Here is a 56,057-nt window from a genome sequence, read left to right as displayed (position 1 = left end):
CCGGGAATTCGTGGTTCGCCCAGGGTCCTCGCAACCATGGACTCAAGGGGAGGGCCGGGAAAGGCTTTTGTTCCGGTGAGGCATTCGAGGGCAACCAGGCCCAACGAATAAATATCACTGGCAGCAGTTGAGGTGCCTCCACAGACTTCTTCCGGACTCAGATAGTGCGGCGTCCCGGAGGAGGAGCTCGGCGCAGGATGCCGCCCGTTGAGCGCGATGCCAAAATCGGTCAGCTTGGCCACTCCTACGCCGCCCGGGTCGCCTGCGAAATCCACCAGGATATTGCCGGGCTTGATGTCGTTGTGGACAATCCCGCGCCTGTGCAGGAACGTCAAGGCCCTGGCAATCCCCGTCATCCACTCCACGGTCTGATGCGGTGAGGCTGGCCCTTCCTCAAGGAGGGTCCGCAAGTCCTGGCCCTGGACCAGTTCCATCACCAGGTAGTTGTGGGCGCCTTGGACTTCGTCGCCCTCGGTGCTTCCGGAGGACACCACCCTGGCGATGTTCTTATGGCGCAAAGGACCATGGATGTCCAGTTCGCGTCGAAAAGGAGCGTCCTTGGCTGTGGTCCTGAAGATCTTGACGGCCACAGTGGTGCCTGACTCCAGGTCCCGGGCTTCCTTGACGTAGGCCTCGGACCCTCCGCCCAGCTGCTTGCCCAGCCGATATCGTCCTCCAAGGACCACATCGGAAGGGGCGGCCCCGCGATCAGCGCGGTCGGCCGCCGTCTCCATGAGCGTCATTGGAGCAGTGATTCAATCTCGGCAGCAGGCACACCTGCCACCTCGGCGAGGGCAAGGGGGTCTACTCCTGCATCGACTGCCCTCTTGAAGGCGAGCGCCAGGGTGTTCTGGGAGATTGCCAGCTCATGTTGCAGGCTCTGGCGCCGAAGGGCAGCGATCCAGACGCCGCTCACCGGATCTATGGCGTCGATGTCCATCCGGAAGCCGCAACCGCAGGCCCACTCGGGGCAGATCGGTTCGACGGAAACCCACTGCATGGCATCGTGGGCCGGGCCAGCGGAAATCGCCATGCGTGAACCGCAATGTACGGGGCCTGCCGGGATGACCTGGTCAGTGATGACGTCAACGTCATCGTGGACGACGGGGGTGGAACTCGGTTCACGCAGCACGATTGTCATCGCTTGCCCACACATTCCCTAGTAAGTAGCTTGGCTATCTAGTTATATGTGTACTTATCAATAATGTCCAACTCAGCTTCAGGAGGAGACGCTGTCGATCGCCTTGCGCATACGCCGAAGGAACTCAACCACCACCGCGGAGTCTTTGCTGCTCAGCGTTTCGGCGGCCTCCATCATGCGCGAATGCATGTCGCCCAAGGTACTGCGGACCTCCTGTTCCGACCCCGGCGTCGGGCGGAGAATGAGGGCTCGACGATCAGTCGGGTGGGGCTCTCGGGTAACGTAGCCGGACCTCACCAGGCGGTCCACCAAGGACGTCATGGAGGCCGAGGTCACCCCAAGCCGTACCGCCAACTCCTTGGGGCCCACCTCCCGGCCGGCACGCTCGGCTTCAAGCAGGTACCGCAACGCCATGAGGTCGGTCTCCCCCATGCCCATCGAGGCGCGCGTTCGCCGCCGCATGTCAGCTTCGGCCGTCCGGTAGTCCCTGAGTGCGTTCAGGACGTCCACGGCGCCCATCTGCTTACGGCTCTCCAGCCCGTACCAATATCCCTTGCGTTCATCCTTGTCGCTCACACCAGTCCTTTGGTAGACATGTATCTTGATTGTCTAACCAATTGATACTAGTCCATGAAGCGAAGATCCCGGACTACCGTTCGCTGAACGAGACTTGGCGCACCCGTACACGGCGCCACACTGCCGGGGCCACCACGACTGCAACACCGACGGCGGCACCTATGACGGTCTCGATGATCCGGTCCCGGAGGAGCAGACTCGGGTCCACCGGCGCGGCGAGGAGCGTGGCAATCAGGGCAAGCGGGGTGACGAAGAGCTGTGCGATGAAATACTGCCGGGCAATGAACATCTCGGCCCCGAACTGGCACGCCGCTATGACCAGGACCATGGCCCACGGCGCTGGATTGAGCCACAGGATGCCTGCCAGGAGCACCAGGCCAAGCACCGTTCCCGCGATCCTTTGGATACCCCGGCTCACCCGGTGCCGGGTGGAATGGCCCACCAGGGGCACCACCGCTGCCACCATGGCCCAGTACGTGTGGCCAAAGCCAAGCTGTTGGCCCACCAGCGTCGCCAACGTCCCGGCGAGCCCGGCCGCTATCAGGTAGCCACCCCCTTCAAGCCAGATCGCCCGGAGTTCGGCCGGCGTGTGCCGGATGGGCGGCGGCTTTTTCCATGGCGTTCGATGACTTTTGACCACACGTGACGACATGCCGACCAACAGGCAGAAACCGCTAGTCAGGACTGCCACAAGCATTGCCTCCCACAGGGGCGGCTGCGTGGGTATCGAAGCGATCGCGGCAAAAGCAAAAATGTGAAAGAGGGAGCCGCCGGGGCGGAGTCGCCAGGCAGCCACCACCACGGAGCAGGCACCGGCCACGATGGTCGTCGCAACGATCAGGATCCAGGAGTAAGAGGTAGCGTCCAGGCCCCACGCATGCTCCCCACGGGCCAGCAATGTGGCGCAGAGGATGATGAAAAGCATGAAGCCGCCAGCCCGAAGCTGGCTGCGGAAACGGACGCTGTGCGGTTCATTGCGCCCATAGATTCCGGTGAAGGCCCCAAACGACGCAAACACGGCCAGATCCAGCCGCCCCAGCAGCGTCAAAACGATCAGCGGCACGAACACCCCTACGGCGCAGCGTAGGGCGGGATGGTGGTCCTTGTTCCCCGGACCCATCGTGAACATTTCCGCTACAGCCTTCAAAGGGCGGCTCGCCTTTCGTCGCAGGATCAAACGTACGACGGCGGCACTGGCGTCCGCTTCAAGGTTACGCTCCGAGCGCTGGCCTACTCGGGGATCAGGCACAGATAGTGCCCCTCATCACGCTGAGAGGCACTATCTATACACGGATTGTGGCCTCAAAACCTCGAGGTTGTGGCGCTGGTGAACTTGGAGTTAGAGAGCGCGTTACCGGCGATATCCGTCAGACCGGATGTCGGAGTAAAGGCGGCGTTGTCGGCGCTCTGCGTCGCCCCGATCGGGCTACCTGACACCAGCGCACCCAAGGTGATGGTGACGGTCTTGGCCGAGGGGTTCCACTCCAGCACCGAGGCGTCGGTACCAGTTCCCCGGAAGGTCAACGTTTGCGAGGTGTAATTGCTTTTAAGATCCACGTTGCCCAGCTTGAGGGTCGAGCAGCCGGTGGCACTAACGCTGAGGATGTCTGACGAGGAGATCGAAACAGTCACTTGGTTGTCGGCGTCGAGTGTTTGCGTGATGGTGTCATCTGTCCAAGCGCTGCACATCTTGCTCGCGTCCAGGGCTTCGGAGAAGGTCAGGGTCACCTTGTCGTCCTTTTCCACCTTGCCCTGGTTGGCTCCTCCGTTGCTGAGCTGAACGTTGGTAACCGTTGGAACGGTGGTGTCCTTGACGGACGACGCCGTTCCGGGGACCCCGGTGTTCCCGGCTGCGTCAGTAGCCCGAGCGGAGTAGGTGATTGTTCCGGCGTTGAACGTCGTCAGATTAAGTGTGGTGGCGGACCAAGCTCCGGATCCATTCGCTGTGCGGGTCTGGGTCACGGTGTGTGCGGCCCCCGCGTCCGTTACCGTCAACACCACAGTCGAGTTCGCTTCGGCCGTACCTGTGACGGGGACGTTGGAGACGTTGGCGGTGGTCACGTAAGCCGGAGCAGTGACGACGGGAGCGTCTGGCGCCGTGGCGTCGACTACTGAGCCCGTGCTCCGCAGGCTTTCCATCCCTTGCCACAATGAGAGCATCGGCGTCACCGCGTAGTACCACGTGCCCGTTGGCGCCGTGTCAGTGCAGCTCAGTGCAGCCACCGTGCCGGTGCATGTTCCAGCCGCAGCGACCCTGGTGCCTCCCGTGGCGGAGGCGTAGCGGGCGATGCTGTACCCGGTCGCTGACTTGCCTGCCGCCGTCGTGCTTGCCGTCCAGGTGACCGTCACGCTGCCCGCAAGTCCGACGGCGGCCGTCGGCTTGGCACCTTGGTTGACGGTGTCGGCCTTGGCGGCGGCGAAGTTGCTGCTGCTCACCGTGCTCCAGAACGCGCTGGCGGCCGGCCCTCCCCAGGTGACCAGGAAGATGCCGACCACGATCACGACGATGCGGTTCCAACGCCCCATGGTGACGGGCGCGGAGGGCTGGACCACGGACGTGCGACGCCGGTTCACTTGCGGGCCTCCAATGTGACGGGGATGCGGAATTGGGCTCCTTGGCAGGCGGAGAGCGATGCGGTGCTCATACTTGCTGCCCCTGGAAGCGTCAGCAGTATGGAGGAGTTCGGCTGCACGGTAACCGGCGGGGTAAGTGGAACGGACGGTGGCGTGAAGGTCACTCCGGTGGTGGTGCAGCCGGAATGGCCCGCATCCGCCGTGATGGCTCCGTTGGCCGCCAGTCCGTAGAGGGTGACGGCGTGCGCGTTGGGGTTGGTGGCCCTGATGATGACGTCGGCGGTACCGCCGGGGATGAGGGTGTTTTGGGGAGTGTCTCCCGCAATGAGAGCGTCCACAATGACGGTCTGCATGGTGCCGTTGGTTGCCGAACCCGCGCCGATACCAATGCGGCCCCAGTACGCGTAGGCGGATCCAGCACCGCCTAAGATGCAGAGCGCCACTGTGGCAGCCGCAGTTCGGGCGAGTCGGCCTGTGCTGGGAGTACGTGGACTCCGGACAGTCATTTTCATGTCAGTTCGCCTGTCCCGTCCCGGAGAAAGTGAGTTCGAGGGTCGCGCCCTTGCAGCCGTCCTGGAGCTGCAACGTGTCCAGCATGGCGATGCGGGGCCAACGTGCCTGTGGAAGCCCCAAAGCGGACAACGAGGTGGATCCTGGCTTGATGTCGATGGGGTAGGTGCCAGTGAATTGGGTGACGCTGTAGTCCGCGCTGCTGCAAGGGAGCCCCGCCGCGACGGCCGCCGGGGTCCGAACCACTTTGCTAATGGACGCGGACAGCATGGTCACCGCTATGTTTTTGTTCTCCGGGTTGGAGATCTTCAGGTCCAAGGGTAGGGACACCCCTGGCGCCAGTGGGCCCTGCAATGACCCGGAGACACCGAAGCTTCGCTTGACTTCCTTCACTTGCAACTGCGCCTGTGCGGCGTTGGACTTTGTGGTTCCGCTGGTGACCGTCACCGTGATGTCGGATTTCCCGGCCGGCGTGGTGGGACTCGTCGTGAGGGTCAACGTCGCTTTCGTCGAACTGCCGGATGAGAGAACCACCGACGACGGCGACCATGCCGCCGTCGTTCCCGAAGGCAGTCCCGTGACGTAGAAGGTGACTGGCCCCGAAAGGCCTCCACTCGAGGAGATCGTGACGTCGAACGCTGCGGCCTGGCCTTGATCCACGTTGCGGCTTGATGGCGACAGGGCCAGCAATATTCCGATCGTCTCCTTGGCTCCGGTTGCCTTCCCGTTGCTTTGCCCGCCGCTGGCGCCCAACGATGCCACGGACGCCAGGACAACCAACAACGTGAGGAGTGCAGCCTTGACCGCAATCCCCGCACGACCGACCGGCATCCTCATGCGTACTGGCTGGGGTTGCATGGAGCCTCTTTTCGGACGGGCGCGTTCTGGACGGGAGGAAGCTTGAAGCCGGGGACCACCATTCGCAAAGAGGTCCCCGGCGGTTTGGTACTACTGGCTGGCGACGTTGACGGTGACGATCGCGGACTTGCAGGCGTCCTGGTTGACCGTGCCGCTGTCGTTGAACTTCAGCGTTCCGCTGCCCACTGAGGTACCGGTGGTGTTGGCGGCGACCAAGGTGTTGGTGGTTACCGCGGTGACATCGAACCAGGCGGGGAGACAGCCGGCCACGTTGGTGGTCACGTTGGCGGTCAGGGCTCCCACAACGGTGCCTGACGTGGTCGAATTGTCGGCGGTGTACGCGACGGGAACCTGGTTGCCCGGGGCAAGACCACCGGCGAAGTTAGCGTGAAGTGTGACCGTTCCGCCGCCGGCCGAATTTGTCGCCGAGCCACTGCCGGAGCCCGTGGTGGTCCAGTAAGCGTAGGCAGCTCCGCCGCCGACCGCCACCAAGGCCACGCCAGCGACGGCGGCTGTGATCCGGCTCTTCTTGGAAAGTTTGCGCATGGTAAGACTCCTTGGTTGATCGATGTACCGGGGAGCCGCAGAGCAACCCCCAGCATCCGGCCGTTGCTGGCGGATGAAGCGATGCCCCCAATAGTTCAGCGACCGGAGGCACCGTGGCTACTCTTGGATGTACGCCTCTTTTCATCCGAACATGGCACTCGAAATACCCACACGCACCATGCAGGTACTCAGTTTTGGGTAGCGGACTACTTGGCGCCCCTCGCCCGATCTCGGACAGGGCAAGGGCCCGGTACCCGCTTCCGGGAGGAGCTGTCCAAGGGGTGGACAGGGGCCACGCGCTATCCCCGGGATGGCCCTCGAGTGTGAGTGCGCAAAGATTGTGGCTGTCTTGAGCAAAAACTGCGCTGGTGTTCGAACGTTTTTCCCCACCGCTGCCGCACTACTCCCCTACGTCGAGGAACCACAGCGGCCTTAAACAACCACGACGGCCGTCTGGTCACCTCCGGAGAGGTGACCAGACCGCCGTCGTACTTCTTCTGCGCTGCCCGGATGTTCCTTGCCGATGCCGTCCGGTTCGGGTGCCGGCAAGGGAGCGCGGCCGGGGGGGTTAGCTGTGGGCTGCGAGGATGGTGGAGGCTTCCTGGCGGGTGGTGCCGGAGGACTCGATGTGTGCCAGGGCGGCGGGGATTTCCCAGCCTTTCTTGCGCATCGCGGTGGCCCACAGACGCCCGGCCCGGTAGGAGGAGCGGACCAACGGGCCGGACATGACGCCGAGGAATCCGATCTCCTCGGCCTCGTGCTGCAGGTCCACGAACTCCTGCGGCTTGACCCACCGGTCCACCGGAAGGTGCCGTTCGGAAGGACGCAGGTACTGGGTGATCGTGATCAGGTCACACCCGGCCGCGTGCAGGTCACGCAGGGCCTCGGAAATCTCTTCACGGGTCTCGCCCATGCCCAGGATCAGGTTGGACTTGGTCACCATGCCCAGGTCCCGGCCCTGGGTGATGACATCCATGGACCGCTCATACCGGAACGCCGGCCGGATCCGCTTGAAAATCCTCGGCACGGTCTCGACGTTGTGCGCGAACACCTCGGGCTTGGAATCGCAGATCGCCGCGATGTGCTCGGGCTTGCCGGAGAAGTCCGGGATCAGCAACTCCACCCCGGTGCCCGGGTTCAGTTCGTGGATCTTCCGCACCGTTTCGGCGTACAACCACACACCCTCATCAGCCAGGTCATCACGGGCCACACCGGTCACCGTGGCGTACCGCAGCTGCATGGCCTGCACCGAGCGGGCCACCTTCGTGGGTTCGAACATGTCCACCGGGGAGGGTTTGCCGGTATCGATCTGGCAGAAATCACAGCGGCGGGTGCACTCGGACCCGCCGATCAGGAACGTCGCTTCCTTGTCTTCCCAACACTCGAAAATGTTCGGGCAGCCGGCCTCTTCACAGACCGTGTGCAACCCTTCCTTCTTCACCAGGTTCTTGAGCTGGACGAACTCAGGACCCATCTGGACCTTGGCCTTGATCCACTCAGGCTTACGTTCAACCGGTACCGCCGAGTTACGCTGCTCAACGCGCAGCAACTTACGGCCTTCAGGTGCGAGTGTCATGACGTTCCTTCGTTCTTGGGTTTCAATCTTCTTGCGGCAGTGCGTTGCGGGGTCTGCTCTGCGTGCTTTGCCTGGGTTTTAGGCGGCAAAGCGGGCCTCACAACGGGCGTTTTTCAGCATTCGACGACGTTGACGGCGAGGCCGCCCATCGCTGTTTCTTTGTATTTGTGGGACATGTCCTTGCCCGTTTCACGCATGGTCACGATCACCTCGTCCAACGAGACCCGGTGCGTACCGTCACCCCACAACGCCATCTTCGCCGCGTTGATCGCCTTCGCCGCAGCAATCGCGTTCCGCTCGATACACGGGATCTGCACCAACCCGCCAATCGGATCACACGTCAACCCCAGGTTATGTTCCATCGCGATCTCCGCAGCGTTCTCCACCTGACCCGGGGAACCACCCATCACCTCAGCCAAACCCGCAGCAGCCATCGACGACGCCGACCCGACCTCACCCTGACAACCCACCTCAGCACCCGAAATAGACGCCTGCTCCTTATACAACACACCCACCGCACCGGCAGCGAGCAGGAACTTCACCACCACATCGTCCTTATCAGCCCGGGTCGCTTTATCCATGCCCGGGGCGTAATTCAACGCGTAATACAACACCGCAGGAATGATCCCCGCAGCACCATTGGTCGGAGCCGTCACCACCCGCCCACCGGAGGCGTTCTCCTCATTGACCGCCAACGCGATCAGGTTCACCCACTCCTGCCAGTACTTCGGATCGTTCCGGTCCTTGTCCTCCTTCAGGAGCCGCTCCAACCAATCAGGCGCACGACGACGGACCTTCAACCCACCCGGCAACACACCCTCACGCTGCAAACTGGTTTCAACACAAGCCTCCATCACAGCCCAAATATGCAGCAGACCCTCCCGGATCTCCTCCTCGGACCGGGACGCCCGCTCATTGATGAACATGATGTCGCTGATCCCCAAACCCTTGGACGCGCACCGGCCCAACAACTCCGCCGCCGTCCGGAACGGCAACGGCAACTCCTTCTTCGACTCCTCCAACTCCGCCTGCGCCGCGGACTCCTCCCCCTCCCGGACAATGAACCCACCACCGACCGAGAAAAACGTCGCCTCCTTCAGAACATTCCCCTCGGCATCGGAGACAGCGAACTTCATCCCGTTCGTATGCCGCGGCAACACCGTCAACGGATGCAAAACCATGTCCTCCACCGCATAATCCAGCAGCACACCACCAGCCAGGTTCAGCTTCCCCGTCTCCGCAATCGACGCCAACCGCTCCTCCACCTCATCGGGAAGGATCAACTCCGGCTCGTAGCCCTCCAAGCCAAGCAGGGTCGCAGTGAACGTCCCATGCCCACGACCCGTCGCCGCCAACGAACCGTAGAGATCAACGCGCAACCCTGCAACAGAAGACAGCACGCCGGACTCACGAAGTTCCCGGGCGAACACCGCCCCGGCACGCATCGGGCCCACCGTATGCGAACTCGACGGACCAATGCCCACGGAGAACAAATCGAAAACACCAACAGCCATAGCCGTGATCCCTTTCAGGGAGGAGAAGAAAACAAACAACAGGTGGGGGCCGGACCAAATCCCGAGCCAAGGCCGGCCCGGCCCCCGTGGAGGTCCCAGTGCGAACCCCCAAACCCGGTAGTGATGTGTGGCATTCGTTCCCAGCAAATGCCACACCCGGGAGATCATCACGAGCCCGCCCCCGGCAGGTGGACCCATTTTCCAAACAAACGAACCCGCTTGTCCGGCCCCCAAACCGGTGCCTAGACCATGGGCCCTTTGGGGCGGCGGCATCCGGAAGCGTGCGTCCAAGGGAGCGTCACGTCCGCCCAGCGGGCGTTTTCGCGACCGAGCACGCGGAGGATGTCGGCACCCCACGGACCAGCGAGGCTCAGCCCAGGTTCGCCGTGCCCGGGTACAGCGGGTGCGCCTTCGCGAGGACATCGACGCGGTGACGCAACCCCGACAGGTCGGTGTCGGCGTCGGCCATGAGCGCTTCGGCGATGATGTCCGCAACTTCCCGGAACGCAGCTTCCCCGAATCCGCGCGTTGCCAGCGCAGGGGTGCCGATCCGCAGTCCGGAGGTGACCATGGGCGGGCGCGGGTCGAAGGGAACTGCGTTGCGGTTGACGGTGATGTCGATCGCGGCGAGGCGGTCTTCGGCCTGCTGGCCATCGAGCTCGCAGTTGCGCAGGTCCACCAACACCAGGTGCACATCGGTTCCGCCGGACACCACGGAGATGCCCTTGGCGGCAACGTCGTCCTGGACCAGGCGCTCGGCGAGGATCCGGGAACCAGCCAGAACGCGTTCCTGGCGCTCACGGAATTCCTCCGAGGCAGCGATCTTGAACGCAACAGCCTTGCCCGCGATGACGTGCTCCAGCGGCCCGCCCTGCTGGCCCGGGAACACGGCAGAGTTGATCTTCTTGGCGATGTCGGCGTCGTTGGACAGGATGATTCCGCCGCGCGGACCGGCGAGGGTCTTGTGCGTGGTGGAGGTGGTGACGTGGGCGTGCGGAACGGGCGAGGGGTGCAGCCCCGCGGCTACCAGGCCAGCGAAGTGGGCCATGTCCACCATCAGGTACGCCCCGACGGAATCAGCGATTCGGCGGAATTCAGCGAAGTCCAGCTGCCGCGCATATGCGGACCAGCCAGCTACGATCAGTGCCGGCTTGTGCTCCTGGGCCAGGCGTTCCACCTCGGCCATGTCCACCGTGTGGGTGTCCTCGCGGACGCCGTAGGGGACCACGTTGTAGAGCTTGCCGGAGAAGTTGATGCGCATGCCGTGCGTCAGGTGGCCACCGTGAGCGAGGTTCAGGCCCATGATCGTGTCGCCCGGCTTGATGAGCGCGTGCATCACCGAAGCGTTGGCCTGCGCGCCGGAGTGGGGCTGAACGTTCGCGTACTCGGCGCCGAACAGGGACTTGATGCGGTCGATCGCGAGCTGCTCGATCACGTCGACGTGCTCGCAGCCACCGTAGTAGCGCTTGCCCGGGTAGCCCTCGGCGTATTTGTTGGTCAGCACCGAGCCTTGCGCCTGCATCACGGCCACAGCCGTGTGGTTCTCGGAGGCGATCATTTCCAGGCCGTCGCGCTGGCGACCCAGTTCGTCGTCGATCTTTGCCGCGACCTCAGGGTCCAGCTCGGACAGCTGGGCATCCAACGACGCCGATACAACCTGCTGGTATTCAGTGACAGTTACAGGGTTCACAGTTCTCCACCGTTCGTTGCAGCGTATTCTTCGGCCGACATAAGCGGTCCTTCCTCGGTGGCGGCCACCTTGAACAGCCAGCCTGCACCGTAGGGATCGTTGTTGATCAGGGCGGGGTCGGAAACAACGGCGTCGTTGATTTCGGTGACCTCGCCGGTGACGGGCGAGTACAGGTCGGAGACCGACTTGGTGGACTCGACTTCGCCACAGGTCTCGCCTGCGGTCACAGTGGAACCGACCTCGGGGAGGTCAACGTAGACAATGTCGCCCAGGGCGTCCGCAGCAACGGCGGAGATCCCAATGCCTACCGGCCCGCCACCATCGGCGGCAACCCACTCGTGCTCAGCCGAGTATTTCAATTCAGCAACTACTTTGCTCATAAGATTCCTTCTCTCACTAACTGAAACTTTCAAGATCACTCGCGGCAGGTTGACAGATCAACCAGCGCTTAGGGGTTCAAACAGCGCCACCATCCACAACGGTTCGGGTCCGGCGACCGGCAGCATGCGTCCAAGGGAGCGTCGCGTCCGCCCAGCGGGCGCCGTGCGACCGAGCATGCAGAGGTCGGCGGTCCCGAAGATCCGGGCTACTTGGTGCGCTTGTAGAACGGCAGCTGCACGACTTCAAACGGCTCGGCCTTGCCGCGCAGGTCGACGTCCACCACAGTGCCAACGACGGAATGTTCGACGTCGACATACGCCAACGCGACCGGGTAACCGAGCGTCGGGCTGGGCTGCCCGGAGGTCACCTCACCGATCAGGGAACCGTCCTTGAGTACCGAGTAGTGCCCACGGGCGGCACGACGGCCGGCTCCCTTGAGCCCCACGAGCTTCTGGCCGAGAGTGGCTCCGACACCCGCAGCCTTGATCGCGGCGAGCGCTTCCTTGCCCACGAAATCACCCTCCTTGGCCAGGGAAACCACGGGTCCCAGTCCGGCGGCGTAGGGATTCATGTGACGGGAGAGCTCGTTCCCGTAGAGGGGCATTCCGGCTTCGAGGCGCAGGGAGTCGCGGGCGGCGAGCCCTGCCGGGATGAGTCCCTGGCCTTCACCGGCTTCAAGAAGGGCTTCCCACAGTACGGAAGCGTCGACGTTCGGGACATAGATCTCGAAGCCGTCTTCGCCGGTGTACCCGGTGCGTGCCAGCAGCAGGTCCTGCCCGTTGATGCTCACGTCAACGGCTGCGTAGTACTTCAGCTCGGTGACCAGCGCGTGCTGTTCGGCGGGGACCAGCTCCAGCAGGATGCCCTCGGCATTGGGTCCCTGCACGGCGATCAGTGAGGTTTCGGCGGATGCATCCTCCACGGAAACGTCAAAACCGGCTGCGCGTTCGCGAAGTGCCACTGCTACGACCTTGGCGTTGCCCGCGTTGGGAACCACCAGGTACCGGTCCACGCCTTCTTCGGGCGAGGGGCGCCGGTACGTGATGAGGTCATCGATGATGCCGCCGTCGGTGTCGCAGATGAGCGAATACTTGGCCTTTCCCACTGCGATCGCGGACAGCTTGCCCACCAGCGCGTAGTCCAGGAACGCTGCAGCCTCCGGCCCGGTGACCCAGACTTCGCCCATGTGGGAGAGGTCGAACAGGCCAGCGGCGTTGCGGACTGCGTGGTGCTCGGCGAGCTCGGAATCGTATTTCAGCGGCATCTGCCAGCCACCGAAGTCCGTGAAGGACGCACCCGCCTTTTTGTGTTGCTCGTACAGAGCCGTGTAGTTCTCAGTCATGATCGGGATCCTTTAGTTCTCGAATGATTCGATCGGAGGGCAGGAGCACACCAGATTGCGGTCGCCGGCTGCGCCGTCGATGCGGCCCACTGGCGGGAAGTACTTGTCCTGCTTGAGGTGGTGGACGGGGAATGCGGCCTGCTCGCGCGGATACTGGCGGTCCCAGTCGGAATTTACGACGGCGGCAGCGGTGTGCGGCGCGTTGCGCAGCGGCGACTCCTCGACAGTGAAATCACCGCTGGCCACCTGCTCGATCTCGGCACGGATGGTGATCATGGCTTCGATGAAACGATCGATTTCGGCAAGGTCTTCGGATTCGGTGGGCTCCACCATCAGCGTCCCAGCAACCGGGAAGGCGAGGGTGGGGGCGTGGAAGCCGAAGTCGATGAGGCGCTTGGCCACATCTTCAGCCGTGACTCCGGTGCGGGCCGTCAGCTCGCGCAGGTCCAGGATGCACTCGTGCGCCACCAGCCCGCCCTCTCCGGTGTAGAGGACCGGGAAGTGCTCATCCAGCCGGGAAGCAACGTAGTTCGCGGCCAGCAGCGCCGACTTGGTGGCTTCAGTGAGGCCCTGCCCACCCATGAGCTTCACGTAAGCCCAGGAGATCGGCAGCACACCAGCGGATCCGTAGCGCGAAGCGGAAATCGCCACGCCATGACCCGGTTCGTGGGCTGCCTTGTTGGCATCGCCCGGCATGAACGGAGCCAAGTGGGCTTTTGCTGCAACGGGTCCAACACCGGGACCGCCGCCGCCGTGCGGGATGCAGAACGTCTTGTGCAGGTTCAGGTGGGACACGTCGCCACCGAACTTGCCCGGCTGCGCCAAACCAACCAGCGCGTTCAAGTTCGCGCCATCGACGTACACCTGGCCGCCAGCATGGTGGACGGCGTCGCACACCTCAACGACGTCGGCGTCGTACACACCGTGCGTGGACGGGTAGGTGATCATGATGCAGGACAGCACGTCCTTGTTGGCTTCGATCTTGGCGGTCAGGTCCGCGTGGTCGATGGTCCCGTCAGCAGCCGTCGCCACCACAACCACTTTCATGCCGGCCAGCACTGCGGAGGCAGCGTTGGTGCCGTGCGCGGAAGCGGGAATCAGGCAGACAGTGCGCTGCTCGTCACCCCGGGAGAGGTGGTAGCCGCGGATTGCCAGGAGCCCGGCGAGCTCTCCCTGGGAACCGGCGTTCGGCTGGATGGAGACCTGGTCGTAGCCGGTGATCTCGGTCAGGTCCGCTTCCAGGTCCTCGATCAGTTCGCGCCAGCCGGCCGTCTGGTGGTCCGGTGCGAAGGGATGGATGGAGGCGAACTCGGGCCAGGAGATGGCTTCCATCTCAGCGGTCGCGTTCAGCTTCATAGTGCACGAACCCAGCGGGATCATGGTGCGGTCCAGCGCGAGGTCCCGGTCGGACAGCTTGCGGATATAGCGCAACAGCTGCGTCTCGGAACGGTGCGTGTTGAACACCGGGTGCTGCAGGAAATAGCTGGTCCGGACCACGTCCGAGGGCAGCTCGAAGCCCGCCGCGTCCTTCACCGGACCGGCACCAAAGGCGACGGCAACGGCGGAGAGGACCTCCGGCGTCGTGGTTTCATCAATGGAGACGCCCACGGTGTCGGCGTCGATGAACCGCAGGTTGATGCCGCGGGCTTCGGCGGCGGCGATGACTTTGTCAGCCTTGCCTGGGACACAGACGGTGAGGGTGTCGAAGAACGCCTCGGTCACGAGCTCGCGGCCGGCGGCCGTCAGAGCCGTCGCCAGCGTGCGTGCGTGACCGTGAACGGTTTCGGCGATCGACTTCAGGCCTTCCGGGCCGTGGTAGACGGCGTACATCGAGGCCACGATGGCCAGCAATGCCTGGGCTGTACAGATGTTGGACGTGGCCTTTTCGCGGCGGATGTGCTGCTCGCGGGTCTGGAGGGCCAGGCGGTACGCCGGAACGCCCGCGTTGTCTTTGGAGACGCCGACGATGCGGCCCGGGAGCGTGCGCTCCATGCCGTCGCGGACGGCCATGTACGCGGCGTGTGGGCCGCCGAAGAACAGCGGGACACCGAAACGCTGCGCGGTTCCGACGGCGACATCGGCACCTTGTTCGCCCGGGGGCGTGATGAGGGTGAGCGCCAGCAGATCTGCCGCGACAGTGACCAAGGCGCCACGTTCCTTGGCTTCGGCGATCACCGGGGCGTGGTTGAAAACGCGGCCCGAAACGCCCGGCTGCTGCAGGACGATACCGTTGATGTCGCCGTCGGGCAGGCCAGCCGAGAGGTCCGCGATCTCGACCTCAAAACCCAGCGCCTCGGCGCGGCCCTTCACGATTGCGATGGTCTGCGGGAGGAGGTCGGCGTCCAGGACTGTCTTGCCGTCCTTCACAGCCTTGTTCGCCCTGCGCATGAGCAGCACTGCCTCGGCAACGGCGGTAGCTTCGTCCAGCAGCGAGGCGTTGGCCACGGGAAGTCCCGTGAGGTCCTGGACCATGGTCTGGAAGTTGAGCAGCGCTTCGAGGCGGCCCTGGGAAATTTCCGGCTGGTACGGGGTGTAGGCCGTGTACCAAGCCGGGGATTCGAGGATGTTGCGGCGGATGACGGGCGGCGTCACGGTGTCGTAGTAGCCCTGGCCGATCATCTGCACGGCGGTTTTGTTCTTGGAAGCCAGCTTGCGCAGCTCAGTGAGGACCTGCACCTCGGTGAGGGCGTCCTGCAACTTCAGCGCAGTGTCCTGGCGGATGGAATCTGGGACAGCAATGTCCACCAGGCCGTCGACAGAGTCATAGCCGATGGCCTTGAGCATGGTGTCAACATCGGCCTGGCGGCGGGCGCCGATATGCCGGTCCGCGAACGCGGTGGGGGTTGATTGAACAGTCAAGAGGAACTCCATGATTCAGGCGCTTGCTGAGCGCCACGATGATGTGGGTTCCTCCCCGCTCTGTATTGGACCTGAGAGATTCCGCAGGAATGGTTGCCTGCTTGCACCGTCGGTGAGCCCGGTTTCCCGGACTGCTTTCCAGAGTTGCCTAACCGCGGCGGTACATGGGCCTGAGAGATTCCTGGGGAGGATTTGCTCCTACGGCGCCTGACTGGATGTACCGGCAGGACTCTCCCGCCGCAGATCAAAAGCGTTGCATCACGTGAGTGACACGCTTCACACCATAGCGGGTCACTTTGTCGTTCCGCAAGGCAGCTTGGCCTACTGATGCATGGCCTCATGGATTTGGAGCGCGAACCACAACTGCGCAACCGTGGACGTTTCGCCCATGTCCAGCCCCGTCAACTCACCGATTTTCCGGATCCGGTAGATGATGGTCTGCCGGTGCGCGAACAGCGTCGCCGCCGTCTTTTGCCAGGAACGCTGGGAGTCCAAATATGTCCGCAGGGTCAGGATCAGATCGCCGTCCTGGCTCTGCTCATGATCAAAAACCGGGCCCAGCAAGCGGCGCACCAACGCCGCGTGCTGCAGGAATTCGAGCCCCGGGCGCACTGGGGGAAGATCCACTTTATGACCCGCAGCCGGCTGGAGCGTCTCTACCCTGAGCTCGACACTTTCCTCCAGGTCCGCCGCGAATTCGATCCCCGCGGAATGTTCCTGAACGACCACACCCGGTCGCTGTTTGGCTGAGGTCGTGACGGGGCAGGGTAGTGCGCGTGATGCACTCCCCTACCCCGTTACACCGGGTTGAAACATGGGGATGGTAGTTTGTTCACTGCTGAGGCAGACATCCGCACCCGAGCTGAGGACACTCCATGTTTAAGGGTTTCAAAGACTTCATCCTTCGCGGCAACGTGATTGAACTGGCCATCGCCGTGGTGATCGGCAGTGCTTTCACCGCACTCGTCGGGGCCTTCACCACCCACATCATCAACCCGGTCATCGCCGCGGCCGGCGGCATGAACGCCGAAGGCCTGGGCTTCAAGATCTGGGAAAACAACCCCGCCACGTTCGTCGATTTCGGGGCAGTCCTGACCGCCCTGGTCACGTTCGTCATCACCGCTGCCGTGGTCTACTTCATCTTCGTGGCGCCCATGAACAAGATCAACTCCCTGGTCAAGGACCGCCTCTCCACCGAGGAACCCGAGGAAGAGCCACTCCCCGCCGATACGGCACTCCTCGCCGAAATCCGCGACCTCCTCAAGGACGCAGCCGCGGCCCGCAACGCAGGTACCGCTTCCGCGCTCGACCCAGGGCTCGGCTCCGACCCCGTCCGTTAGGGCCAGCACAGCCTTTACAAATAGCTCCGCCCAAAACCCGGCTCCCTCACAAGAGGGGGCCGGGTTTTTGCGTTGGGCTTTCGCGGATTTACAAAAAATATATAGACCGGTCTATTATTTCCCTATGGCTATCAAAGGAACCCTGACGAAAGCACGGCTTACAGAGTCCATGCTGCAGCTCATCCAGAGCAGCGGCTACAGCGGCACCGGCCTGAACGCTGTGATCGAACACGCCGCCGCACCCAAGGGGTCTGTCTACTTCCACTTCCCCGGCGGGAAGGAGGACCTGGGAGTCGCAGCGGTCGACCTCGCCGCGACGCAATTCCAAGCCCTGATCGCGGAGACGGCATCTTCCGCGGGCGGCCCGGCTGAAGCTGCCCGCGCCGCCATTGAGGCTTTGACGACGATCGTCAGCGGGAGCAACTTTCAACTGGGCTGCCCTGTCTCCGTCGTCACCTTGGAGATGGGCGCTGAGAGCGAGCGGCTGCGGCAGGCATGTGCCACTGCCTTCGAGTCGTGGATCGTACCGACGTCCGCGCTGCTCGAAGCAAGCGGCATTGACGCAAAGGAGGCGCGGTCCTTGGCGACGGTCATTGTGTCGACGATCGAAGGTGCGGTGATCGTCTCCCGCGCCATGCAGGACACCCAACCCCTGGTTTCGGCCGCTGATGTCGTGGCAGAACTCATCAACCACCGCCTCGAGACCACCGGGAGGACCCGATGACAACACCTGAAGGCCCCCGCCACGCCCTGGTCTTCGGGGCCTCGGGATTGGTTGGCAGGCATCTCGTCCTGGCCCTGGCCCAAGCTGGCGCGAACGTCACGGCGGCTGTACGGACCGCCGAGTCCGGCGCCCGTGTCGAGCGATGGGTGCGGGAGCACGGCCTGGCACGGAGCATCAACACGACGATCGTCGATTTCGAGTCCCCCGGGATCGTCACTGGAGGCCCCTCGGCATTCCCGGACGTCACCGAGATCCACAACTGTGCCGGGACCTACCGGTTCGGAATGACCGCCCACGAGGCACGCAGCGCGAACGTCGGCATCGTCGAGAAACTGATGGACTTCGCCGGGCACCTCCCCAAACTGCAGCGCGTCGTCCACGTGTCGGGCTACCGCGTCGGCGGACAGGACCCAACCACCATTCCATGGTCAGAGGATTACCGCGCTGCGGCCTACAAGGAACTTGGTGCCTACGAAGCCTCAAAGGTGGAATCCGACGCGATCTTCCAGGCCCTGGCCATGGAACGCGGAATCCCCTGGACAGTCGTCAACCCGTCCAGCCTGATCGGCGACAGCGTGACCGGGGAGTCCGACCAACTCATCGGGCTGCCCACTACCATCGAACAGATCTGGGAAGGCAGCGTTGCGGCGTTGCCAGGAGACCAAACGACGTTCCTCCCGGTCGTTACGGTCGACTATCTTGCGGCTTTCATGACGGCTGCCGCGGTCGACCCGGCTGCTGCGGGCAAGGCCTATTGGATTCTCGACGACGCCACCCCGCCACTGGCGGACCTGCTCACGCATGTCGGCCGGCATCTTGGCGCGAAGGTCCCACGGCTAAGGCTGCCGGTTGGGGTCATCAGGCGGCTCCCCGAGCGGATCACCAAGGCAGATCCCGAGACGCTTACCTTCATGTCCTCCGACCGCTATCCAACGCATTCGGCAATCGATTTCGCCGACAAACACGGAATCCGGATGCCGGACGTGCTGCTGTCCGTGGAACGGTGGGCCGATTACCTGGCCGCGCATCGGTTTGGGGCCATCATGGCCGAGGACCGTCGGTTCGTGGACGTCGGCGGCATACGGACATTCGAACTGGGCGTCGCCGGGTCCAACAGGCTGGTCCTTCCCGGCCTGCCGGTCAACGCAGACACGTGGGCTGGAGTGGCGGCTGATATCGGGGCCCGCATCGTGGACCTTCCCGGACTCGGACTCAGCGGAGGAGCGGGCATTCAGGACTGGGAAGGGTGGCTGCCCGCCCTGCTGGAGGGGGAACCTGTCGACCTTATCGGCCATTCGATCGGTGCCGCTGCAGCAGTGGTCGCAGCCGACCGGGTGCCCGCGAAGGTCACGTCCCTTACGTTGATCGCGCCGTTCTTCCTCCAGCGGGCGACACCCGCGTTGTCCAGATTTCGGCCGCTGGTCAGCTCCTACCTGCGACGCGTCGGGCCGGCAAGGTTGTCACGGCAGCTGACCGGCACGGATGCGAGCACGGATGCCCTCCGATCCAGCGTGGCCGACCTCAAGCGAAGCAGTGCCACGAGGGTGGCCCAGCATCTCGCCCTGACGGGATCCAAGCAGTGGCGCAGCGAACTCCAGGATGCCCTGGGGCGGTTCAGCGGCCAGGTCCGGATCATCACGGGGAGCGAGGACCCGCTCGCCGCCGACGCGGCCGGGCAGCTCAAGTCCCTTCCCAACGTCGAGCTGGTTGTGGTGCCGGGCGCCGGGCACCACCCGCAGTTGACCCACGGCGACGCTCTCGCCAGCCACCTCAAGAATCACTCACGCGAGCAGGGCACCCGCAGCTACAGCCGCTAACGACGGTCAGCAACCTGTCCGGCGCAAACATCACGGCGGAGGTGGAGGCCCGCACCGGAGTACCCGTTCTCGATTCCGTGGCGGTCACCCTCTGGCACGCCCTGAGGCTGGCCGGCGCGCCGCTGCTTGACCCCGCATGGGGCAGGTTGCTTGCCGGCTAGTCCTTGTCGATCCGGTCCAGCAACTTTCCCAGGGCATCGCGGATGTCATCGTAATCGTTCTGGCCGGCGCGGCTTTCGGCGGCGATGACACCGCAGCGGTGGATCTTTGTGAAGTCTCCGATGGGGAACTTGTAATGGCCCTTTTGGTCATCCGGGTGTTCGTCGTCGACGCCGAGGAACCACTTGGAGTACTCGGCATGGCCATGCTTATCCAGGAACGCATTCTCGTCCTTGGTTGAGGGGGCATGCTCACTCCAGTCGTCCCGGGTGTCCTTGGCCACCTTGCCATCACGGATCAGGGCCTTGGCGTGCTCGAAGGCCTTCTTGTTGAGCTTCACGGTCATGTCGCAACCTCTCAGTTAAGGCTTTGGGCTGGTACGCCCAGCTTAGGGCGAGGACGGACGGCCCGGAATACCCGACGGCGAGCGCACGGGGCGAGCCCCTGGGGTCAGTTCATGAGCTGAACCCAGAGGCCCGCGCCCCGCTCCTTCGTGACCATCCGCCGTCCGATCGCTCCCCGTTGGGTCAGCCACAGGACGCTGCCGTCAGCAGTGACGGCTTCCACCTGGCCCTGGTCAACGATCTCGTTCCCACGCCAGATCTGGACGGCCTGGCCCACCAGCAGTTTCCAGTTGGACACCCGCTTTCCCCGCGCCGTTTCGAGGCGTGATCCAAACAACGATTCGTTCCCACGGTCTTTCACTCGATGACTCCTAGCCTGGTGTACACAGTTCCTGTACATGACGTGTGCCATCAACGGCGCATAAATGACGCGTTTATGCTGTCCGCATTCATCAGAGTGCTTTTACGGCGCCCAACACCTTGGTCAGCGAGTCTTTCGCGTCCCCGAACAGCAAAGTGGTCTGCGGTTCATAGAGCAACTCGTTTTCGACGCCGGCGAACCCCGGCCTCATGGAGCGTTTCAGGAACACCACCTGCCGGGCGTCGGCCACCTCCAGGATGGGCATTCCATAAATCGGCGAGCCGGACGTGGTCTTGGCCGCGGGGTTCACGACGTCGTTGGCACCCACCACCAGCGCGACGTCCGTGGTTTTGAACTCGGAGTTGATGTCCGACATTTCCTTCAGCGACTCGTAGGGAACGTTAGCCTCGGCGAGGAGCACATTCATGTGTCCGGGCATCCGCCCCGCAACAGGGTGGATCGCGAAGTCGACGTCGATCCCCCGGGCCTCCAAAGCCAAGGCAAGTTCCGCCGCGGTGTGCTGCCCCTGCGCCACGGCGAGTCCGTACCCGGGAACGATGATCACACGCTGCGCGTAGCCGAGCAGCACTGCGATGTCCTCCGCGCTGGAGGAGCGGACTGGCCGTTCGCTGACCACTGTGGAACCGGCCGTGGAGCCACCCTTGAAGGCACCGAACAGAATGCCGGCAACACTGCGCCCCATGGCCGATGCCATGGCGCGGGTAAGGATAGTGCCGGATGCTCCCACCAGAGTTCCGGCAACGACAAGGAGGACGTTCCCCAGCACCAGGCCCGACGCGGCGACAGCCAAGCCAGTAAAGGCATTCAGGAGCGAGATGACAATCGGCACGTCAGCGCCTCCCACCGGCAGCACCAGGAGGACGCCGGCTCCGAGACCGAGAACCAGCAGCACAAGAGCCCAACCCGGCGCGCCGCTGGCGATGACCACCGCACCGGCAGCAACGGCGGCCAGGAGCACCACAGCCATGAGGACCGGCAGCCCGGGAAACGTCACCGGCCGCGTGGTCATGAGCCCTTGCAGCTTGGCGAAGGTAATGGCCGAACCCGCGAAGGACACAGCACCCACCAACAGCGTGAACACGATGGCCAAGCGAACCCAGGCGTCCTCCGTATGCGGCAGTTCCAGCAGGGCAACCAGCGCCGCCGCACCACCACCTACACCGTTGAACAGGGCCACGAGTTGCGGCATTTGGGTCATCTGCACCCTGCGCGCCACGGGGGCAGCAACACCGGCACCCACCACTATCGCCCCCAGGATCCAGGGAATGTTGTCCAGCTTCACGGACAAAAACACCGCCACCACAGCCACAAGCGCCCCAAACGCACCGATCAGGTTGCCCCTTCGTGCGCTCTTCGGCGAGCTCAGCCCCTTCAGGGCAAGGATGAAGCAGGCGGCCGCTGCGAGATACAGGAGCGCAGTCCAAGTGGGGCTGAGGAGGGTCACCGGCGGCCCTCCCTGCCCGTGGCTTGCCCGGCATCAACGCTCGACGGCGGCCGCTGCCTTCCGCGGAACATCTCCAGCATGCGGTCGGTCACCACGAACCCACCCACCAGGTTGGCCGTGGCAAGGACGACAGCCAGCAGGCCGACCGCCAGGATCCACGGATCAGAAGCCTGCCCGGCGACGATGATGGCACCCACCAGAATGATGCCGTGAATGGCGTTCGCCCCGGACATGAGGGGCGTGTGAAGGGTGCTGGAAACTTTGGAAACAACCTCGAAGCCCACAAAGACAGCCAGGACCGTGATCGTCAACAGGCTCATGCCGTCCATCAAAGGGCTCCTTCAGATCCGGGGGAAAGTGCTGCAAGTGCTTCCGCGGTGGGCGCGTGCCGGATGGCGCCGTCGTGCGTCAGGCACGCCCCCGCCACCACCTCGTCCGAGAAGTCGGGTGAAACCACGCCCTCGCGGGTCATGAGCGCCAAAAGGTTGGCCACGTTCTTGGCGTACAAGCGCGAGGCGTCCGCCGGCATGGCGGAGGCCGGATCCTTGATTCCCACCAGGGTCACCGTGCCCTGGCCGTCGCCAGTGGGGACGGGGATATCCTGCCCCGGAATACTCCCTTCCACATTGCCGCCGGACTCTGCCGCCAGGTCAATCACCACCGACCCAGGCCGCATGCCCTGGACCATCTCGCGGCTCACCAGGAGCGGTGCCCGCCTTCCGGGAACAGCGGCGGTAGTAATCAGGACATCGGCCTGGGCAACGTGTGGAGCAAGGAGTGCCCGTTGCAGGGCTCCCCTGTCGGCGCTCAGTTCCCGGGCGTAGCCACCCGAGGCTTCCGCCGTTTCGAGGTCCAGCTTGATGAATGTTCCGCCCATGGACGCTACTTCGTCTGCTGACGCGGGCCGGATGTCGTTTGCTGAGACGCGGGCGCCAAGCCTTTTGGCTGTCCCGATTGCCTGCAGTCCAGCCACGCCAGCTCCAAGGACCAGCACCCGGGCCGGCGGGATGGTTCCGGCCGCCGTCATGTAGAGCGGGAAGAACCGGGGCAAACGCATTGCTGCCTCGAGCACGCACCGGTACCCGGCCACGAGGGCCTGGGAAGTCAGTGCATCCATGGACTGGGCCCGCGAAATCCGGGGCACCAGCTCCAGGGCGAACGATGTGATGCCGCCGGCGGCGAGGGCCCGCACGGTTGGCAACTCCGACGACGGCGACCCCAGTCCCACGGTGACAGCACCACGCTGGAGGGTGCCCGCCGTCGTCGGGTCCATGGGGCGCACGTGGCAGTAGATGTCGAGTGTCCCGAGGTCCAGGGCCTGGACGACGGCCGCTCCGGCGGCCCGGTAGTCGTCGTCGCTGTGGCCGGAGGCAGCGCCGGCGCCTGACTCGATCTCAAGGTCGAGTCCAAGGCCCACCAACTGCTTGACCGTTTCCGGCGTGGCGGCCACCCGCCGCTCACCGTCGAGCCTCTCGCGCCCAATCCCTGCTTTCAACGCCACCCCTCTCCGGAACTCGCCAGAAACCAGTTGGCATGAGTCTATGACCGCAAGGGTCCGGGCGGGAGTAGGGGGCTGCGCTATGTGCACAAGTCCACTAGGGTCGGTGGAAGCTGGTGGCAACCAGCCACCACACCGTCGACGAGCCGGTTCCGGCCGTGCCGTCGGGAAGGAACGCCGCTATGGACACGTTCAAAATCGGCTATTTCGTAGGAAGTCTTTCAAGTACCTCCATCAACCGAACCCTCTCCAAGGCGCTGATCAGCGTGGCGCCGCCCGAGCTGGAATTCCATGAGATCGAAATCAAGGACCTCCCCCTCTACAGCTCCGACTACGACGCCGACTTTCCGCCCGCCGGCAAGGCGTTGAAGGATGCCATCGCGGCCTCGGACGGCATCCTGTTCGTCTCGCCGGAGTACAACCGCTCCATTCCGGGCGCGCTGAAGAACGCCATCGACTGGGGCTCGCGCCCGTGGGGCACCAATTCCTTCGCCCGGAAGCCCACCGGAATCATCGGAGCGTCGCCGGGTGGCATCGGCACTGCGGTGATGCAGTCGTCCATGCGGAGCGTGTTGAGCTTCCTGGACGCACCGCAGTTGAACGCACCGGAGGCGTACATCCGCTTTGTCGCGGACGCTTACGACGACGACGGTTCCGTTAAGGACGAAGGCACCGCAGGCCTCCTGCGGCACTACATGGAGGAGTACAGCGCGTTCGTGCAGCGTGTCCTTGCCGCCAACGCACCGGGCCACATCGGCGACCCGGAACCGGATACCGACAAATTGAACCGCTAGGACCGCGGGTTGGGTGTCGCCCGGATCTGAACGGGCGACACCCGGTACCCTCGGTCTGCGATTTAGTCAGTATGCTTACTACTACGAGGATTTAGGAACAGGCCTACCCCAGGAGAAGAAGATGCTTCGTAGAGTAGCTATGACCGCCTTGGCAGTGACCCTTTTCGTCGGCACCGCCGCCTCCACTGCCGGAGCCGCTGGCGCGGCCACAAGCCTTCAGGGCAGCGTTGCCGCAACCACACAGAGCCCATCGCCCGAGCCGAGCAACCCCTCCGGCCCTTCCACCGCAACCCCCACGGCGGAGCCAACATCCGACGCTCCAAACCCAGCGGGCACAGGCCCGGCCAACCCCGGCACCAGCGAAACCGGCCAGCAACAGCAAACCCGGACAGACGTCGTTCCGTGGGTCCTCGCTGGGGTAGCCGCCGTCATCATCATCGCGCTCATCATCTGGACGCTGCGGAACCGCCGCGGTCGGGACAAAGGCATCCAACACGACGACGGCCGGTAACCGGGCGGGGGCGCCTCACCTCAAGGAGCCAGGCGCCCCGTGACGGTCAGGTGACCCTAGCGGTCAGCTGGCCCGTCGCTCAGCCGGCCCGGCCGCTCAACTTGCCAATAAGGCTCGTCTCCAAGTGCTCCAGCAGGTGCTGCGGATTGTCATAGACTTCCGCGGCTCCTGCGTCCCGAAGTTCCGCTTCGCTGATTCCACCGCAGGTCAGGGCAACCACCGGCACTCCGATCGCAGCGCCGGCCTTCATGTCCCACACGGCGTCGCCAACAAAGACGGCGTCCTCCGGGTCCACGCCGAGCTTCTCCAGGCAGGCCACCAGGATGTCCGGGGCGGGCTTGCTTTCCTCGGCATCGTTGGAGCTGGTCCAGGCGTCGATGGAGGAGCCCGCGTCGAGGAGGTGGCGGCTTACGTCGAGGTCGCGTTGCTGCGCCGATGATGCCAATCCGACCGCAAGACCGGCGTCGGAGCATGCCGCCAGAAGGTCACGCGCGGAATCGAAGGGCCGGAGCGTCGGCCAGAACGTCGAGAACACGGCACCGTGGGCCGACTTCAAATCTTCCTGCATTTCGTCGGTGCAGTCCGGGACCAGGCTCTGGATCAGCTTGTCGCCTCCCATGCCTACGCGGCGGTGGATGGCCGACATTTCGATGTCCAGCCCTTCGCGCCTGAACGCCTGCCACCAGGCCATTGCATGGAAGTAGCTGGAATCGATCAGCGTACCGTCCACATCAAAGAGGACTGCGCGCTTCTTTTGGGACTTCACCTTAGTTGCCACAACCCACCACTTCCGACGCCGCGTGGGTACCTTGCGCAGCGAGTGCCGAATCAATGACAGGCTCTTCCAACATCAGTACCGCGTACCTCTCAGATGAGGCTTGCCGCAGCAGGCCAGTGCCGGCCACTTCCCGGATGGCCTCCACGCCTTCCACCGCCTCATCCATCGAAGAGAACCGCTTTGAGAGGCCCATGAGGACGTCACTGCCGTCCACCATCAGAATCCGATATCCCCCGTCGGGCGTTTCAACCATCTCCAAGTGCCCGGCCACGCCAACCTCCTCGTCATCGATGAAATGCATAGTAAGACTACTTAGTATAAGCCACCTTAGAAATGTGGCGTAACGCGGGAAATACGCGCCTGCAACATCTTGTTGGCACCAACATGACAACAATTGGAATCATCGGTGCAGGACACATTGGCAGCCAGGTTGCACGCAAGGCCGTGGAACTGGGCTATGACGTCGTGATCAGCAACTCGCGGGGTCCCGAGACGCTGGGCGACCTGGTCGCGGAACTTGGGCCGAGGGCCCGGGCCGCTACGGCAGCCGAAGCAGCAGCGGCAGGCGATTTCGCCGTCGTGACCGTTCCCTTGAAGAACTACCAGAGCATCCCCACGGAGCCGCTTGAGGGCAAGGTCGTCATCGACACGAACAACTACTACTGGGAGCGCGACGGCCGTATCCCCGAGCTGGACAACGGCGAAGCAACCACATCAGGCCTTCTCCAGAAGCACCTCCCCACCTCCAAGGTAGCCAAGGGCTTCAACCACATCTTTGCCAAGGACATCACCACTGACGGCGCCCCCGCCGGGACGCCGAACCGCCGCGCCCTGGCCACCGCCAGCGACTTCCCCGAAGCCGCAGAACTTGTCACCAAGCTCTACGACGAATTCGGCTTCGACACCGTCAACATCGGCCCGCTGGAAGACAGCTGGCGCGTCGAGCGCGACCGCCCCGCCTACGTCATACGGCAGAATGCGGACGAACTCCGCGACAACCTCGCCAAGGCAACCCGCACCGTCTAAATCCGGTTTACGCACGACGGCGGGCAAGCAGCTGATGCTTGCCCGCCGCCTTTTGTCATGGGTGCTTTTGGTTCCGGCAATTGGCCCCCTGGAGGCCGAAAAAAGGACGGCGAAACGGTGTCACGAATCGGCGGCGGCGCGCACATTATGGGTGGCTGCCTCTCCGTCAGGCCCGGCGCATGGGCTTACGGGGAGGCAGCTTCGCCCTAAAAGCACCTACGCGAGGAGTCCCATGTCCACACGAATCTCGAGCTGGCCTGCAGCAACCCCCATGTGGGTGGACCTCGGCGCAGAGGATCCCAAAGCGGCGAAGTCCTTCTATTCGGGCCTTTTTGGCTGGGATTTCATCTCCGGCGGCCAGGACGCGGGCGGCTATGTCCTGGCCTGTGTTGGCGGGCGTGCCGTGGCAGGACTGGGCCCCAAGCAGGATCCGTCCATGCCCACCACGTGGACAACGTTCCTCGCATCGGATGATGCTGACGTCACCGCGAAGAAGATCAGTGCCGCGGGTGGACAGCTGATTGCGCAGCCGTTCGACGTCATGGACTCCGGCCGCATGGCCTTGGCCGTGGACAGCGCCGGCGCAGTGTTCGGAGTCTGGCAGGCAGGCAACCACATCGGCGCGGAGCGGGTCAACGAGCACGGCGCGCTGTGCTGGAACGAGCTCCATACCCGCGACTACGCAGCGGCCCGCGCCTTCTACTCCGGAGTCTTCGACGTCAGCTACCAGGACGTCACGGAGGATGGCTTGGTCTACTCCACTATCCGGAGGCCGCTGGATGGCCGCGAAGTAGCAGGGGTCCACCATGACACCGGGCTCTCCGGGACCACACCCAACCATTGGATGACCTGGTTCGCCAGCGACTTTGTAGAGGGCTCCGCCACCCGGGCTGTGGAACTGGGTGCGACGCTCCTGGAACCGGTCACGGACAGCCCGCTGGGACGCATGGCCGTGGTGCGGGGTCCACAAGGAGAGGTGTTCGGCCTCATCGACGCACCGCGAACCAGCGAATAGTCAGGCCGCTGCCGGGTCCAGCGCTTCGGCGATGATCTCGTGCGCATGAGCGGCAGCCAAGGGCGCGGCCAGGCGATGCACGGCCTGGAAAGTCCTGCGGACAGCCGGGCCGTGCCATTCTGGCGGCAGGTAATCCGTCGGCAGGTTCGGGTCCCGGTACGGAAACCGGCGCCACATAGTCAGCATGGGGATGTAGTAGCGGAACGCGTCACGCCGCAACTCCTCTGTGGACTGGGCCAGGGCAACGTTCGGGTCTTCGCCCACGCGCTCAATCCATTGCTGCTCCGCGTCCCCATAGAGTCCAAGGAACTCGGTGAACTGTTCATCAAGTTCCTTGAGGTCCCACCACTCGGAGATTTTGGGGCGCATGGGTCCGTCAAAGACGTAGTCGCTCCGGAACAGGTCCACGAACTCGATCAAACCATTGGCAGTGAGACGCTCCCTGGCCTGCTCGAGCTTGTGGGCCGGCGCAATCCACACGCCGTTGGCCACCGAGCCGAAGCCCAGGCCAGACAATGCTGAACGCAGTTGATGCCGCCGGTTCCGCATGGACTCAGGCACCGAGAACACGGCCAGCACCCAGGTATCCACGGGCGCAGGCTGCTCGGGGGCAAAGATCCGGCGGTCACCTTCGCGGAACACGTCGCTGACCGACTCCGAGATTTTGTATTTGGCAATCCCGCCTTCGCGAACGCTCTTCAGCACGCCTTTTGCCTTGAGCCTGGAGACGGAGGACCTCACGCCCGGAGCGTCGTAACCGAGCGAGCCCAACATGGAAATCAGCGCGGACACCGGCAGGGCATCACCTGCGTTCCGACCATAGAGCCCGAAAATGGTAACGAGCAGCTGTTGGTGGCGCACCGGGGGTGCCGGGACGGCGAACATCGGAAGGATCCTCATTTCCGCGCCCCGCATTGGGCGCCAGTCCAGTTCATCATAGGTCCGCGCCGCACCTCGCCCGAGACTAGCCGAGCCATACTAAGCATGCTTACTATGGACGGACGCTGTTCCAGGGCTGTTACTGCCCCGGAGAGATCTTTCCGTTCAAACGATAGGAAGCACATCATGGCAGGAAACCTGGTAGCACGCTCCATTCACGACCTTACGGCCGCGGCCTGGTTCGGCGGCTCATTGATGGGGGCCATTGGGCTGAATGGAGCCGCCGCGGAAGCCAAAGATCCCACGGAGCGTACCCGGTTGTCGAGCAAGGGCTGGGGCAAGTGGGCTCCTGTGCAGACGGCAGCCTTCGCCGGGCACCTCGCCTCAGACCTGGCAATCGCATGGGAGAACAAGGGCAGGATCGCGAAGCAGGACAGCGTCGCCTCCAACACCATCTACAAGACCGTGGTGACATTGGCCGGAGCTGCCGTCACCCTCTACGCGGGCGTTGTTGGCAAGAAGGTCGATGAGCTCTCCGAAGAGGGCGCAGAAGGAGCCACCGAGCCCCGCGCAGGCGCTTCCGATGAACTCAAGTCAGCCCAGACCCAGCTGAAGGCACTGCAGTGGGCCATCCCCGCATTCGCTGCCTGGGTGATCATCCTTGGTGCCAAGCATGGTGAGATGCAGCGGCCCAAGAACATCCTGAAGGGTCTCCGCTAAGGCTCCCAAATCCCCCGCCGAGACGGCACTTAATGACAATCCCAGGCCCTGGCATTGTCATTAGGTGCCATCTCGCGCGGTGATCCTGCGGACGAAGTGCTCCGGCCACGGTTCCGCTGAGGTGGCTCCGCTGGGTACGTGGACGGTAGTGACCGTACCGAAAGCCGCCACGTCACCGCCGTCGGACGTCACCTTGAAATCCATGGTGAGCGAGGTGCGCCCCAGCGCGCTGATCTTCACCGTTGCGGTGATGCGCTGGCCGAACCACAGCTTGGCTTTGTAATTGATGACTTGCTGGACCCTGGGCGCGCTGGGGAAGTAGTCCGGCAGGTCCAGGGACCGGAAGAGTTCCGCTTCGGCGGCTTCCACCCAGCGCAGGATGGCCGAGTTGTGCTGGTGTCCGGAGGCGTCGGTGTCCACCCATTCCACCGTTCGCTCGACGCACGCCTCCGGAAACCTATCCACTTATGCTCCTACCGTGCGCTTACTGCTGCGTCGTCAGGATCGACGTCGACGGCGGATACCGGCACCTCAGGTTGTGGCTTGGGAATCAACGCCACCGCACCGGCCGCCAGCACGGCGATACCCGCAAAGATCGCGAAGTTCGCTTCGAAGGGCAGCTTCGAGCCGGCAATCCAGCCACCGATCAACGGTCCCGAGATGGCACCAAGTCGGGCGAAGCTCAACGCCCAGCCGGTCGCCGTTCCACGGACCTTCGCCGGGTAGTAATCGGCGATGTAGCCGGTCAAAACCAGTGAGGTTGAGATTGACCCAATACCGGCGAAGGCCACGAAGAGCAGGTTGACCACCATGGTGTTGGGGAAGACCAACAGCATGATGCCCAGGCCGCCCAGAATGTAGAACACCACCAGGATGAGCTTCTTGCCGTACTTGTCCGCGGCCCGGCCCAGAAGCAGGCCACCGATCGCGGAAGCCAGACTGAAGACCAGCAGGAATGTCAGCGACGAGCCGAGGTCGTAACCGGCCTTCTTCATGATGCTGGGCAGCCACGTGTTCAGGCCGTAAACCAGCAGCAGGCCCAGGAACAGGGAGATCCAGAAGAAGACGGTGGAACGCAGGTACTTCCGGGAGAACATCGTGGTGATCGTCTTCCACCACGGGTCCGCCTGGGCGCCGGCCACAGGAGCGGCAGGAACCACCGGCCGGTATTCGGAGATCTGCAGTTTGGCGGCCAAAGCCTTGGCCTCAGGCGATCGCCCCTTGGACTCAAGGTATTCGAGGGACTCGGGGAGGAACTTCCAGATGATCGGGAGCAGCACCACGGGCGCGGCGCCGATGGCGATTACTGCACGCCAACCACCGATCGGCAGCACGAACAAGGCAGCTAGGGCCGCCACGACGATCCCCAGTGAATAACCGGAGTACATGAGCCCGTAGTTGAAGGAGCGCTTGTTCGGGGCCGAGTACTCAATGGTCAGGGCCGCAGCCACGGGGATCACGCCGCCCATGCCCAGCCCGCCGATCAGGCGGAACAGGCCGAACAGTTCCGGCGTAGGTGCCCACGCTGCGCCTGCCTGGGTGAGCGTGAAGATGACCATGGAGGCCAACAGCATCCTCTTGCGGCCCACCAGGTCACTCAGGGTGCCGATGAAGAGCGCTCCAATAAGCATGCCGATCAAGGCATATGACCCCAATCCGCCCAGTGCCAGCGGCGAGAGGTTCCATTCCTTGTACTCAGCCAGGGCCGGGAGCACCGCGCCCAGGACACCGACGTCGTATCCCTCGGCCAGGATCGCGATCCAGCAGCAGAACAACACCATGCCGGTGGTTTTGGTGGGTACATTCCAGTCATTGACGGGTGCGGTTGCCATGACTACTTCACCAGGACCGATGCTGCGTCGGACCGGGGAGTCCAACGAAGGTGTGTGGAGGACTCTTTAATGTCTACTTCCTTGAGCAGCGACAGACGCGGACGGACTGCGTCGGTGCGTGAGCTCGGCGGCTTGCGGCGTCCGGCACGGAACTGCGGGATCCACTGTGCGCCCGGGCCCTGGTATTCCTGTTCAGCCGCAGCGTGCAGGGTCCACTGGGGATCGTAGAGATGCGTACGGCCGAGCGCGATGAGGTCCGCACGGCCGGCCAGGAGGATGGAATTGACGTCGTCGTAGCTGGAGATAGCGCCGACGGCGATCACTGCCACGCCTGCCGGAGCGGCGACTTCCTGACGGATGCGGTCGGCGAACGGGGTCTGGTAGCTGCGCCCGAAGGCAGGCTTCTCTTCCTTGGCGACCTGGCCGGTGGAGACATCCAGGCCGGCGGCACCGTGCTCAACGAAGGCCTTCGCGATCGCCACGGAATCATCGGAGGTGTTGCCACCCTCGATCCAGTCGGTCGCGGAGATGCGTACCGTCACCGGCTTGCCGGCAGGCCACACCGCGCGAACGGCGTCGAACACTTCCAGCGGGAACCGCAGCCGGTTCTCCAGGCTGCCGCCGTATTCGTCGGTCCGCTGGTTGGACACCGGCGAAAGGAAGGAAGAGAGCAAGTAACCGTGGGCTGCGTGAACCTCCAGGAGGTCGAAGCCGGCTTCCTCGGCACGGACGGCAGAAGCGACGAATTCGGCCTTGATGGCGTCCATCCCAGCACGGTCCAGTTCAACGGGGGTCTGGTTTTCGGCGCTGTACGGCAAGGCAGAAGGGCCGACGGCGGTCCAGTTGCCGGACTCAAGCGGCTGGTCGATGCCTTCCCACATGAGCTTGGTGGAGCCCTTGCGGCCGGAGTGGCCCAACTGCGCGCCGATCTTTGCGGTGGAACGGCCGTGGACGAAGTCCACGATCTCCTTCCAGCTATCGCGCTGGGCATCCGTGTAGAGGCCGGTGCAGCCGGGGGTGATCCGGCCGGTTTCCGAGACGCAGACCATCTCGGTCATGACCAGCCCGGCACCACCCAGGGCCTTGGAGCCCAGGTGGACCTTGTGGAAGTCACCGGGAACGCCGTCCGTGGCTGAATACATGTCCATCGGGGAGACCACAATGCGGTTCTTCAGCTCCAGTTCCCCGATACGGAAGGGCTGGAACATGGCCGGAGCCACCTCGGTGAGCCCCTGGGACTCGGCAAAGTCGCGGTCCACGGCGTCGGCGAATTCGGGATCCCGGAGGCGCAGGTTTTCCTGGGTGATGCGGCGGCTGCGGGTGAGCAGGTTGAACGCGAACTGGGTGGGGTCCTGGTCCTTGTACTGGCCGATGCGCTCGAACCACTCCAGGGATGCCTGGGCTGCGCGCTGCGTGGATGCCACCACGGGCCGACGTTCGGTTTCGTAGGCTTCCAGCGCGGCCTCGATATCCGCGTGCTCGTGCAGGCAGGCCGCCAACGCGAGGGAATCTTCCATGGCCAGCTTGGTGCCGGAGCCGATGGAGAAGTGTGCCGTGTGGGCGGCATCGCCCAGGAGCACCACGTTGTCTTTGCGCCAGCTCTGGTTCCGGACCGTAGTGAAGTTGATCCACTTGGAGTTGTTGGTCAGGACGTCGTACCCGTCCAGCTCTTCGGCGAAGATTTCGCGGATCTTGGCAATCGACTTTTCGTCCGAAACACCGGGAGGGAAGACCTCGTTGGCGGTCTCGTCAAAGCCGGCGGCGTGCCACACGTCCTGGTGCATCTCCACAATGAAGGTGGAGCCCTCATCCGAGTACGGGTAGCCGTGGATCTGCATGACGCCCCACTCGGTTTCCTTCACGAAGAACTTGAAGGCTTCAAAGACCTGGTTGGTGCCGAGCCACATGAACTTGTTGGTGCGGGGGTCCAGATCCGGCTGGAACGCGTCGGCGTACTTGGCGCGGATCTGCGAGTTGATGCCGTCGGCGGCAAGGACCAGATCGTATTTGGCTTCGAGCTCCTCCACCGGCGGAGCCACCGTGCTGAACCGAACGTCCACGTTGAGTTCGATGCAGCGGCGCTGCAGCAGCTCCAGGAGTTCCTTGCGGCTCATGGCAGCGAAGCCCTGGCCGCCAACGGTGATCGTCTCGCCGCCGAAGTGGATGTCGATGTCCGACCAGCGGGCAAAACGACGGCTCATGTATTCAGCCACCACAGGATCGGCGTTGCCGATCCCGCCCAGGGTCTCATCGGAAAACACGACGCCGAAACCGAAGGTGTCGCTGGCAGCGTTGCGCTCCCAAAGGGTGATGTCGTGGGACGGATCCAGCTGCTTCATCAATGCTGCGAAGTACAGGCCGCCCGGGCCGCCTCCAACGATTGCGATTTTCATGGTGTTGCTCCTTCTCAGGCCTGGCTCTGGCCGGCAGGGGTAAGTTGTACGTTCTTGTCCGCGTTTGCCGCAGGCTTCAGGAAGCCGTCGCGGAGCTTGAAGTGCTGAAGTTTTCCGCTGGGATTGCGCGGGAGTTCGGTGACGAAACGGACATCGCGCGGGTACTTGTACGGGGCGATGGTCTGCTTGACGAAATCCTGGATTTCCTTGCGCTTGGCGGCGTCTCCTTCGACGCCGTCGCGGAGGACCACAAACGCGCAGACGATGCTGCCGCGCTCCTCATCCGGAATCCCGATGACCGCGTTTTCCACCACGTCCGGGTGCTGGTCGATGGCGGTTTCGACTTCCGGAGCTCCGATGTTGTAGCCGGAGGACACAATCATGTTGTCCGAGCGGGCCTGGTAGGTGAAGTACCCGTCGCCGTCCATGGCGAATGTGTCACCTGTGACGTTCCAGCCGTTCACCACGTAGTTCGCCTGCCGGGGATCGTCCAGGTAGCGGCATCCCGTGGGACCAATCACTGCCAGCCGTCCGATGCTGCCCGGGCCGAGTTCGTTGCCGTCGTTGTCCAGGATGGTCGCCCGGAAGCCCGGTACCGCGCGGCCCGTCGTGCCGGGGCGGATGTCATCACCGGCAGCGGAAATGAAAACGTGCAGCATCTCAGTTGCACCGATTCCGTTGACCAAACGCAACCCGGTGGCCTGGTGCACGGCTTCCCAGGTTTCCTTGGACAGGTGCTCACCGGCCGAAACGGCAATGCGCAGGCTGCGCAGGAGGTCCCCGCGCTTCTCCTTGAGGATGGCCCGGTAGGCGGTGGGGGCGGTGAACAGGATGGTGGCCCCGGCCTTTGAGGCATGCTCAGCCAATTCCACGGGCCCTGCCTTCTCGGTCAGGAGCGACGATGCACCAAACCGAAGCGGGAACACCACCAGTCCGCCCAGCCCAAAGGTGAAGGCCAACGGCGGCGAACCCGCGAACACGTCCTCGGCAGTGGGCTGCAGGATGTAGCGGGCGAAGGTGTCCGCATTGGCCAGGATGTCCCGGTGGAAGTGCATGGTCACCTTTGGCACACCCGTGGTGCCCGACGTCGGACCCAACAGGGCAACGTCGTCGGCAGCAGTGTCCACAGCCGTGAACTTCCCACTCTTATGCCCGCAACGGGAGGTGAGGTCGCCGTCGTCGTCGAATCCGTTGCCTGCTCCGTAGGTCAGGACGGTGACGTCATCCCCGGCGGCGATCGCGAGCTCGTCCACGAACCGGTAGTCGGAAATAGCCACCACCGGCTTGGTGAGCTGGATCAGCGTGGAGACCTCGGTGGAGCGCAGCATTGGCATAGTGGTGACCACTACCGCGCCGGCTTTCAGGACACCCAGCCAGGCCGCCACGATCCAGGGGTTGTTGGGGCCACGCAGCAGCACACGGTTGCCGGGAAGGACACCAAGGTCTTCCGTGAGGACCTGCGCGACCTGGTTGGAGCGGGTCTGGAGCTGACCATAGGTCCAGACTGTTCCTTCCGGGGTCCACAGGGCGGGACGGTCCGGGCCGTACTGTTCGACAGCGTCGTCGATCAGCACGGCCGCAGCGTTGAGCCGCTCGGGGTATTGAAGTTCGGGGAGGGTGAATTCAAGCGCCGGCCAGGTGTCGGCGGGCGGCAGGTGGTCGCGGGTGAACGTGTCCACGTGGGCCGATGGCGTCATGCTCATGGCCGTTCCTTTCAGTGGTGCGTCGTTGAAGCGATGGTTGGGGAGTGGGAAGTTGGTTAGGCGCCGGCCCGGATCATGCCTTCTTGGGCAACCGTGGCAAGGAGCCTTCCTTCCCGGTCGAAGAAGCGGCCCATGGCGAGGCCCCTGTTGCTCTGGCCGGAGATGGCGTCCTGGGCGTAGAGAACCCAGTCGTCGGCGCGGCCGTCCCGATGGAACCACATGGAGTGGTCCAGGGACGCCGTAGCGAGTCCGGGGCTGGACCAGTTGAGCCCGTTGACCCGGAGCAGGGGCTCCAGGATGGTGTAATCGCACACGTAGGCAAGAGCCGTGCGGTGCAGGTCGGCGTCGTCAGGCAGGGCATCGAAGGCTTTCACCCAAATGGCCTGCTGCGGTACGGAGCCGCCTTCCAGATCGATATATACCGGGCCGGGAATATGCCTCATATCGAAGCTGCGGCCCGTGGACCAGTACTCAGCTGCTGTGATATCCACGCCGTCCAGCGCTTCCGCTGCTGTCCGCAGCGATTCAGGCTCGACGGCGGCTGGAGCCTGGGGCTGGAAGTCCGGACCGTCCTCGGGAACCTGGAAGGAACCCATGGCGGCGTAGACGGGTTTGCCGTTCTGGAAGCCGCGGACTGTCCTGGTGGAGTACCCGCGCCCATCGCGCAAGCGCTCCACCTCGTACCGGACGCTGGAGCCGATATCCACCGGGCGCATGAAGTAGCTGTGCATCGAGTGGAGTTGCCTGTCAGCATCCACCGAGCGCATCATCGCAGCCGCAGCCTGCGCCACCATGTCTCCACCATAGGCTTTTGGCCACGGCACGTACTGGGTGGTTGCTTCATACGCTTCGTCGAAGACCTCTGCGGCCACGGGCGTGAGCTCCACGGCCTTAAGGAAGGTTTCCGACGTCAGGGTTCCAGTGATCATTGCTTATGCCCGGCGGTAGTCAGCGAGGGTCTCGTCCGGGACGTCCTCGAGGTTGACCACGAGGTTTTCCGGCGTGCGAGCCGTCAACCAGACGAGTTCTTCGGTGATGGACATGTTGGCTTCGACGTGGGGCATGAACGGCGGCACGAACACCCAGTCGCCGGCCTTCATGTCGATGAACTCGGAGTAGTTCTCGCCGAAGTAGATGCGGCCGTGGCCCCGGAGGACGTAGCCGCCGGTCTCGGCCTCGCCGTGGTGGTGCGGGAGGGAGCGGTATCCGGGGGTGTTGGATACCTGGCCGAACCAGATCTTGGTTGCCGGGGTGTGCTGGATGCTGACGCCGGAAACCCGGATGCAGTCGCCTGACTGTGCGGTGTTGGTGTCCTCGGCACCGGCGCGGGTAACGACCGGTACTACCTTGCCGTCAGGCTGGGCGTAGATGGAGTTGTCGCCTTCGAGGCGGTATTCGGTGGTGGTCTGGCTCATGGGATTTCTCCTTTGTTGTTAGACGGTTGCTTCAGCGTGTGCGTGGATCCGGAACTGGTTCTCCAACCGGCCGATTCCATCGATTTCGGTCATCAGGGTGTCGCCGTCCGCCAGGAAGCGCGGCGGGGTCATCCCCATACCCACTCCCCCGGGCGTTCCCGTGAGCACCAGGTCGCCGGGACGCAGGATGGTGAACTGTGAAATGTAGGAGAGCAACTGCGCGGGGCCAAAGACCAGCGTTCTGGTGTTCCCGTCCTGCACCAGTTCCCCGTTGACGTAGCCGCGGACCTGGAAATGCTCTCCGGCTTCGTCCGTGGTGACCATGACCGGACCGACGGGAGTCGTACGGTCCCACGCCTTGCCCTGGAACCACTGCAGCGTCCGGTTCTGCCAGTCGCGCATGGAGACGTCGTTCGCCACCGTATATCCGGCGATGCCCTGCCGGGCTTGGTCCTCATCGGCGTGGAACAGTTCAGAGCCAACGACGACGGCGAGCTCGGCTTCCCAGTCGACGCGGCCGCTGCCTTGGACTTCTACAGCGTCGGTAGCACCCACCAGGGTGTCCGCGTACTTGGCGAACAGGGTGGGGAACTCGGGGAGTTCACGGCCCATCTCCTGGATGTGGTCCCCGTAGTTGAGGCCGCAGCAGATGACTTTGCCGGCGTTGGGCAGCAGCGGTGCGAAGTCAGGGTTGCTGATGGCCTCTCCGTCCGCAGCTTCCACCACGGCCCGCCAGTTGGCCTGGCCCAGGAGTGCGCCCACGTCGCTGGCCGGAAGCGCCAGGTAAGAGTCGGCGCCCGTGGCGAGTGCCGCCGTCGTACCTCCGTTTGCCGTGCGCAAGGTGGCAAGTTTCATTACTGGTTCCCTTCGAGAATTTTCGATGTGTCGACTTTTTTACGATCGTCACATATGCTCAACGTAGCACGGCAGAAATGATCTGCACAGAGGCTTTCCAAAAGTTTTTGCAGTTGCCATAACGAGGAGGAACAGCATGAGCCACCAGACGATCAACCCGGAGTCCCTGCCCAAGCCATCGGGCTTTGCGCACGGCATTCTGGCCGGCAACACCGTCTTCCTGGGTGGGCAAACCGCCCTGGACAAGAACATGAACATCGTTCCCGGCGGCATCGTGGAACAGTTCACGCAGGCATTCACCAACGTGCTGACCACCCTGCGCGAGGCCGGCGGAGAACCCGAAGACCTGGTCAACGTGACCATCTACCTCACGGACGTGGACGACTACATGGCCAACGGCCGCGAAATTGGGCGCATCTGGCGTGAGATGGCGGGATCCCAGTACCCGGCCATGGCCGGCATCGGCGTCACGCGGCTGTGGCAAAAAGAGGCCCTCATTGAAATCCAGGGCATCGCGGTCATTCCGGAGCGCTAAAGCGGGGAGTGCCTAGACGCCGCTCTCAGCGTTGAGGCGGCCTGTCCGGACCGCGCGTTCCAACTCTGCGTGATCCTTCTCGGTCTGGTCGGCGTAGTGCTTGGCCCAACGTGGGATCGCCCTGTCGAACGCCTCGGAACGCCCCAGGTAGCCGGCTATGAACGCGCTGCCCGGAGTCTGGGAATGGGCGCGGGCGAGCACTCCGCCGCAAAGCCGGGCATAGTCGGCCAGCGGACCTGGGCCGAGCTGTTCCACCGCGAACGAGCCCTTCATGTCGCGGAATTGCCGGACAAAGTAGTCACGCAGCTGGCCATCGGATTCAACGGTGTTGCCCACCCAGCCGAGGAACGGATCCGACTGGGCCTGCATGATCCGTTGCCCGGCCACGGCACGATAGCCCTGGCCGTAGTTCGTCAACAACCGGACGACGTCGGAGGTCGGCTGGGCACCGCCATGGCTCTCCAGTACCGACCGTTGCACTTCCTTGGCCTGCAGAAACAAGGGCTCTCCGGACGGGCCGAGCATCAGGACCACCCAACAGCGCGTTCCCACGCTTCCCACTCCGACTACGCGGAGCGCGACGTCCACCAAGCGGTACTGGCTTACCAAGACCGCAGTATCCGCGCGCAACGAACTCCGGTACAGCTCGAAGAGAGCACTCACGCGATCCAAGGTGGCAGCTTCCGGATGGTAGACCAACGGCCACTGGTCCACGATTCTGGGCTCTCCGTTCTGCGTTTCGGCCGTCATCTTAGCCAGGACCTGCTCCGAGGTACGCCGTTTGGCCTTCTTGACGTCCTTTTCCAGTACACGGGCCGAGGCCATGGTCGCCGTCAGCGCATCCGTTTCAACTTGAAAGTAGTATCTTTCGGCGGCCGTCCCTTCGAACAGCCGCCGTATGGCCAGTCGATAGGACCGGGCCGCAGCTTCTGCCGCAGTCCGGCACTGCTCCCCCGAATGCCCGCTGTTACGCCCGCTCAGCCAGATACTCGCGGTGAGCCTCTTGACGTCCCATTCCCATGGCGCCGGGAAGACCTCGTCGAAGTCGTTGAGGTCGAACACCAGCCGGCGCTCAGGAGACGCGTATAAGCCGAAGTTGGCCAAATGGGCGTCGCCGCAAGCCACCACTTGATGCCCGGAAGTCGCCTCCGTGGACAGGTCACTGGCCATCACGGCGGCGGCTCCCCTGAAGAAGGCGAAGGGCGTCTGCAGCATTCGCCCAACCCGAACAGGAACAAGGTGCGGCAAGCGGGAGGCGTGCTGCTCCTCCAGAATGGCCACCGCGTTCCGCTCCGGCGAAGCGAAAATCCCCTGGGCGCGGCGGGGCATGGCTTCCCTGGACGCTTTCCCCTTGGCACGGTCCTGATCCGCGGGGCTCCAGCCACCGGCGACGAGTGGGCTCATGGCATAAGTGTGGCATCCGGGCCTTCAGTGGTGAACCATGTCCCTATGGGAACCGTCACTGAGTACCTGGAGACTGTCAACGCCGACAACCGCGTCATTCTGCAGCGGATCGTCGAGATCGCCCGTGAATTGGCTCCCGACGCCGAAGAAGGAGTCAGCTACGGGATGCCGGCGCTGCTGGTGGACGGCAAGGGCTTCCTCAGTGTCCTCGAAACCAAGAAGCACCTGGCCCTGTACCCGTTCAGTGGGCAGATCCTCCCGGAGATGTCGGAGGAGCTGGGTGGATATTCGTGGTCTCCCGGCACACTGCGGTTTTCCGCGGACAACCCCGTGCCCGACTCTATGATCCGGCGGATCCTGGAAACGCGGTTGGCTGCGATCCGGAAGTAGCTGTGGTGCTGTAAAGAAACTCAGTGCTTCGCGGAGACGTCCTGCGAGATCGCGTTGGCCGCGGCCACGACTTCCTGGCGCACGGATTCAAGGTACTTCTCCGGGTCCGGCCGCGCTGCGACCGCCTGCGCTTGCAATGACACGTTGATGGCCGCGACGTTGTCCCCGTTGTTGTGGTTGAACACGGGCGCCGCGATGGACATCAGCCCGAGTTCGAGCTCCTGATCGAGCAGGCACCAGCCTTGCGTACGGACACGCTCGACGGCGGCCCTCAAGTCGGGCACGCTGGCGACGGTTCGCGGCGTGAGCGGGGTGAGTTCCGCCGTCGAAAGGTAGGCCTCAAGCTTGGCTGGCGGCAATCCGGCGAGCAGGACGCGACCCATGGACGTGGCGTAGGCGGGGAAGCGGGTGCCCACCGTAATCCCGACGTTCATGATCCGGCGCGTAGCAACACGGGCCACGTAGAAGATGTCCGGACCGTCCAGGACCGCGGCCGACGTGGACTCCCCCAGCTTCAGGCTCAGTTCCTCAAGGTGCGGCTGGACGAGTTGCGGCAGCGACAGGGCCGACAGGTACGAGTAGCCCAGCTGGAGCACCTTGGCCGTGAGCGCGAAGGTCTTGCCGTCGGTGCGGACGTAGCCCAGTTCAACCAGGGTGTGCAGGAACCTGCGGGCTGTCGCGCGGGTCAGGTCCGTCCGGGCAGCGACTTCGCTCAGGGTCATCACCGGGTTGTTCGCGTCAAAGGCCCGGATCACGGCGAGCCCGCGGGCCAGTGACTGGACATACTGGTCGCTGGCCTGAGGGGTTACTGCGGAATCGGTCATGGTTACCAATCCTAGGCTGCGTTGCGGGGCCTGCTATGCGGGGTTCACGCGCGAAATACCCCGCAGAGCGGGCCCCACAACGGGAGCGGTTCGACTTGCGGGGCCTGCTCTGCGGGGTTCATGCGCGAAATACCCCGCAGAGCGGGCCTCACAACGGGAGCGGTTCGACTTGTGGGGCCTACTATGCAGCCTTCAGCGGCAGAGGTACGAGCTCCTGGATTTCCTCGAACGTGCAGCCGAAGGTTTCACGGACGGTGACGCCTTCGGGACCAGTGAGGAACACGGCCTTGTCGGTGTACACGCGCGTGACACAGCCAACGCCGGTCAGGGGGTAGGTGCACTGTTCCACGAGCTTGGATACACCTTCGCGGGTCAGCAGGGTCATCATCACGAACACGTCCTTGGCACCGGTGGCCAGGTCCATGGCACCTCCGACGGCGGGAATCGCGTCCGGGGCGCCGGTGTGCCAGTTCGCGAGATCTCCCGTGGCCGAGACCTGGAAAGCGCCGAGGACACAGATGTCCAGGTGACCGCCACGCATGATCGCGAACGAGTCGGCGTGGTGGAAGTAGGACGCGCCAGGGAGCTCAGTGACCGGAATCTTTCCGGCGTTGATCAGGTCGCCGTCGATCTCGTCCCCCTCAGCAGCCGGGCCCATTCCGAGCATCCCATTCTCCGTGTGGAGGGTGATGTTCTGCTCCTCGGTGAGGTAGTTGGACACCAGGGTCGGCTGGCCGATGCCAAGGTTCACGAAGGAACCCGGGGCAATGTCGCGGGCAACCAGCTGGGCGAGTTCGTCGCGTCCCAAGGGCTTCTCGGACGTCTGGATGCTTGTCTGCGTGCCCATGATCAGGCCACCTTTCCATTCAAAGCGGCAGCCGAGTCCACCCGGACCACACTGTTGACGTAAATCCCCGGGGTCACCACGTTCTCCGGATCCAGCGAGCCCGTGGGCACGATCTCCGAAACCTGGACAATCGTGTTCTTCGCTGCGGCGGCCATGATGGGCCCAAAGTTCCGGGCGGTCTTGCGGTACACGAGGTTGCCCTTGCCATCGGCCTTGAGCGCCTTGATCAGGGCGACGTCGGCGTGGATGGGCGTCTCGAACACCTGCCATTTCCCGTCGAGGAACCGGGTTTCTTTGCCCTCGGCCAGCGTGGTGCCGTACCCGGTGGGCGTGAAGAATCCGCCGATACCGGCCCCGGCAGCACGGATGCGTTCGGCCAGGTTGCCCTGCGGGACGAGCTCCAGCTCAATCTCCCCGGCGTGGTATTTCGCGTCGAAGTGCCAGGAATCGGACTGCCGCGGGAACGAGCAAATCATTTTCCGGACCCGCCCTTCCTTGATCAGCAGTGCCAGGCCCTGGTCACCCTGGCCGGCGTTGTTGTTCACCACGGTCAGGTCCTTCGCGCCGCAATCCATGAGCGCATCGATCAGCTCGAACGGCTGCCCGGCATTGCCGAACCCGCCGATCATCACCGTGGAACCGTCCTTGATCCCGGCCACGGCCTCGCCAACAGTGTCAATGAAATTCAACATGGCCCTTAGGCTCCTTCCGAAACACCAGAGGTTACGTTTTCCAGCACGACGGCCAAGCCCTGACCCACACCGATGCAGATCGCCGCGACGCCCCAGCGCTGCCCGGAAGCCTGCAAAGACCGGGCAAGCGTGCCCAGGATCCGGGTACCGGAAGCACCGAGCGGGTGGCCCATGGCGATCGCACCACCATGCCGGTTCACGATTGAGGGGTCGATCCCCCACGCATCCACGCACGCCAGCGATTGCGCGGCAAACGCTTCGTTAAGTTCGACGGCGCCCACTTGGTCCCAGCCGATGCCCGCCTTCGCGAGGGCCTTGTTGGCCGCCTCCACCGGGGCGTACCCGAAGAACTGGGGATCGTTGCCGTGCGCGCCCCGGCCTGCGATGCGGGCCAGCGGCTCCAAGCCAAGGATCGAGGACGCGGCTTCCGAACCGATCCACGCCGCCGAAGCACCGTCGGACAAAGGCGAGGCGTTCCCGGCGGTGACCGTGCCGCCGTCGGGCCCGTCAGACTCAGGCCGGAATACTGTCTTCAAGCCGGCCAGCTTCTCCGCGGAGGAACCTGCGCGGATGCCCTCATCACGCATCAAGTCCGTACCGGGGACCGCGGTCACAAGGTTGTCGTAGAACCCTTCGTTCCACGCAGCATCGGCCAGGTTGTGCGAGTCAGCCGCAAAAGCATCCTGGCGTTCCCGGGTGATCCCGTACTTCTCCCTGAGCCGCTCGGTGGCCTCGCCCAGGGAAATGGTCCAGTCCTTGTTCATGGCAGGGTTCACCAGCCGCCATCCCAGCGTGGTGGACGCCAGGGTCATGTCGCCGGCGGGGTAGGGCTTGGAGGTCTTGGGCAGCACCCACGGCGCGCGGGACATGGATTCGGCGCCGCCCACCAGCATCAGCTCGGCGTCGCCGGCGTTGATCTGCCGGGACGCGATGATTGCAGCGTCCAACGACGAACCACAGAGGCGGTTGACGGTGGTCCCGGGGATCGAGACCGGCAGGCCCGCGAGCAGCGTGGCCATTCGGGCCACGTTGCGGTTTTCCTCGCCGGCACCGTTGGCGTTGCCGAACATCACTTCGTCGATCCGCTCAACATCCAGCCCGGGCGCCCGCTTCACGGACTCGCGGACCACGTGGGCGGCAAGGTCGTCGGGACGGACAGCGGCAAGGCCGGAACCGAACTTACCGAAGGGCGTGCGCACGGCGTCGTACACAAATGCCTGGTTCATGGGTTTCTCTTTCTGCTTGCCCAACTAAAGGGTTAGTTGGGGGTGGGGCTGTCGGCAGAGGAGGCGTCGATCTCGGCGAACACCTTTTGGGCCGTCTTGAACGCTGAATTGGCCGACGGCACACTGCAATAAATCGCCGTCTGCAGCAGGATTTCCTTGATCTCGTCCCTGCTGAGTCCGTTGTTGAGGGCCGCCCGGACATGCATGGCGAGCTCCTCCCAGTGACCGTGCGCCACCAAGGCCGTGAGGGTGACCGCGGAACGCATCTGCCGGCTCAGGCCGGGCCGCGTCCAGATGCCACCCCACGCGATCCTGGTGATCATGTCCTGGTAGTCCTCGGTGAAGGAGTCCTTGTTGGCGTTCGCACGGTCCACGTGCGCATCGCCCAGCACTTCGCGCCGGACAACCATGCCGGCGTCGTAAATGTCCTGGGCGGTGGCATCCGGTTGGACGGCACCGTTCCGCGGTGCGCCGATGCCCTCGGGGTTTACAGAATTCACAGTCCGTTCTCCTTCATGAAGGTCCGCATCAGCCCGGCCACCACGGCCGGTGCCTCAGCCGGAGCCAGGTGCCCCACGCCGTCGAGCGCTTCCGCCACGGCGAAACCGCCACCCGCCCGGATACCGGCGACGGTCTCTTCCGCCATGGACGGCGGCGCCACATTGTCCTCGACGCCGGCGATCGCCTGCGTGGGGACCGTGATGCTCCCGAGCTGCTCGCGGACATCGAAAGCAGCCAGGGCTTCGCAGCAGAATGAGTAGCTGAAGCGGTCGGCATCGCGGAGGGCGTGCAGGAGCCGGCTGCTGATCTCCGGCTGGCGGTCCATGAATCCTGGGCCGAACCAACGCTCAGCAGAACCCTGGATCATCACCGGCGTGCCCAGCTTGCGGACAGTTTCCGCGCGTTCCAGCCACCCCTCGGGCGTGCCGAGCTTGGGTCCGGAGCATTGGACGGACAGGCTGCGGAGCCGGTCGCCGTGCTTGAGGCCGAGCTGCAGCCCGGTGGCCCCGCCCAGGGAGACCCCCGCATAGTGGAACGTGGCTCCAGGGCTCACTGAATCGACAAGATCGACGACGGCGTCCGCGAGTTCCGCGACATCGAAACCTTCGGTGGTGGTCGGCGAGATGCCGTGGCCGGGGAGGTCCCAGCCGATGACGTCGTACTCATCGCCCAGAAGGGCTCCGGTTTCTGTCCAGAGCACGGTGGATGTGCCCAGCGACGGGCCAACCACCAAGAGCGGCTTGGCTCCCAGTTCCCGCTGCGGAGACAGCAGCACTGCCTTGACTGTCGGCTTAGCCACGGGTGGCTCCTTTCGTGGAAGTGTCATCGGAGTAGGCGGCGAGGATCCGGCGGCTGATCTCGCGTGCCTCGCCGAGGTAGCTCGCGGGGTCCAGGAGCGCCTCCAGCTCAGCGTCGGAGAGCTTGTCCGACGGTACGGCCTCACGAAGCAGCTTGCGGTAGGTGTCCGCCTGCTCTGCGGCAGGTACGGCGAGGGTTTCGTCGACGACGGCCTGCAGCTTTTGCTTCCCGTCCTCGCCCAGGAGAGGGGCGACGGCGGCCGCCACACCTTCGCTGAGCAGCAGCGGACCCGAAATCCCCAAGTTCCGGCGCATGGCGTCAGGGAAAACGCGCAGGCCTTCCGTGAGTTCGCGGACGTGGCCGGCCGCACCGGCAGCCAGTGCCAACAACTGGCGCAAGGCCGGCCATTCACTGTGCCAGGCGCCGTCCGGGCGTTCGTCGTTGAAGGTGGCCGCTGCGAGGTGCAGCTGCGAGGCAAGGCCGGGAGCCTGCAACGCCGCACTGCGTACCAGCACTGAAAGCACAGGGTTCTGCTTCTGCGGCATGGCCGAGGAAACGCCGCGCCCGGCAGCCAGAGGTTCGCCGAGTTCGGCTACTTCGGGGCGGCTGAGGAACAACAGGTCCGCGGCGATCTTGCCGAAGGAGTCGATCAGGGCCGCGAGCCCGTCTCCCAACGACGTGACCGACAGGCGGTTCGTGTGCCACGGAGCCGGGGCGGACGTCAGGGCGAGCTTGGCGGCGAGGGCATCGGCAAGAGCGAACGCCGTTGTGCCGGAACCCGCTGTCAGCTTTGCCCCGGAAGCAAGCGTTCCGCCGGCACCGCCGAACTGGACCGGCAACTCCAACGATTCCAGTCGCCGGGAAGCCGCGGCAACCCCCTGGAACCACTGTGCTGCCTTGAGCCCGAACGTGTACGGGAGGGCATGCTGCGTCAGGCTCCTCCCGACGCACAGCGTGTCCGCATGCTGTTCTGCCAAGGTGGCGAGCGCCGTCGTCGTTGCTCTGACATCAGCCAGCACCGCAGAGACGGTGCGGCTGGCGAGGAGCATCAGGGCGGAGTCCAGGACGTCCTGGCTGGTCAGCGAGGTGTGGACGGCTTTGGCGGCGCCACCACCCGTGATGTCCAGGGCTTTGACGCGGGCACGGAGTTCTCCGAGTAATGGAATGACCGGGTTTCCACCACCCTGCGCGCGTTGGGCGATGAGGGCCAGGTCGAAGTGACCGGCGTCGGCGGCTTCGGCCACCACAGCGGCGGACCCTTGCGGGGCCAGCCCGGCGTCCTCGAGGACAGCGGTCCAAGCCGCTTCGACGTCGAGGATTGCCGCGATCACGGCACGGTCACCCGTCAACGCCGTCACAGCGGACGACGCCGAAACGGGGCTGAGGAGGCCGAAGTCGCCGTCGGTCATGGGGTTGCCTGATCCCCGGAAGCCAGATCCAGCGAGCCGTCCTGCTGGAAGTCCAAGAAGACGGTTTCGTCGCCGCCCTGCAGGCGGATGTCCCACGTGAGGCCGCCGTCGGGATCGCGGCGCGCGATCAGCGTCTTGCGGCGTTCGGGATCCAGGGAGCTCAGCAACGGATCGTTGGCCAGCGCTTCCTCATTTTCCGGCAGGTACACGCGGGTGAAGAGGCGGTTCATGAGGCCGCGGGCAAAGACCGCCACGGAGATGAACGGTGCCGCTCCAGCCTTAAGCGGCCCAGGGTTGACCGTGGTGAACGTGTACACGCCGGAGTTGCCCACGGCCCCGCGGCCCCAACCGGTGAAGGTGTAGCCGTCACGAACCAGGGAGCCCGTGCGCTGGACAATGTTGCCCTCGGAGTCGGGCTGCCAGATTTCCAGGATGGCGTCCGGGATGGTGTTCCCCGCGCCGTCATAGACAGTTCCTTGGAGCCGGATGCTGCCCGGGCTGCCCGGTGCCAGGAGTTCGTTGTCCATATTAAAGGGAAGGGCGTAGCCGTAGAACGGGCCTACGGTTTGGCCCGGTGTGGGTGCCAGCTTGCTCATGCGCTTACTCCTCGTCCCCGGCGTCGCCGTATGCTTCGTTTTCCGTCCAGGTCCGCTTGGACCCGGTCAGGATGATGTCCCACTTGTAGCCGAGGGCCCACTCAGGGCTGGTCAGTTCGTGGTCGTACTGGGCCACGAGGCGGTCGCGGGCGTCCTGGTCCACGATCGACTGGTAGATGGGGTCCAATGGGAAGAGCTGGTCACCCGGGAAGTACATCTGGGTGACGATGCGCTGGGTGAACTCCGAGCCGAACATGGAGAAGTGGATGTGGGCCGGGCGCCAGGCGTTCAGGTGGTTCTTCCACGGGTACGCGCCGGGCTTGATGGTGGTGAAGCTGTAGGAACCGTCCGCGCCGGTGATGCAACGCCCGACGCCGGTGAAGTTCGGGTCCAGCGGGGCGGGGTGCTGGTCGCGCTTGTGGATGTAGCGGCCTGAGGCATTGGCCTGCCAGATTTCCACGAGCTGGCCGGCAACCGGGCGTCCGTCGCCATCGAGGACTCGGCCGGCAACGATGATGCGCTCACCCTGGGGTTCACCGTTGTGCTGGATGGTCAGGTCCGATTCCAGCGCGTGAACATCCTGGTGGCCGAACGCCGGCGAGTAGAGCTCGATGGTCTCCGGGTCCGCGTGGTGCAGGCTCTTGGTGGGGTGGCGCAGGATGCTGCTGCGGTACGGCGCGTAGTCCAGCCGCGGCATGGTTTCGGGCCCCTTGCCGTCCTTGACGGCCTGGGCGTAGCGGTTGCCGATGGCCTGGATCTCAGCACTGAGATCTGCCTGGGTTTCCACCTTCTTGGTGTCGTGCGCGGCGTGTGGCTCAGCTGGCGGCACGAGTTCCTCGGTTTCGAGAGCTTGTGCGGTGTGGTCTTGCGGCACAGCCGGCTCCTTTCATTTGTGGTTTCGGTTTAGTCCGGGCGGCTATGCCCGGTGGAGCGAGTCGTATTGGACGGCGTGGCGCACCGGGGCGTTGGGCGCACCGTAGCCGTCGTAGTTGCCGCGCCGCTCCACCATTTCGAAGAACACACTGCCCACGGTGGCGGTGTAGAAGTGGAGGAATTCGCCGCTGGCGTCCCGGTCGTACAGGAGATTCAGCTCCTTGAGGGTGGCCAGGAATCCGGGTTCAAGGTCGAACCGGGCATCCAGGTCCTCGTAGTAATTGGCCGGAATCTGCAGGAACTCCAGCCCCCGATCGCGTGCGGACCGGGCTGTTGCCACGAGGTCGTCCACGGCGAAGGCGATGTGTTCCTGGTACGTTTTGCGTGCTTTTTCGGCCTGCTGCGCCGGCGCGAGGTTCAGCACCAGCCGCACCGCGCCGTTGCTGGTCTGCATGACCTGCGAGCGGACTAGGCCGCTGGGGCTTGGGACTTCCGCGAACGGCTGCGGTTCCAGGGCCAGTGCGCTGGTGTAGAAGAGGACAGCTTCATCGAAGTGCTGCCACGGCTGGGCGAGGTTCACGTGGTCGATGACCGCTGTTTGGCCGGCGCCGGCGTGTTCCAGCCCTTCGCCGAACTCGTGCGTCCACGCGGCGGTCCCGTCCGGGCTGCCCTGGCAGAGGAAGATCTCCGTGGAGTCCGGCGCTGAGATGCCCTGGAACACCTCTTCGTCGGCCTGGACTTTGCGGGCCACCACAGGGGCCTTGAGTTGCTGGGCGCGAGCGGAGGCAATCACTGGAGAGTCGACGTCGAACCCCAAAGCGGCGATAGCCGGTTCCGCGTGGTGCGGTGCTTGTTCGTTGATGATCACGCGGGCCTGGCCCATGGTCCAGAGCTGGACGTCCTTGGTGCGGTGGCGGCCCTCGAACTCGAAGCAGAGCTGGCCCAGGAGCTTCTCGAGCTGCGCGGTGTCGTCAGCCTTGACCTCGGCGAAGTTGAAGCTGGCGGGTTCGTTCACCTTGGGCAGCGTGGCAAGTTCCATGGGATAACGACGGCGGGTGGCGGCTTTGTCTTCCGGTGCCGCTGCTGCTGGGGTGCTGGCGAGCCATTTGGCGCTCTGCTCCTCCAGCCAGATCAGCGAGCGCATGGCATCCACTGCGGTCCGCTCGGTGTCCGACTGGCGGAAGACGTCGTTGAACACTTCCAGGGAAACCGGGCCCGTGTAGCCTGCGCGGACCACGTGGCCCATGAACTTGGCGAGCTCGAACTGTCCCTCCCCGGGGAAAACCCGGTAGTGCCGGCTCCAGGAGAGGACATCCATGGATAACTTGGGGGCATCGGCGACCTGGACGAAGAAGATCTTCTCCGCGTTGATGTCCTCGATCGGGGCGGTGTCCCAGTCGCGGGAGAGGATGTGGAACGAGTCCAGGCAGGTGCCGAGGTTAGGGTGGTCCACCATGTCCACCAGGCGGTATGCGTGCTCGTAGTCGTTGACGTACTTTCCCCAGGCCAGGGCTTCGTAGGCAACCTTCACGCCGTGGTCCCCTGCCAGCGCCGCGAGCTCAGCCAGCTGTTCAGCCCGCAGCTGGTCGTCGTCAATGGTTGCCGTGGCCACGTTGGAGCACACCAGGATGGTGTCCATGCCAAGGCGTTCCATCAAGTTGAACTTTGCCTCTGCACGCTTGAGGTTGGCCTTCAATAGGTCCGGAGTGACGCCGTCGAAATCCCGGAACGGCTGGTAGAGGTCAAGGCCCAAGCCGAGATCGGCGGCCATCTTCCGGACTTCCTCCGGGCTGAGGGATGAGGTGACCAGGTCCTGCTCGAAGATCTCGATGCCGTCAAAGCCCGCAATGGCGCAGGCCTGCATCTTCTCTTTCAGCGTGCCGGACAGGCAGACGGTGGCGATTCCGGTGCGCATCAGTGCGTCGCCTTCGCCAGGGTGCCCTCATTAAGGGTGGCGGCAGTGTCTTCCAAGGCGATCAGCTCCAGGAAGTGGGCCCGCATCCGCTCACGGTCCGCTTCGCGACCGGTGATGAGTTTGAAGGCGTCCGCGGCCTGACCGACCGCCATGCGCCCGCCGTCCAGGACGGCGCAGCCCTTGGCCCGGGCTTCGCGGACCAGTTGCGTTTCGATGGGGCGATAGACGATGTCCGCAACCCAGTGCCGCGGCTCCAGGAGTTCGATGTCCAACGGCAGGCCCGGGTGGGCGGCCATGCCAATGGGCGTGCAGTGAACCAAGCCGTCAGCGCTGGGCATGAGCTGTGGGAGTTCGTCCGGCGTGCGCGGCGTGACGCTCGCCTCCGGAAAGAGCTCGCCGAGTTCCGCTGCGCGCTCAGCCGCCCGCTCAGCGTCCATGTCTACCAGGTCCAGTTCCTTGACGCCTGCCGTAAGCAGTGCGTAGGCGACGGCGGACCCGGCGCCGCCGGCGCCCAATTGCACGACGCGGTTGAGTTTGGCATCCGGGAGTCCGTCGGCGAGCGCCGAGCCGAAGCCGGAGAAGTCCGTGTTGTGTCCGATGAACCGGCCATCCTGAACCAGGACCGTATTGACGGCACCCAGGCGCGCGGCGTCGTCGGAAATTTCGTCGAGGTGCTTCATCACCAGCTGCTTGCAGGGGTGCGTGATGTTCAAGCCGTTGAAGCCCATGCGCTGGGCTGCGGTCAGGAGATCCCCGACGGCGGTGGCCGGCAATGCGAGTTCAAGCAGGTCGACGGGGCGGTACAGCAAGCGAAGGCCCTGCACATCGGCTTCGCGTTCATGCATGGGCGGAGTGAGCGAGGGCATGACGCCTTCGCCTATCAGGCCCACCAGAACGGATTCGGCTCGGTTGCTCATCCTCAAGCTCCTTCTAACTTCAGCACCGCGGACAGGTGGCGTTTTCTGGGCGCCGCATGCCGGGTGTTATTTACGTTACTACAGATGTTCATATTCCGCACGCTTGTTCTTATCGCGAACAAACATTGATTGCGGCTCGCATTGTTGGGCCCGCTCTGCGTGGTATTCCTGGGATTTAGCGCGCAAAGCAGGCCTCACAACGGGGCTAGCGCTGGGGCAGGCGCGCCGCGAGTTCGGCCGCAGCCTCCTGCAACGTGGGGACGTGCGCGATGAGTTCCTCCATGGTGAGCCGGAAGACCGGCACAGCCGTGGCCAGTGACGCGAAAGCGTGGCCCTGGGAATTGAGGACGGGAACGGCGACGGCGCGCATGCCGATCTCGTTTTCCTCGTCCATCACCGCGTAACCCTGGCGGCGCACCTGCTCGATCTCAGCACGGAAGACGTCGCGATCAGTGATGGAGTGCTCCGTGAGGGGATCGAGCGGAAGTTCCTCCAGGAGTCGCTTGCGTTCGATTTCCTCCTCGAAAGCCACAATGGCCTTCCCCACCGAGGTTGTGTGCAGCGCACCCAGATGGCCGGGGTCGCTGGTGACGCGGAACGTCTTGGGTCCGTCCACCTTGTTCACCGTCAGGTGATGGTTTCCATCCCGGACGGACAGGATGGTGGCCTCATGGGTGCGCTCGGTGACCCGCTGGAGAACCGGCAACGCTGTGGCCGCGAAGCCGTGGTGGTTGGAAACGCGCTGACCCAATTGGAATACCCGCAGGCCCAGGTGATACCGCCTCCCATCGGGTTCGTAATCGACGAAACCGTCGCGGGTCAGGGATCCCAGCAGGCGGTAGGTAGTGCTGAACGGGAGGCCCGCACTCCTCGCCAGGTCCGCCGCACTGGCTCCGCGGGGTTCCTCGCCAAGCAATACCAACAGGCTCAGGGCCTTGCCGACCATGTCGGTCTTTGTGTCGTCTTTCACACTCATGGTTCGATGCTCTCACATGGTGAGAGCTATTTCTAGATGGTGGGGACAACTATTGACAAGTGACCGCACTCACAGCCACTATTGCTGTATTGCACAAGTAGCTCTCACCATGTGGTTACTTTGAGGGATGATCTGGCCGCACCTCGCTCTGGTCTCCCACAGACGCTAGATCCGCGACATCGTCGTCACAGAAGGAACACCCAATGAGCCAAACAATGCCGTCAGCGACGCCAGGCACTGAAACCATCACCGGAACACCCCGCAAAGCAGCCCTCGCCAGCTTCCTGGGCAGCGCCGTCGAATACTACGACTTCTTCATCTTCGGCTCGGCGGCAGCACTGATTTTCCCGCACGTCTTCTTCCCGGACGCCGATGCCAACGCAGCGATCATGTCCTTCGCGACCTTTGGCTTCGCCTACGTCGCCCGCCCCATCGGCGCCATCATCCTGGGCCACTTCGGCGACAGGATCGGCCGCCAAAAAGTCCTCATGTTCACCTTGGTGCTCATGGGTGCGGCAACGTTCGTCATCGGCTGCCTTCCGGACTTCAAAACCATTGGCTGGTGGGCCCCGGTGCTGCTGGTCCTCGCCCGGCTTTGCCAGGGCCTTTCCGCCGCAGGTGAGCAGGCCGGCGCATCATCGATGACCCTTGAGCACGCCCCCGATAACCGTCGATCCTTCTTCACCTCGTGGACCCTGACCGGTACGCAGGGTGGCCAGATCCTGGCGGCCCTGGTCTTCATTCCCGTGGTGGCATTGCCTGACGAGATCAAGTACGGCATCGGCTGGCGCATCCCCTTCTGGCTCAGCGCCGTGGTGGTCATCGTGGCCTTCTTCATCCGACGCACCCTTCACGAGCCGCCGGCATTCGCCGAGGCCAAGAAGAACAACCAGATCTCCAAGCTCCCCGTCGCCGACCTCCTTCGCCTGCACTGGCGCGACGTGCTCCGGGTCGTTTGCTGCGCCTTCATCGCCGCCGTCAGCACCGTATTCGGAACCCTCGCCATCAAGTACGCCCAGGATGTGGCCCACGTCAACAGCACCATCACGCTGTGGTTGGTTGTTGCGGCCAACGTCGTAGCCCTCGGAACCCAGCCATTGTTCGGCAAGCTCGCGGACAAGATCGGCCGGAAGCCAGTCTTCATCTACGGAGCCATCGCCAGCGCCGTCATGACCCCGGTCTTCCTGCTGACCCTCGAAGGCGGCAACGTTCCTCTCATGTTCGTGGTTTCCGTGGTCTTCTTCGCCTTCGGCTACGCGGCAGCGAACGCGGTATGGCCTTCCTTCTACGGTGAAATGTTCAGCACGAAGGTCCGTTTCTCTGGTCTGGCCATCGGCACCCAGCTCGGCTTCCTCATGGCAGGGTTCGCTCCGGCGATCGTGACTGCGCTCGGCGGGACCAAGCCCGGCGGGTGGGTCCAGATCTCCATCTTCACCGCCGTGATTTGCGCCATCGCAGCAGTCTCCGCGATGACTGCCCGCGAATCGGCAAAGATCCCCACCTCCCAGCTTGGCTTGCACAAGGAAGCCCAGCCCGCGTAGTCGGGGGAAGTACCTTTCCGGACGCTTCGCAGACAGGAAATGCCCGGCATGTTTCGCGACATGCCGGGCATTTCGCTGCTCAGCGGCGACTCGACGTGGCCGACCGGACGCAGGCGGGAAGGAACGCCCGCATGATGCTACTTGTCCAATACGTTGAACCTGTACATGAAAGCCGCCATCGCATCACGGTTCACAGGTGTCACCGGGCGGAAAGTCTTGTCCGGCCAGCCTGTGCTGATTTCCGTGGATGCCAGCCAGGCGATTTCTTTGTAGAACTGTCCGGTGGCTGGTACATCGACAAATGGCGAAGTGGCAGGCGGAATGTAGCCCGCAATCTTGGAGAAGCGGTACAGGAAAGCGGCCATCGCATCACGGTTCACGGGTTCCAAAGGCCGGAACGTTTTATCCGGCCAGCCACCCGAGATCTTGGCGGACGCCAGCCAAGCAATCTCCTTATAGAACTGGCTGGTAGTTGGAACGTCCGCGAACGGCGACACGGCCGGTGGGGTGAAAGTGGGTTGTCCCGCGAGCCGATAGAGGAAAGCGGCCATGGCGTCACGGTTTACCGGGAGGTAGGGCCGGAACGTGGCATCAGGCCAACCGGTGGAGATGCCGGTTGACGCTGTCCAGCTGATTTCATGGTCGAACTGTTGTCCTTCGAACACGTCGGCGAACCGCTTCGGGGACCAATAGGTGACTGTTCCGACGTCGGTCTGGGCGCCGCTGGTGACGGCGATTTCCTTGGCTTCGGATTGCTCTGCGACGTTTCCGGAATACGTGGGACCGGCCAGACGGACGTTGGTGGTGTTCCCGCGGAGACGGTACGACCCGGTGGTTAGTCCGGTGATGGAAAAGTTTCCCTTGGTGTCAGTGATGGCCTTTCGGCTGATGAACGAGCCATCCCGCGTATAGGCCTCGACGACGGCCAGAGGCAACTCATGCCCCTCAACGTCCCGCAGGACTCCGGTGATGGTGCCACCAACTTCCCCCGAGAAATCGAAGCGGGTCTTTTCTTCGTGGGCGGCCAAGGAGATCGTCTGGGCGTTCTGGAATCCCTGATCCTCTGTCACACCGTTGTAGTACTGGCCCTGGTACGAAGCCCGTGCTTCGTACCCGTTCAAGCCATCAGTCATATCCAAGGCGAGTTTGTACTGGCCGGGTTCGAGTCCGCTGAGTGTGTAGGAGCCGCTACGCACCGAAATGTCCTGTATGACCTTTCCAGCAAGATCCCGCACGGAGACGCGGTGCCATCCGTCATTCGAGGACGGCAACGCCGGGTTAACCCAGCCGCTGATGCTGGCCCCGGCGTCACCAGTCACATCGGCTTTTTGGACGTCCTGCTCACCGGAGATTGATATCGGTGTTGCCGCGGAAAACGAGGCCCCGCCCCCATACCAGGACGTCAGGACGCCACCGGAAACGCGGACCCGGTAGTCGCCTGTGGGCAGACCCCGAAGGTCGTAGAGACCGCTTGCGTCCGGGAATTCAGAAGCGACCACTGCTCCCGATGGGTCCAGCGCTTCGACATGGACGGTTCGGTAGTCCACGTAAAACGGCATGGCGACCTGGCCCTGGATCCGACCACCGCTCATGTCCAAGTCGATCCCGGTCCGCTGCTGCCCCTCATTGACCAGGACGGGAACCGACGTATCGAAATCCGAGCCACCCCAGATTTCTTCCGGCCACCAAGCGTTGTAATCGCCCGAATAGAAGAAGACCCGGTACTCGCCAGCCTGAAGACCTGAAATGGTGTAGTTACCATCGGGCGCGACGGAGGCCGAGGCGACGGGGAGGGCCTTGCTGTAGAGGCCCATGGCCCAGACCTCGACCTTCTCCAGATCCACTCCTTTGCGGACTTTGACAGTGCCACCGATGGAGGTCTGGGTGTCTGCCTGGGCCGAGGGAGCCATTGATGGGGCCGGCCCTTCAGCCCGCGCCGGAAGCACTGCCGTCAGAAGCGAAGCGGCTACAGCTGCCGCCACGGCCCAAGCGGTTATGCGCCGACGCCGGATCCTCAAAAGAGACACGGATTCCCCCAAATTCAAGAGTGGATCGCCGTCGTTACCGCAGCGAATATGGCAATGCTAACGTTCGCCCCGGACAGAAATGGAACCCGGGTCTCAGCTCCGGCAACGAGTTACCGTGGATCGAGCACCACTGACTGGAATGCGCCCCGCCCGGTCCCGGTGTACAGGAAGAGCGCACCATCACCGGCGACGCCCACTACGGACGGATTGCCGGTACCGGTAAATGCGTTGCCGAGGGCGGTGAAGGAACTGAACATGTTCCAACCCGATCCCAGCGCTGTTCTCGGCAGGAAGCCGCCTGATCCGTTGCCCGGGTAGAGCCAGAGCGCACCGTCAGTGCCCCTGGCCATGATGTCCTCGTTGCCGTCGCCGTTGAAGTCGCCGCCCTGGAGCACGGCGTTGAAGATGTTCCAGCCCGTGCCGATCTGGCGCCATGCCTGGAATCCGCCCACACCGTTGCCCGGGTAGAGCCAAAGGTTTCCATCGGCCGCCCGTCCCACAAGATCTGCCTTGCCGTCGCCATCGAAGTCACCCGGGGCGAGCAGCTGGGTGAAGCCTTGCCAGCCCGTGCCGATTTGCTGCCGTGCCAGGAACTGGCCCTTGCCATCCGTCGGGTACAGCCAGAGCACCCCATCGGCGGTGCGGGCTACAAGGTCGGGGTGGCCATCGCCGTCGAAATCTCCGGCACTGACCACGGAAGTGAAGACGTTCCAGCCGGAGCCCACCTGCACGCGCGGCAAAAAGCCGCCCGAGCCGTTGCCGGGGTAAAGCCACAGTGTGCCGTCGGTTCCCCGGGCGAGGATGTCAGCGACAGCATCGCCGTCGAAGTCGCCGGCCTCCCAGACCTGGGCGAACTGGCCCCAGCCGGCGCCGATAGCCAGGCGGCTGGCGAAGCCGGATCCGTCCCCCGGGTACAGGCGCATGTTCCCGGACGAGGTCACTGCCAGGACATCAGAGCGGCGATCGGCGGTGAAATCCTGGCCACCGACCAGGTCACCAACGCTGTTCCAGCCACTTCCGATGGCCACGCGCGGGGCGAAGCCGCCCCAGCCGTTTCCGGGATACAGGTAAAGAGTGCCGTCGCTTGCGCGCGCAAGCAATCCGGCCCCGGCTCCGCCAAAGGAGCCGTCAGAGGTGATGCTGGTGAAGCCGCTCCACCCCGAACCGATCTGCGACCAAGGCCGGAAGCCGCCCTTGCCGTCGCTTGGGTAGAGCCACAGGGTGCCATCGGGCTTGGTGGCCATAAGGTCGGGGCGGGCATCGCCGTCGAAGTCCCCCACGCCAATGAGGTTTGAGAACTCCTGCCAGCCGGATCCGACCTGCCTGCTGGCAAGGAATCCGCCCTTGCCGTCGCCGGGATACAGCCACAAGGTGCCGTCGCTGGTGCGCG

56 protein-coding genes, 1 pseudogene and 1 riboswitch (2 of these 58 cut by a window edge) are annotated in these 56,057 nt (G+C 64.0%); of the genes and pseudogenes, 12 read left to right on the top strand and 45 right to left on the bottom strand.

The annotated features are described in order from the left end of the window. The 15 genes and pseudogenes from LRQ04_RS06120 to LRQ04_RS06050 form a co-directional block, all read right to left on the bottom strand. A protein-coding gene (locus tag LRQ04_RS06120) for a serine/threonine-protein kinase (RefSeq protein WP_235518524.1) crosses the window boundary here: on the bottom strand, positions 1 to 743 show its 5' portion. 112 nt of this gene lie to the left of the window's left edge; 743 of the gene's 855 nt are visible here — the first part of the coding sequence; it begins with the start codon at positions 741 to 743; its stop codon lies beyond the left edge, outside the window. After that, entirely contained in the window at positions 740 to 1,141 is a 402-nt protein-coding gene (locus tag LRQ04_RS06115; RefSeq protein ID WP_235518523.1) for a hypothetical protein, read from the bottom strand. The genes LRQ04_RS06120 and LRQ04_RS06115 overlap by 4 nt, the downstream gene beginning before the upstream one ends. 78 nt (positions 1,142 to 1,219) lie before the next feature. After that, on the bottom strand, positions 1,220 to 1,717 hold the full coding sequence (locus tag LRQ04_RS06110; protein ID WP_235518516.1) for a MarR family winged helix-turn-helix transcriptional regulator: 498 nt from the start codon (positions 1,715 to 1,717) through the stop codon (positions 1,220 to 1,222). Between the two features lie 73 nt (positions 1,718 to 1,790). Further along, positions 1,791 to 2,864, bottom strand: coding sequence for an FUSC family protein (locus tag LRQ04_RS06105; RefSeq protein WP_235518720.1), 1,074 nt, complete (start codon positions 2,862 to 2,864; stop codon positions 1,791 to 1,793). Positions 2,865 to 3,019: 155 nt separating this feature from the next. Then, entirely contained in the window at positions 3,020 to 4,291 is a 1,272-nt protein-coding gene (locus LRQ04_RS06100; RefSeq protein WP_235518498.1) for a hypothetical protein, read from the bottom strand. Beyond that, positions 4,288 to 4,803, bottom strand: coding sequence for a hypothetical protein (locus LRQ04_RS06095; protein WP_235518496.1), 516 nt, complete (start codon positions 4,801 to 4,803; stop codon positions 4,288 to 4,290). Before LRQ04_RS06095 ends, LRQ04_RS06100 begins: the two co-directional genes overlap by 4 nt. Before the next feature lies 1 nt (position 4,804). After that, positions 4,805 to 5,638, bottom strand: coding sequence for a hypothetical protein (locus LRQ04_RS06090; protein WP_235518493.1), 834 nt, complete (start codon positions 5,636 to 5,638; stop codon positions 4,805 to 4,807). Positions 5,639 to 5,749: 111 nt separating this feature from the next. Then, positions 5,750 to 6,205, bottom strand: a complete 456-nt coding sequence (locus LRQ04_RS06085; RefSeq protein ID WP_235518489.1) for a hypothetical protein — start codon at positions 6,203 to 6,205, stop codon at positions 5,750 to 5,752. Between the two features lie 568 nt (positions 6,206 to 6,773). After that, positions 6,774 to 7,781, bottom strand: coding sequence for a lipoyl synthase (gene lipA / locus LRQ04_RS06080; protein WP_235518486.1), 1,008 nt, complete (start codon positions 7,779 to 7,781; stop codon positions 6,774 to 6,776). A 113-nt stretch (positions 7,782 to 7,894) separates the two neighbouring features. After that, complete coding sequence (locus LRQ04_RS06075) at positions 7,895 to 9,295, bottom strand: L-serine ammonia-lyase (protein WP_235518475.1); 1,401 nt, start codon at positions 9,293 to 9,295, stop codon at positions 7,895 to 7,897. Positions 9,296 to 9,665: 370 nt separating this feature from the next. Then, positions 9,666 to 10,985, bottom strand: a complete 1,320-nt coding sequence (gene glyA, locus LRQ04_RS06070) for a serine hydroxymethyltransferase (RefSeq protein WP_308194881.1) — start codon at positions 10,983 to 10,985, stop codon at positions 9,666 to 9,668. Next, positions 10,982 to 11,365: a glycine cleavage system protein GcvH gene (gcvH, locus tag LRQ04_RS06065; RefSeq protein ID WP_211711111.1), complete on the bottom strand. Its 384-nt coding sequence runs from the start codon at positions 11,363 to 11,365 to the stop codon at positions 10,982 to 10,984. Before gcvH ends, glyA begins: the two co-directional genes overlap by 4 nt. A 206-nt stretch (positions 11,366 to 11,571) precedes the next feature. Then, positions 11,572 to 12,708 (bottom strand): glycine cleavage system aminomethyltransferase GcvT, encoded by a 1,137-nt coding sequence (gcvT, locus tag LRQ04_RS06060; protein WP_235518472.1) that lies wholly within the window; start codon positions 12,706 to 12,708, stop codon positions 11,572 to 11,574. A gap of 12 nt (positions 12,709 to 12,720) precedes the next feature. After that, entirely contained in the window at positions 12,721 to 15,567 is a 2,847-nt protein-coding gene (gcvP, locus tag LRQ04_RS06055) for an aminomethyl-transferring glycine dehydrogenase (protein ID WP_235518470.1), read from the bottom strand. A 148-nt stretch (positions 15,568 to 15,715) separates the two neighbouring features. After that, positions 15,716 to 15,814: riboswitch (glycine riboswitch) on the bottom strand. Positions 15,815 to 15,888: 74 nt separating this feature from the next. Then, positions 15,889 to 16,149 (bottom strand): annotated as a pseudogene (locus tag LRQ04_RS06050) (helix-turn-helix domain-containing protein); the annotation flags it as partial. 48 nt (positions 16,150 to 16,197) lie between these two features. Between LRQ04_RS06050 and LRQ04_RS06045 the strand changes: the two are divergent. The 4 genes from LRQ04_RS06045 (at position 16,198) to LRQ04_RS06030 (ending at position 19,448) form a co-directional block, all read left to right on the top strand. After that, positions 16,198 to 16,317 (top strand): D-arabinono-1,4-lactone oxidase, encoded by a 120-nt coding sequence (locus tag LRQ04_RS06045; protein ID WP_235518459.1) that lies wholly within the window; start codon positions 16,198 to 16,200, stop codon positions 16,315 to 16,317. A 125-nt stretch (positions 16,318 to 16,442) separates the two neighbouring features. After that, positions 16,443 to 16,907 carry a large conductance mechanosensitive channel protein MscL gene (mscL, locus tag LRQ04_RS06040; RefSeq protein WP_235518457.1) on the top strand — a complete coding sequence of 155 codons (465 nt, stop codon included), beginning with the start codon at positions 16,443 to 16,445 and terminating at the stop codon, positions 16,905 to 16,907. 124 nt (positions 16,908 to 17,031) lie between these two features. Then, positions 17,032 to 17,631, top strand: a complete 600-nt coding sequence (locus LRQ04_RS06035) for a TetR/AcrR family transcriptional regulator (protein WP_235518456.1) — start codon at positions 17,032 to 17,034, stop codon at positions 17,629 to 17,631. Then, positions 17,628 to 19,448 carry an alpha/beta fold hydrolase gene (locus LRQ04_RS06030; protein WP_235518454.1) on the top strand — a complete coding sequence of 607 codons (1,821 nt, stop codon included), beginning with the start codon at positions 17,628 to 17,630 and terminating at the stop codon, positions 19,446 to 19,448. The genes LRQ04_RS06035 and LRQ04_RS06030 overlap by 4 nt, the downstream gene beginning before the upstream one ends. A gap of 157 nt (positions 19,449 to 19,605) precedes the next feature. Here LRQ04_RS06030 and LRQ04_RS06025 read toward each other — a convergent pair whose 3' ends face one another. The 5 genes from LRQ04_RS06025 to LRQ04_RS06005 form a co-directional block, all read right to left on the bottom strand. Then, positions 19,606 to 19,953, bottom strand: coding sequence for a hypothetical protein (locus LRQ04_RS06025; protein WP_235518452.1), 348 nt, complete (start codon positions 19,951 to 19,953; stop codon positions 19,606 to 19,608). A 104-nt stretch (positions 19,954 to 20,057) separates the two neighbouring features. Next, complete coding sequence (locus LRQ04_RS06020; protein ID WP_235518444.1) at positions 20,058 to 20,312, bottom strand: hypothetical protein; 255 nt, start codon at positions 20,310 to 20,312, stop codon at positions 20,058 to 20,060. 91 nt (positions 20,313 to 20,403) lie between these two features. Next, positions 20,404 to 21,777 (bottom strand): NAD(P)(+) transhydrogenase (Re/Si-specific) subunit beta, encoded by a 1,374-nt coding sequence (locus LRQ04_RS06015; RefSeq protein ID WP_235518442.1) that lies wholly within the window; start codon positions 21,775 to 21,777, stop codon positions 20,404 to 20,406. Further along, complete coding sequence (locus LRQ04_RS06010) at positions 21,774 to 22,106, bottom strand: NAD(P) transhydrogenase subunit alpha (protein ID WP_235518441.1); 333 nt, start codon at positions 22,104 to 22,106, stop codon at positions 21,774 to 21,776. The genes LRQ04_RS06015 and LRQ04_RS06010 overlap by 4 nt, the downstream gene beginning before the upstream one ends. Next, positions 22,106 to 23,272, bottom strand: coding sequence for a Re/Si-specific NAD(P)(+) transhydrogenase subunit alpha (locus LRQ04_RS06005; RefSeq protein ID WP_235518439.1), 1,167 nt, complete (start codon positions 23,270 to 23,272; stop codon positions 22,106 to 22,108). The genes LRQ04_RS06010 and LRQ04_RS06005 overlap by 1 nt, the downstream gene beginning before the upstream one ends. A gap of 185 nt (positions 23,273 to 23,457) precedes the next feature. On the opposite strand from LRQ04_RS06005, the gene LRQ04_RS06000 reads away from it, so the two are divergent. Together LRQ04_RS06000 and LRQ04_RS05995 are read left to right on the top strand one after the other, a co-directional pair. Further along, entirely contained in the window at positions 23,458 to 24,069 is a 612-nt protein-coding gene (locus LRQ04_RS06000; RefSeq protein ID WP_235518437.1) for an NADPH-dependent FMN reductase, read from the top strand. A gap of 121 nt (positions 24,070 to 24,190) precedes the next feature. Then, a complete protein-coding gene (locus LRQ04_RS05995) occupies positions 24,191 to 24,580 on the top strand; it encodes a hypothetical protein (RefSeq protein WP_235518435.1) in 390 nt (129 codons plus the stop codon). Positions 24,581 to 24,659: 79 nt separating this feature from the next. Here the strand turns inward: LRQ04_RS05995 and LRQ04_RS05990 are convergent, their stop codons facing one another. Together LRQ04_RS05990 and LRQ04_RS05985 are read right to left on the bottom strand one after the other, a co-directional pair. After that, complete coding sequence (locus LRQ04_RS05990; protein ID WP_235518427.1) at positions 24,660 to 25,358, bottom strand: HAD family hydrolase; 699 nt, start codon at positions 25,356 to 25,358, stop codon at positions 24,660 to 24,662. After that, positions 25,348 to 25,659, bottom strand: coding sequence for a hypothetical protein (locus LRQ04_RS05985; RefSeq protein WP_235518425.1), 312 nt, complete (start codon positions 25,657 to 25,659; stop codon positions 25,348 to 25,350). The genes LRQ04_RS05990 and LRQ04_RS05985 overlap by 11 nt, the downstream gene beginning before the upstream one ends. Positions 25,660 to 25,742: 83 nt before the next feature. Between LRQ04_RS05985 and LRQ04_RS05980 the strand changes: the two genes are divergently transcribed. Together LRQ04_RS05980 and LRQ04_RS05975 are read left to right on the top strand one after the other, a co-directional pair. Then, the gene (locus LRQ04_RS05980; protein WP_235518422.1) at positions 25,743 to 26,384 is read left to right on the top strand and encodes an NADPH-dependent F420 reductase; all 642 of its coding nucleotides are present in this window, start codon (positions 25,743 to 25,745) and stop codon (positions 26,382 to 26,384) included. Between the two features lie 232 nt (positions 26,385 to 26,616). Next, a complete protein-coding gene (locus LRQ04_RS05975; RefSeq protein WP_235518420.1) occupies positions 26,617 to 27,399 on the top strand; it encodes a VOC family protein in 783 nt (260 codons plus the stop codon). Here LRQ04_RS05975 and LRQ04_RS05970 read toward each other — a convergent pair whose 3' ends face one another. Then, the gene (locus LRQ04_RS05970; protein WP_235518414.1) at positions 27,400 to 28,299 is read right to left on the bottom strand and encodes a PaaX family transcriptional regulator C-terminal domain-containing protein; all 900 of its coding nucleotides are present in this window, start codon (positions 28,297 to 28,299) and stop codon (positions 27,400 to 27,402) included. It lies immediately after the preceding gene. A 165-nt stretch (positions 28,300 to 28,464) separates the two neighbouring features. On the opposite strand from LRQ04_RS05970, the gene LRQ04_RS05965 reads away from it, so the two are divergent. Further along, on the top strand, positions 28,465 to 28,998 hold the full coding sequence (locus tag LRQ04_RS05965; RefSeq protein WP_235518411.1) for a hypothetical protein: 534 nt from the start codon (positions 28,465 to 28,467) through the stop codon (positions 28,996 to 28,998). Between the two features lie 60 nt (positions 28,999 to 29,058). On the opposite strand, the gene LRQ04_RS05960 is transcribed toward LRQ04_RS05965, so the two are convergent. The 7 genes from LRQ04_RS05960 to LRQ04_RS05930 are packed head-to-tail and all read right to left on the bottom strand — an operon-like array spanning position 29,059 to position 37,196. Continuing rightward, positions 29,059 to 29,463 (bottom strand): thioesterase family protein, encoded by a 405-nt coding sequence (locus tag LRQ04_RS05960; protein WP_235518409.1) that lies wholly within the window; start codon positions 29,461 to 29,463, stop codon positions 29,059 to 29,061. Positions 29,464 to 29,471: 8 nt separating this feature from the next. Further along, complete coding sequence (locus tag LRQ04_RS05955; protein WP_235518398.1) at positions 29,472 to 30,830, bottom strand: aromatic acid/H+ symport family MFS transporter; 1,359 nt, start codon at positions 30,828 to 30,830, stop codon at positions 29,472 to 29,474. 2 nt (positions 30,831 to 30,832) lie between these two features. Beyond that, positions 30,833 to 33,223: a bifunctional salicylyl-CoA 5-hydroxylase/oxidoreductase gene (locus tag LRQ04_RS05950; RefSeq protein ID WP_235518395.1), complete on the bottom strand. Its 2,391-nt coding sequence runs from the start codon at positions 33,221 to 33,223 to the stop codon at positions 30,833 to 30,835. A 14-nt stretch (positions 33,224 to 33,237) separates the two neighbouring features. Next, positions 33,238 to 34,926 (bottom strand): AMP-binding protein, encoded by a 1,689-nt coding sequence (locus LRQ04_RS05945; protein ID WP_235518393.1) that lies wholly within the window; start codon positions 34,924 to 34,926, stop codon positions 33,238 to 33,240. Positions 34,927 to 34,982: 56 nt separating this feature from the next. After that, entirely contained in the window at positions 34,983 to 35,855 is an 873-nt protein-coding gene (locus LRQ04_RS05940; RefSeq protein WP_235518390.1) for an acyl-CoA thioesterase II, read from the bottom strand. Between the two features lie 3 nt (positions 35,856 to 35,858). Next, positions 35,859 to 36,341 carry a cupin domain-containing protein gene (locus LRQ04_RS05935; protein ID WP_235518381.1) on the bottom strand — a complete coding sequence of 161 codons (483 nt, stop codon included), beginning with the start codon at positions 36,339 to 36,341 and terminating at the stop codon, positions 35,859 to 35,861. Positions 36,342 to 36,359: 18 nt separating this feature from the next. After that, positions 36,360 to 37,196 (bottom strand): fumarylacetoacetate hydrolase family protein, encoded by an 837-nt coding sequence (locus LRQ04_RS05930; RefSeq protein ID WP_235518378.1) that lies wholly within the window; start codon positions 37,194 to 37,196, stop codon positions 36,360 to 36,362. A gap of 136 nt (positions 37,197 to 37,332) precedes the next feature. On the opposite strand from LRQ04_RS05930, the gene LRQ04_RS05925 reads away from it, so the two are divergent. Next, positions 37,333 to 37,731: a RidA family protein gene (locus tag LRQ04_RS05925; protein WP_235518376.1), complete on the top strand. Its 399-nt coding sequence runs from the start codon at positions 37,333 to 37,335 to the stop codon at positions 37,729 to 37,731. Positions 37,732 to 37,743: 12 nt separating this feature from the next. On the opposite strand, the gene LRQ04_RS05920 is transcribed toward LRQ04_RS05925, so the two are convergent. Next, entirely contained in the window at positions 37,744 to 39,135 is a 1,392-nt protein-coding gene (locus LRQ04_RS05920) for a DUF2252 domain-containing protein (protein WP_235518372.1), read from the bottom strand. A 45-nt stretch (positions 39,136 to 39,180) separates the two neighbouring features. On the opposite strand from LRQ04_RS05920, the gene LRQ04_RS05915 reads away from it, so the two are divergent. Continuing rightward, positions 39,181 to 39,525, top strand: coding sequence for an iron chaperone (locus LRQ04_RS05915; RefSeq protein WP_235518365.1), 345 nt, complete (start codon positions 39,181 to 39,183; stop codon positions 39,523 to 39,525). A 20-nt stretch (positions 39,526 to 39,545) separates the two neighbouring features. On the opposite strand, the gene LRQ04_RS05910 is transcribed toward LRQ04_RS05915, so the two are convergent. The 12 genes from LRQ04_RS05910 to LRQ04_RS05855 form a co-directional block, all read right to left on the bottom strand. Then, positions 39,546 to 40,349: an IclR family transcriptional regulator C-terminal domain-containing protein gene (locus LRQ04_RS05910; RefSeq protein WP_235518362.1), complete on the bottom strand. Its 804-nt coding sequence runs from the start codon at positions 40,347 to 40,349 to the stop codon at positions 39,546 to 39,548. Positions 40,350 to 40,530: 181 nt separating this feature from the next. Beyond that, positions 40,531 to 41,196, bottom strand: a complete 666-nt coding sequence (locus LRQ04_RS05905; protein WP_235518359.1) for a 3-oxoacid CoA-transferase subunit B — start codon at positions 41,194 to 41,196, stop codon at positions 40,531 to 40,533. A 2-nt stretch (positions 41,197 to 41,198) separates the two neighbouring features. After that, positions 41,199 to 41,888: a 3-oxoacid CoA-transferase subunit A gene (locus LRQ04_RS05900; protein WP_235518349.1), complete on the bottom strand. Its 690-nt coding sequence runs from the start codon at positions 41,886 to 41,888 to the stop codon at positions 41,199 to 41,201. 5 nt (positions 41,889 to 41,893) lie between these two features. Continuing rightward, positions 41,894 to 43,114 carry a thiolase family protein gene (locus LRQ04_RS05895; RefSeq protein ID WP_235518347.1) on the bottom strand — a complete coding sequence of 407 codons (1,221 nt, stop codon included), beginning with the start codon at positions 43,112 to 43,114 and terminating at the stop codon, positions 41,894 to 41,896. A gap of 32 nt (positions 43,115 to 43,146) precedes the next feature. After that, on the bottom strand, positions 43,147 to 43,614 hold the full coding sequence (gene pcaC / locus LRQ04_RS05890; RefSeq protein WP_235518345.1) for a 4-carboxymuconolactone decarboxylase: 468 nt from the start codon (positions 43,612 to 43,614) through the stop codon (positions 43,147 to 43,149). Continuing rightward, a complete protein-coding gene (locus LRQ04_RS05885) occupies positions 43,611 to 44,414 on the bottom strand; it encodes an alpha/beta fold hydrolase (protein ID WP_235518336.1) in 804 nt (267 codons plus the stop codon). Before LRQ04_RS05885 ends, pcaC begins: the two co-directional genes overlap by 4 nt. After that, the gene (locus tag LRQ04_RS05880) at positions 44,407 to 45,822 is read right to left on the bottom strand and encodes a lyase family protein (RefSeq protein ID WP_235518334.1); all 1,416 of its coding nucleotides are present in this window, start codon (positions 45,820 to 45,822) and stop codon (positions 44,407 to 44,409) included. The genes LRQ04_RS05885 and LRQ04_RS05880 overlap by 8 nt, the downstream gene beginning before the upstream one ends. Continuing rightward, on the bottom strand, positions 45,819 to 46,418 hold the full coding sequence (pcaG, locus tag LRQ04_RS05875) for a protocatechuate 3,4-dioxygenase subunit alpha (RefSeq protein WP_235518332.1): 600 nt from the start codon (positions 46,416 to 46,418) through the stop codon (positions 45,819 to 45,821). Before pcaG ends, LRQ04_RS05880 begins: the two co-directional genes overlap by 4 nt. 4 nt (positions 46,419 to 46,422) lie before the next feature. After that, on the bottom strand, positions 46,423 to 47,292 hold the full coding sequence (gene pcaH / locus LRQ04_RS05870; protein WP_235518331.1) for a protocatechuate 3,4-dioxygenase subunit beta: 870 nt from the start codon (positions 47,290 to 47,292) through the stop codon (positions 46,423 to 46,425). A gap of 42 nt (positions 47,293 to 47,334) precedes the next feature. Further along, a complete protein-coding gene (locus LRQ04_RS05865) occupies positions 47,335 to 49,206 on the bottom strand; it encodes a bifunctional sugar phosphate isomerase/epimerase/4-hydroxyphenylpyruvate dioxygenase family protein (protein ID WP_235518328.1) in 1,872 nt (623 codons plus the stop codon). Continuing rightward, complete coding sequence (locus LRQ04_RS05860; RefSeq protein WP_235518327.1) at positions 49,206 to 50,123, bottom strand: shikimate dehydrogenase; 918 nt, start codon at positions 50,121 to 50,123, stop codon at positions 49,206 to 49,208. The genes LRQ04_RS05865 and LRQ04_RS05860 overlap by 1 nt, the downstream gene beginning before the upstream one ends. Positions 50,124 to 50,328: 205 nt before the next feature. After that, the gene (locus LRQ04_RS05855; protein ID WP_235518325.1) at positions 50,329 to 51,099 is read right to left on the bottom strand and encodes an IclR family transcriptional regulator; all 771 of its coding nucleotides are present in this window, start codon (positions 51,097 to 51,099) and stop codon (positions 50,329 to 50,331) included. Between the two features lie 203 nt (positions 51,100 to 51,302). Between LRQ04_RS05855 and LRQ04_RS05850 the strand changes: the two genes are divergently transcribed. Further along, complete coding sequence (locus tag LRQ04_RS05850; RefSeq protein WP_235518323.1) at positions 51,303 to 52,640, top strand: MFS transporter; 1,338 nt, start codon at positions 51,303 to 51,305, stop codon at positions 52,638 to 52,640. 137 nt (positions 52,641 to 52,777) lie between these two features. Here LRQ04_RS05850 and LRQ04_RS20695 read toward each other — a convergent pair whose 3' ends face one another. Beyond that, the gene (locus tag LRQ04_RS20695; RefSeq protein ID WP_235518321.1) at positions 52,778 to 54,622 is read right to left on the bottom strand and encodes an S-layer homology domain-containing protein; all 1,845 of its coding nucleotides are present in this window, start codon (positions 54,620 to 54,622) and stop codon (positions 52,778 to 52,780) included. 155 nt (positions 54,623 to 54,777) lie between these two features. After that, positions 54,778 to 56,057, bottom strand: partial view of an FG-GAP-like repeat-containing protein gene (locus LRQ04_RS05840; protein WP_235518317.1) — the 3' portion only. Its footprint extends 1,393 nt past the window's final position; only the last 1,280 of its 2,673 coding nucleotides appear in the window; its start codon lies off the right edge, out of view — the gene reads right to left on this strand; it ends in the stop codon at positions 54,778 to 54,780.

It is taken from the genome of Paenarthrobacter sp. AR 02, from assembly GCF_021538675.1.
GTDB lineage: Bacteria > Actinomycetota > Actinomycetes > Actinomycetales > Micrococcaceae > Arthrobacter.
This window is presented reverse-complemented; position numbering and strand designations above follow the sequence as displayed.

Excerpts from the sequence above, each read along its gene's own strand:
- LRQ04_RS05925 (WP_235518376.1), top strand. The coding sequence starts at position 37,333 with ATGAGCCACCAGACGATCAACCCGGAGTCCCTGCCCAAGCCATCGGGC.
- LRQ04_RS05850 (WP_235518323.1), top strand. The coding sequence starts at position 51,303 with ATGAGCCAAACAATGCCGTCAGCGACGCCAGGCACTGAAACCATCACC.
- LRQ04_RS05945 (WP_235518393.1), bottom strand. The coding sequence starts at position 34,926 with ATGAGCATGACGCCATCGGCCCACGTGGACACGTTCACCCGCGACCAC.
- LRQ04_RS06090 (WP_235518493.1), bottom strand. The coding sequence starts at position 5,638 with ATGAGGATGCCGGTCGGTCGTGCGGGGATTGCGGTCAAGGCTGCACTC.
- pcaG (WP_235518332.1), bottom strand. The coding sequence starts at position 46,418 with ATGAGCAAGCTGGCACCCACACCGGGCCAAACCGTAGGCCCGTTCTAC.
- LRQ04_RS06095 (WP_235518496.1), bottom strand. The coding sequence starts at position 4,803 with ATGAAAATGACTGTCCGGAGTCCACGTACTCCCAGCACAGGCCGACTC.
- LRQ04_RS05935 (WP_235518381.1), bottom strand. The coding sequence starts at position 36,341 with ATGAGCCAGACCACCACCGAATACCGCCTCGAAGGCGACAACTCCATC.
- LRQ04_RS05965 (WP_235518411.1), top strand. The coding sequence starts at position 28,465 with ATGGCAGGAAACCTGGTAGCACGCTCCATTCACGACCTTACGGCCGCG.
- LRQ04_RS05995 (WP_235518435.1), top strand. The coding sequence starts at position 24,191 with ATGCTTCGTAGAGTAGCTATGACCGCCTTGGCAGTGACCCTTTTCGTC.
- LRQ04_RS05930 (WP_235518378.1), bottom strand. The coding sequence starts at position 37,196 with ATGAAACTTGCCACCTTGCGCACGGCAAACGGAGGTACGACGGCGGCA.
- LRQ04_RS06030 (WP_235518454.1), top strand. The coding sequence starts at position 17,628 with ATGACAACACCTGAAGGCCCCCGCCACGCCCTGGTCTTCGGGGCCTCG.
- LRQ04_RS06010 (WP_235518441.1), bottom strand. The coding sequence starts at position 22,106 with ATGGACGGCATGAGCCTGTTGACGATCACGGTCCTGGCTGTCTTTGTG.
- LRQ04_RS05880 (WP_235518334.1), bottom strand. The coding sequence starts at position 45,822 with ATGACCGACGGCGACTTCGGCCTCCTCAGCCCCGTTTCGGCGTCGTCC.
- LRQ04_RS05865 (WP_235518328.1), bottom strand. The coding sequence starts at position 49,206 with ATGCGCACCGGAATCGCCACCGTCTGCCTGTCCGGCACGCTGAAAGAG.
- LRQ04_RS05950 (WP_235518395.1), bottom strand. The coding sequence starts at position 33,223 with ATGAAAATCGCAATCGTTGGAGGCGGCCCGGGCGGCCTGTACTTCGCA.
- LRQ04_RS06035 (WP_235518456.1), top strand. The coding sequence starts at position 17,032 with ATGGCTATCAAAGGAACCCTGACGAAAGCACGGCTTACAGAGTCCATG.
- LRQ04_RS05905 (WP_235518359.1), bottom strand. The coding sequence starts at position 41,196 with ATGGGCACGCAGACAAGCATCCAGACGTCCGAGAAGCCCTTGGGACGC.
- LRQ04_RS06075 (WP_235518475.1), bottom strand. The coding sequence starts at position 9,295 with ATGGCTGTTGGTGTTTTCGATTTGTTCTCCGTGGGCATTGGTCCGTCG.
- LRQ04_RS05970 (WP_235518414.1), bottom strand. The coding sequence starts at position 28,299 with ATGAGGATCCTTCCGATGTTCGCCGTCCCGGCACCCCCGGTGCGCCAC.
- LRQ04_RS05900 (WP_235518349.1), bottom strand. The coding sequence starts at position 41,888 with ATGTTGAATTTCATTGACACTGTTGGCGAGGCCGTGGCCGGGATCAAG.
- mscL (WP_235518457.1), top strand. The coding sequence starts at position 16,443 with ATGTTTAAGGGTTTCAAAGACTTCATCCTTCGCGGCAACGTGATTGAA.
- LRQ04_RS05920 (WP_235518372.1), bottom strand. The coding sequence starts at position 39,135 with ATGAGCCCACTCGTCGCCGGTGGCTGGAGCCCCGCGGATCAGGACCGT.
- LRQ04_RS06000 (WP_235518437.1), top strand. The coding sequence starts at position 23,458 with ATGGACACGTTCAAAATCGGCTATTTCGTAGGAAGTCTTTCAAGTACC.
- LRQ04_RS05860 (WP_235518327.1), bottom strand. The coding sequence starts at position 50,123 with ATGAGCAACCGAGCCGAATCCGTTCTGGTGGGCCTGATAGGCGAAGGC.
- gcvT (WP_235518472.1), bottom strand. The coding sequence starts at position 12,708 with ATGACTGAGAACTACACGGCTCTGTACGAGCAACACAAAAAGGCGGGT.
- LRQ04_RS05975 (WP_235518420.1), top strand. The coding sequence starts at position 26,617 with ATGTCCACACGAATCTCGAGCTGGCCTGCAGCAACCCCCATGTGGGTG.
- lipA (WP_235518486.1), bottom strand. The coding sequence starts at position 7,781 with ATGACACTCGCACCTGAAGGCCGTAAGTTGCTGCGCGTTGAGCAGCGT.
- LRQ04_RS05910 (WP_235518362.1), bottom strand. The coding sequence starts at position 40,349 with ATGACCGATTCCGCAGTAACCCCTCAGGCCAGCGACCAGTATGTCCAG.
- LRQ04_RS05985 (WP_235518425.1), bottom strand. The coding sequence starts at position 25,659 with ATGCATTTCATCGATGACGAGGAGGTTGGCGTGGCCGGGCACTTGGAG.
- LRQ04_RS06025 (WP_235518452.1), bottom strand. The coding sequence starts at position 19,953 with ATGACCGTGAAGCTCAACAAGAAGGCCTTCGAGCACGCCAAGGCCCTG.
- LRQ04_RS05895 (WP_235518347.1), bottom strand. The coding sequence starts at position 43,114 with ATGAACCAGGCATTTGTGTACGACGCCGTGCGCACGCCCTTCGGTAAG.
- LRQ04_RS05980 (WP_235518422.1), top strand. The coding sequence starts at position 25,743 with ATGACAACAATTGGAATCATCGGTGCAGGACACATTGGCAGCCAGGTT.
- LRQ04_RS06085 (WP_235518489.1), bottom strand. The coding sequence starts at position 6,205 with ATGCGCAAACTTTCCAAGAAGAGCCGGATCACAGCCGCCGTCGCTGGC.
- LRQ04_RS05915 (WP_235518365.1), top strand. The coding sequence starts at position 39,181 with ATGGGAACCGTCACTGAGTACCTGGAGACTGTCAACGCCGACAACCGC.
- gcvH (WP_211711111.1), bottom strand. The coding sequence starts at position 11,365 with ATGAGCAAAGTAGTTGCTGAATTGAAATACTCGGCTGAGCACGAGTGG.
- LRQ04_RS05940 (WP_235518390.1), bottom strand. The coding sequence starts at position 35,855 with ATGATCACTGGAACCCTGACGTCGGAAACCTTCCTTAAGGCCGTGGAG.
- LRQ04_RS05955 (WP_235518398.1), bottom strand. The coding sequence starts at position 30,830 with ATGGCAACCGCACCCGTCAATGACTGGAATGTACCCACCAAAACCACC.
- LRQ04_RS06045 (WP_235518459.1), top strand. The coding sequence starts at position 16,198 with ATGACCCGCAGCCGGCTGGAGCGTCTCTACCCTGAGCTCGACACTTTC.
- LRQ04_RS05855 (WP_235518325.1), bottom strand. The coding sequence starts at position 51,099 with ATGAGTGTGAAAGACGACACAAAGACCGACATGGTCGGCAAGGCCCTG.
- LRQ04_RS06115 (WP_235518523.1), bottom strand. The coding sequence starts at position 1,141 with ATGACAATCGTGCTGCGTGAACCGAGTTCCACCCCCGTCGTCCACGAT.